The sequence below is a fragment of the Pseudomonas sp. Pseusp97 genome (assembly GCF_047304025.1).
Classification (GTDB): Bacteria; Pseudomonadota; Gammaproteobacteria; order Pseudomonadales; family Pseudomonadaceae; genus Pseudomonas.
In genome coordinates, this window is record NZ_JBGLYK010000022.1 from 1 (window position 1) to 47,772 (window position 47,772).

The window sequence follows — 47,772 nt, forward strand, 5'->3', positions numbered from 1 at the left end:
ACGCTGCCTGCCAGCGTCGATGCCCTGCCGCAGCGGGTGGAGCTGAAAGAGGTGCAATTCTTCCCGCAGCAGGAATTCCAGTGCGGCCCGGCCGCGCTGGCGACCATGCTCAATCAGCGCGGCATCCGTGTAACGCCCCGCGAGCTGAAGGACCGTGTGTTCATCCCCGGGCGCGAGGGCAGCCTGCAGGTGGAGCTGGTGGCGGCCGCGCGCGAGAAGGGCATGCTGGTCTACCCGCTCAAGCCACGCCTGGAGAACATCCTCAGTGAAGTGGCAGCGGGCAATCCGGTGCTGATCCTGCAGAACCAGGGACTGGACTGGCTGCCGGTCTGGCACTTCGCGGTGGTGGTCGGTTACGACCGCACTCGCCATGAACTGATCCTGCGTTCGGGCATCACCGAGCGCCTGGTGATCGACTTCACTGCCTTCGACGTGACCTGGAAACGCAGCCAGCGCTGGGCGGTGCTGACCGTTCCGGCGGATCGTCTGCCCGCCACGACGGAGCCGACGGCCTGGCTGCGGGCGGCACACGATCTGGAAGAAACCGGCCAGTCGGTCCTGGCGGAACAGGCCTATCGGACCGCGACCCGCGCCTGGCCACAGGAGCCGCTCGGCTGGTTCGCCCTGGCCAACGCGCGCTATACCGACGGCAACCTGAGCGATGCCGAGCAGGCGTTGCGCCATAGCGTCGGTGCCAAGCCGGCGTTTGCCGCGGGTTGGTTCAACCTGGCCAACGTGCTGGGTGAGCGCGGCTGCCCCCAACAGGCCGATTCCGCGGCGAGTTGCGCCCGGCAACTGGCGCCGGGCGATGCACGTTTCTCGCAGAAGATCGGCGTTTCTGCGGCGCTGGGCGCCAATTGCCAGGCCGTGCCTGTTTGCCCGGCAAACTGAAGTTCGCAGGTTTCCTGAACCGAAGCGGGGGATGCGCAGCCTAACGCTGCAATGCCCCCAGCGAGGTGCCCTGCATGGCGACGGAAAAACAACCGGCACGCGGCGCAGCCCAGTCGCGCGCAAGTGCCGTCACTGACCAAGCGAAGACCCGCCGCAAGGCCGCCTCTGGTGGCCAGACGCGGAAATCCAAAGCGGAGAGCGACACGGCGGACGATCTTTCCGCCGAGGAGCGACGCAAGGTCGAAAAGAGCCAGCCGCCACGGCCGCTGGTGTTGCACGAAGTCATCCGCCTGCAGGGCAACCATGAGCTGGACCGGACCCTGGCGGCGCTCTGGTGGTCGGCGTTGGCGGCCGGGCTGACCATTGGCCTTTCGCTGATGGCCATGGGGCTGTTCCGCGCGCGCCTGCCGGATCACGACATGGCGGTGATCACCACCAGCCTTGGCTACCCGGTCGGCTTCCTGGCGATCATTCTCGCGCGCCAGCAGCTGTTCACCGAAAACACCCTGACGGCCGTGCTGCCGGTGATGAGCGAGCCGACGCTGGAGAAGTTCGGCCAGCTGCTGCGGCTGTGGTCGGTGGTGCTGCTGGGCAATGTGGTCGGCGCGCTGCTGTTCGCCTACGGCATGCTGCACCTGCCGATCTTCGATACCAAGGCCGACCAGGCCTTCCTCGAGATCGGCCGCGAAGTGATGGAGAACGACCACTGGCAGATGTTCTCCAAGGGCATCGTCTCCGGCTGGATGATCGCCACCATGGTCTGGCTGGTGCCGGCGGCCGAGAACGCCAAGGTGTGGATCATTTTCCTGGTCACCTACCTGATGGCGCTGGGCAGCTTCAGCCACATCGTGGTCGGCACCTGCGAGGTGGGTTACCTGATGTTTGCCGGGGAGGTCCCGGCGTCGGGGTTCGTCCTCGACTTCGCCCTGCCGACGCTGGCGGGGAACATCGTCGGAGGTAGCTTGATCTTTGCGCTGATGAGCCACGCCCAGGTGCGCAGCGACAGCTCGTCGCCGCCGGAGAAGATCCCGGAAAAGAAAACGGCGCCCTGAGGCGCCGTTTTTTCGTGCGGTGTGAAGCGAGGCGTCAGATGCCCAGCTTGTCGCGCATGGTGTAGTACCAGGCACCGATCGCGGAGAACGGAACCTGGAACATGCGGCCGCCCGGGAAGGGGTAGTGCGGCAGGGTGGCGAAGGCGTCGAAACGTTCGGCCTGGCCACGCAGCACCTCGGCTAGCAGCTTGCCCGCCAGGTGGGTGTAGGTCACACCGTGGCCGGAGCAGCCCTGGGAGTAGTAGATGTTGTCGCCGATGCGGCCAACCTGCGGCAGGCGCGAAAGGGTCAGCAGGAAGTTGCCGGTCCAGGCGAAGTCGATCTTCACGTCCTTCAACTGCGGGAACACCTTGAGCATCTTCGGACGAATGATCGCCTCGATGTTCGACGGATCGCGCGCACCGTAGACCACGCCGCCGCCGAAGATCAGGCGGTTGTCGCCGGTCAGGCGGTAGTAGTCGAGCAGGTAGTTGCAGTCCTCGACGCAGTAGTCGGTCGGCAGCAGGGACTTGGCGAGGTCAGCGCTCAGCGGCTCGGTGGTGATCACCTGGGTGCCGCACGGCATGGACTTGGAAGCCAGCTCCGGCACCAGGCCGCCGAGGTAGGCGTTACCGGCTACCACGATGAACTTGGCCTTCACGCGGCCCTTCGGGGTGTGCACGACAGGGTTGGCGCCACGGTCGATCTTCACGGCAGGGGACTGCTCGTGGATCACGCCACCGAGGGATTCCACGGCCGCGGCTTCGCCCAGGGCGAGGTTCAGCGGGTGGATGTGGCCGCCGCTCATGTCGAGCATGCCGCCGACGTAGCTGTCGGTGCCGACGACTTCGCGGATGCGCTTGGCGTCCATCAGTTCCAGCTGGGTGTGGCCGAAGCGCTCCCACAGCTTTTTCTGCGATTCCAGGTGGCCCATCTGCTTGGCGCTGAGGGCCGCGAACACGCCGCCGTCCTTCAGGTCGCACTGGATGTTGTACTTGGCGATACGCTCGCGGATGATGCGGCCGCCTTCGAAGGCCATGTCACCCAGCAGTTTTGCCTGCTTGGCGCCAACGCTGCGTTCGATGACGTCGATGTCGCGGCTGTAGCTGTTGACGATCTGGCCGCCATTACGGCCCGAAGCGCCGAAGCCGACCTTGGCGGCTTCCAGCACGGTGACCTTGAAACCGTTTTCCAGCAGGAACAGGGCGGTCGACAGGCCGGTGTAGCCCGCGCCGATTACGCAGACATCGGTTTCCACCTCGCCCTGCAGTTCAGGACGGGCCGGGACCGGGTTGGCCGAAGCTGCATAATAGGAGGAAGGGTAGGAGGTGTGCGGCATAATGCACCTGTGTTTGTTATTTTTTACGAGATGTGCGGATGCTACCTGAGTCGAATCTGGCCGGCTAGTGCCCGTGCAAAATAATTTACGGACGGTCGAACATAAAAAAATTCACTTTTTCAGTAAGTTAGCGAAAAAAGTGCTTGACGCTCCAAAACGATCGCGTAGAATGCGCCCCACACGACAGGCACATAGCTCAGTTGGTTAGAGCACCACCTTGACATGGTGGGGGTCGTTGGTTCGAGTCCAATTGTGCCTACCAAACAAAACCGCTTCTGGCGGTACTTAGAGGGCGATCCGAAAGGGTCGCCCTTTTTGTTTTTTCAATATTTTTTCCAAACCTTTGCAAAACGGCAGTCGCGGCCTAGAGCTCCAGGTCGGCCCGCACCCTCTGATACTCGACCGCCTTCTCTTCCGGCCCTCCTGATAGTAGGTCGTCATCTCGCCGTCGGCGTGGCCCATCAGCGCCTGCACGTACTCGGTCGGGAGTCCCTGCTTTTCATATGGCCAGGAACCCAGCGCGCGCAGTTCGTGCACAGTAGGTCGTGCTCGCTTATCGGTGATGTGCTTGTACGCCCCGCAGTCGTCCGGCCACCGCCTGGCGCAGGTCTGCGCCCATCTCTATCTCCAGATGGATTGGCACGGCGTAGTTCTCCGTCTTGCTGGAGACGGCCGGCGCGTTGATATCTATCAGTCAGGCGCCGAACGAGGAGAGGGAAACTTAGGTCAGGCGCAATGAGCGCTATTTGGAGGACCTGAAGATGAAAGCTCTCTCCGCACTGGTAAGTCTGATTAGCAGTGACGATGCCGTTGTTGCTCTCGGCGTTTTTTCACTGGTCGCAGGTGCGCTCGCCGTTTCCTCGATATTTCTGCTGGGCGTGAGCTGAGGCAGATACTGCAGTCCTGGCGCTCGGTTGGCGGATGCGCGCTTGAGGAGCTATCGCCGCTATAGGTTCATTCAAGCTGCCTGAAACGTTGCTTGGCTTATGTCTCCCATGTTTCGGACGGCTTCGCCGAAGAAGCGCGATAGCCTGCAAGCTAGGATGCGCGCTGCTGGCCGGCCTGGAGCGGCGGAAGGCCCACGAACGGCAACCGCTTGCCGCGGCGGAAGCCTGCAGATGAGTCAGGCTGCGTATAGTGATCGATGGGGCGCTTGCGCGATTTCCCGGCTGCCGATTAGAGTTGCGCCCCTGTCGGCAGGATCAGCCGACAGGCTTTCAATCCGCGAAACAAGGAGGTGCCCTATGACCCGGTTTTCAATGATGTGTCCGCCAATGAACCGTCAACGAAATCCTGAAGGGGCCCTTTCTGCCCCGCGGAGAATCAAACATGTCCACTCTTTGCCCACCGGTGTTTCTCGTTGCCCTCAGCTCGCCTGAGGAAGAAGCACTCTGCCGTACCCTGCGGGTACGCGACGACCAAATTGACTTTATTGCCAGCAACGCCGAATCGCTGGAGCAAGCTGCCGATAGCCCTTGGTGTGAGCCTCTGGCCGTGCGCGCCATGCAGACTGGTGAGCTAGTCGGCTTCCTGATGCACGCCCTCGATCCGGATGAGAACAGCCGCTGGATCTACCGCCTGATGATTGACCGCACGCACCAGGGTCGCGGTTATGGACGTGCTGCCCTGCGAGCGCTGATGGCACATCTCTGCAACTTGCCTGGAGGTCCTGGTGTTGCCCTTGGTGTTGCACCGGAAAACATTGGAGCGCGACGTCTCTATGCGTCCGAAGGCTTCGTCGAGACTGGTGAAGTCATTGATGGTGAGCTGATCATGAGACGAATGTCGACGTGATCAGAGGCAGGGGCGCCTTGGCGCCCCTGCAACTTTACGAAGCCATCCTCAAATGACAGCGGGATATGCCCTGCGTTTCAGATCGGCTCGATCAACTGCGCACCGTGAAGGGTAGACGCTGGCACTGAGCGCCATGCATTGCTGGAAATACGAGAAGCCCCGCGTTGCAGCGCGGGGCTTCAGGACATCGTTTACCACCAGGACATCAGCCAGCCGGTCCGTCGGCTGTAGGATGAGTGTAGCGCGCTTATGGCGTTACGCCAGTATCGAGCTGATGCTTCTCGGCGTCGACGGCTCAGGTATTCGATATGCTTATGGCCGGGTTTGTTTGAAGCGGCTGGCACTGTTGATCGCTGATAGGGGAGAGGTGATGCGCGGTCTGAGATCCTGGTTGTTGTTCGGCGTGCTGCTGGCGCCGTTTCCGGCATTGGCGGAGATGCAGGTGATCTGGCCGCAGGGTTGGGAGGTTTCCCGCTCGCCGGCGGATGCGACGGCCGATGCGCCGGTGGTTCGCCAGCGCGGTGTGCGCATGGCAGAGGACGGATCCCAGGACCTGGTCATGGAGGTCACCCGTAGCAGGCTCGGCTCTGGTATGGCGGTCAGTGTCGAGAATGTCATCGTCGAGATGCGCAAGGCGTTGCAGAAGGACTTCATGCGTCAGGGTTTCCAGGCGGCGTGCAGCAAACCGCTTGAAACCAGGCTGGGTGGCCTGGCGGGGTTGGAGGTTCATTGTGGTATCAGCCAGAACGGCACCGAGGTGCTCAAGCAGACTTTGCAGGTTGCCCTGGGAGAAGGCGCGGCGTATTCGCTGACCTATGCGGCGCCCTCACAGCGCTACGAGGCGTTGGCGGGGGAGATCGAATCAGTCAAGGCGGGTATCCGTCTGAACTGAATGTTGGCTGCCTTTATATAGGACGACAGAAATGCAAAAGCCCCGCATTGGCGGGGCTTTTTGGTTTTTCCGGTTCACGCAGCGATGGTGGCTTGCACGCGCTGGATCACAGCGTTCAGCGGCGCCTCGCCCAGGTACTGCTGGGGATAGAGGCGCTCGGTGTGCTTGGCGATGCCATGCTCGTTCACCAGGGTGAAGCTGAAGCCATGCTTGCGCTTGGCCTGGATGACGCAGTTCAGAGGGGCGAAGGCCGCCGAAAGGGTGCCAATTGCCTCCTGGATTTGCAGGGAGGTTTTCATTGTCTTGTCTTTCCAAATAGGTAACGGTCCTATGACCGTCGAAATCGTCAAAAGCTCCGGTTGCGATCTGAGAATGCAGAAAGCTTGTGACCGGAATATGGCAGCGATTGGAAACTTGACGGTCTGTTCGCGTCAGGCTGCGATGTTGGGTGAAAGCAGGTGATCTGACGTGGGGCGCTGATCGCTCGGGCAAATGTTCCTGGCGCGGTTGGCGTGCTCTGGAATCGATGCGGAGGATGCGCTGGCCGTGGCCCTGTAGAGCCCAGCTTCTGCCCTGGATCAGGTAGGGAGTGCTGGGAGGGGCGACCTTGGGTTTGGTTTTCGCTAGCGACCGATTATAAGGATTTCTTCTAGCAATGGCTAGTTTTTATACAGCCATTGGTCGGTTATCGCGGATTTCGCGGAGCGGGAGCGCTCCGCGAACCGTCGCGGCTCACTGCAGCCAGGATTCCACGGTGTCGCCACCGTATTGTTGCTTCCAGGCCTTCAGGGTCTTGTGATTGCCGCCTTTGGTTTCGATGGTCTCGCCATTGTGCGGGTTCTTATAGACCTTCAGTTGGCGGGTGCGGCGCGGCTGTTGCGCGGTTGCCGGTTCGGTAGTGGTCTGCGGGTCAAGGATATTGATGACATTGCGCAGGTCCATGCCGTACTGATCCATCAAGGCCTGCAGTTGGTCCTTGAACTCCAGTTCTTTCTTCAGGCCGCCATCGCTCTTGAGTTTCTCGAGCAGGGCGAGTTGTTCCTGGAGTTTACGCTCGGCTTCGCGGAATTCCGCAAGTTTGGACATCTGGGTGCTCCCGTATGTTGGGTGATAAGTACGGCGCGATTCTGTGTTCTTATGATTGTTCGCGTCAACTGAATATATGAATGGTTGCGATTGGGGAAACACACTTTAAATGTTAAGGGCGGATGAAGGGTTGGTGGATTAGTTGGGTTCTGAAGGATAATGCGCGAGCTAAGGGGCGTGGCGGGATTTTTCGTCGATTAGATAGTCCCTGCGAATTCTGTGTGCTTTATTGTGGTGCGTTGCGTGCGAGTGCTGGATGAATAACGAGATAGTGCATTACCGGGTCAATGATTATGAACTGACGTGCCAGGTCGCCGGGCAGGGGGTGCCGCTGCTGCTGGTCCATGGTTCGCTCTGCGACTATCGCTACTGGCAGGGGCAGGTCGAGGCTTTGTCCGCGCGCTATCGCGTGATAGCGCCCAGTCTGCGTCATTACTACCCGGACCAATGGGATGGCGAGGGATCAGGTTTTACGACGCAGCAGCATGTTGATGATCTTCTGGCATTGCTCGATCAGTTGTCTGGCCCGGTTCATCTGCTGGGGCATTCACGGGGAGGGAATATCTGTCTGCGGGTGGCACAGGCCGTGCCGCATAAATTGCTTTCACTGACGCTTGCAGATCCCGGTGGAGACTTTGCTAATGATGTTTTCACCGGGGTGAATATCGACGCGCCGGTATCCCCCGTCGAGCGCAATCAGTTTCGTCAGCAGGCCCTGAAGATGATTCGTGCTGGGGCGGTGGAAGACGGGTTGCAACTTTTCGTCGACACTGTCAGTGGCGCAGGAGTCTGGTCGCGGTCCTCCCGGCAATTTCGTGAAATGGCGACGGCTAATGCAATGACGTTGGTCGGGCAGGTCGCCGATCAACCCGCTCCTATTGGGCGTGCGCAGATTGCGCAATTGCATTTGCCGGTATTGCTGATTGGCGGCGCGAAAAGTCCGGAGCCGTTCCCGCGAATCATCCAGGCATTGCAATCGATACTGGCGGATGTGCGGTCGGTGACGATTCCCGGCGCGTCCCACGGCATGAATGTGATCCGCCCGGCGTCCTTCAATCGCACTGTGCTGGAATTTGTCGAGCAGTACTGAGGCAAGTCAGGCTTGCCGCTCGTCAGCTTCCTCAACTTGCAGTAACATCCCACGCCCTGCCCGCTATCGTTTTCGGGCAGGTTTTCGATTTCTTCCAGTGATCTCCGTCCGCGCGCGAATGCGCAGGGTGCCGACAAGGCGCCTGCCACTGTGAGGCAGGCCTGCCCGGCGGGCGACGCTTACTGGCACATCCCAACCCATGTGGCCTTTCGTAGGGGTCACCACTAGGAGAGGAGGCGCCATGCCCATCATTACTCTTCCCGACGGTAGTCAGCGTTCCTTCGATCATCCGGTCAGTGTGACCGAGGTGGCGCAATCCATTGGCGCGGGCCTGGCGAAAGCCACCCTGGCCGGCAAGGTCAACGGACGCCTGGTCGATGCCTGCGACATCATCGACAGCGACGCGACCCTGCAGATCATCACCCCGAAGGACGAGGACGGGCTGGAAATCATCCGCCACTCCTGCGCTCACCTGGTGGGCCATGCGGTCAAGCAGCTGTACCCGACCGCCAAGATGGTCATCGGTCCGGTGATCGACGAAGGCTTCTATTACGACATCGCCTTCGAGCGCCCCTTTACGCCGGAAGACATGGCTGCCATCGAAAAGCGCATGGCCGAGCTGATCGAGAAGGACTACGACGTCATCAAGAAGATGACGCCGCGTGCCGAAGTCATCGAGACCTTCAAGGCTCGTGGTGAGGAGTACAAGCTTCGCCTCATCGACGATATGCCGGACGAGAAAGCCATGGGCCTGTACTTCCACGAGGAGTACGTGGACATGTGCCGCGGCCCGCATGTGCCGAACACCCGCTTCCTGAAGGCGTTCAAGCTGACCAAGATTTCCGGTGCCTACTGGCGCGGCGACTCGAAGAACGAGCAGCTGCAGCGTGTCTACGGCACCGCCTGGGCGGACAAGAAGCAGCTGGCGGCGTACGTCCAGCGCATCGAGGAAGCCGAGAAGCGCGATCACCGTCGCATCGGCAAGCAGCTCGACCTCTTCCACCTCCAGGAAGAAGCGCCGGGCATGGTTTTCTGGCACCCGAACGGCTGGACCGTCTACCAGGTGCTTGAGCAGTACATGCGCAAGGTGCAGCGCGACCACGGTTACGTCGAGGTCCGCACCCCGCAGGTCGTCGATCGTATCCTCTGGGAGCGTTCCGGCCACTGGACCAACTACGCCGAAAACATGTTCACCACGTCTTCGGAAAGCCGCGACTTCGCCGTCAAGCCGATGAACTGCCCGTGCCATGTGCAGATATTCAACCAGGGCCTGAAGTCCTACCGCGACCTGCCGCTGCGCCTTGCCGAGTTCGGCGCCTGCCATCGCAACGAGCCGTCCGGCGCGCTGCACGGCATCATGCGCGTGCGTGGCTTCACCCAGGACGACGCCCACATCTTCTGCACCGAAGATCAGGTGAAGAAGGAAGCGGCCGACTTCATCAAGCTGACCCTGCAGGTCTACTCCGACTTCGGCTTCAGCGATGTTTCCATGAAGCTGTCGACTCGTCCGGCCAAGCGCGTCGGTTCCGAAGAGCTGTGGGATCGCGCCGAAAACGCGCTGGCCGACGCTCTGAACGAATCCGGCCTGGAGTGGGAATACCAGCCGGGCGAGGGCGCCTTCTATGGTCCGAAGATCGAGTTCACCCTGAAGGACTGCCTCGGCCGTAACTGGCAGTGCGGCACCCTGCAGTACGATCCGAACCTGCCCGAGCGCCTGGATGCCAGCTATATCGCCGAAGATAACAGCCGTACCCGTCCGGTCATGCTGCACCGCGCGATCCTCGGCTCCTTCGAGCGCTTCATCGGCATGCTGATCGAGCACTACGCCGGCCTGTTCCCGGCTTGGCTCGCACCGACCCAGGCCGTGGTGATGAATATCACTGACAAGCAGGGCGAATGGGCTGAAGAAGTGGTGCGTCAGCTCGAGCAAAGCGGATTCCGTGCCAAGTCTGACTTGAGAAACGAGAAAATTGGCTTTAAAATCCGCGAGCATACTTTGCTCAAGGTTCCCTATCTGTTGGTTATCGGTGATAGGGAAGTTGAATCGCAGGCCGTCGCCGTTCGTACGCGCGAAGGGGCAGACCTCGGCTCGATGCCGGTCGCCCAGTTCGTGGAGCTGCTCGCTCAGGCGGTTTCCCGGCGTGGTCGCCAAGACTCGGAGTAATCATTATTAAGCGTGAAATGAGACAGGATAAGCGGGCTCTCCCGAAACCGCCGATCAACGAGAACATCACCGCCCGTGAGGTTCGTCTGATTGGTGCTGACGGTCAGCAGATTGGCGTGGTCTCCATCGATGAGGCACTCCGTCTGGCTGACGAGGCCAAGCTGGACCTGGTGGAAATTTCTGCTGATGCGGTGCCCCCTGTCTGCCGCATCATGGACTACGGCAAGCACCTCTTTGAGAAGAAGAAGCAAGCCGCTGCTGCGAAGAAGAACCAGCACCAGCAACAGATCAAAGAAATCAAGTTTCGTCCAGGGACGGAAGAAGGGGATTACCAGGTAAAACTACGCAACCTGGTACGTTTCCTTAATGAAGGGGACAAGGCCAAGGTATCGCTTCGATTCCGTGGTCGTGAGATGGCCCACCAGGAGCTGGGCATGGAGCTGCTGAAGCGGGTCGAAAACGACCTCGCCGAAGTCGGCACCGTGGAACAGCATCCTAAGCTGGAAGGACGCCAGCTGATGATGGTCATCGCTCCCAAGAAGCGTAAATAACCTCCCGGGCACTGGCAGGCCTGATGGTTATCAGTTGTTAACGAATGCGGAGTACTAAACATGCCAAAGATGAAAACCAAGAGTGGCGCCAAAAAGCGCTTCAAAGTGACTGCTGGTGGCATCAAGCACAAGCACGCTTTCAAGAGCCACATCCTGACCAAAATGACCACCAAGCGTAAGCGTCAGCTGCGCGGCACTTCGATGCTCGCTGCTTCCGACGTTCGCCGTGTAGCACGCTCCCTGCGTCTGCGTTGATTTCTGGTAGAGGATAAATAAATGGCTCGTGTTAAGCGTGGCGTGATTGCCCGTCGTCGTCACAAAAAGATTCTGAAGCTCGCAAAAGGCTACTACGGCGCGCGTTCGCGCGTGTTCCGCGTTGCCAAGCAGGCGGTAATCAAGGCTGGCCAATACGCCTACCGTGACCGTCGTCAGCGCAAGCGTCAGTTCCGCGCCCTGTGGATCGCCCGTATCAACGCTGGTGCTCGTCAGAACGGTCTGTCCTACAGCCGTCTGATCGCTGGCCTGAAAAAGGCGGCCATCGAGATCGACCGTAAGGTCCTGGCCGATCTGGCTGTGAACGAAAAAGCGGCGTTTACCGCGATTGTCGAGAAAGCGAAAGCCAGCCTGGCTTAAGCCCCGCGACAGTTACCGGATCCTGGTCCGGACGTAACGTCACCGATAGGGGAAGAGCCTTACCGCTCTTCCCCTATTTTGTATCTGGAGTTGGTACATGGAAAACCTGGACGCGCTGGTCTCGCAGGCCCTGGACGCCGTGCGGAACACCGAAGACGTCAACGCCCTGGAGCAGATCCGGGTTCATTACCTCGGCAAGAAAGGCGAGCTGACCCAGGTCATGAAGACCCTGGGCGACCTGCCGGCCGAAGAGCGCCCCAAGGTCGGTGCGCTGATCAACGTTGCCAAGGAACAGGTTCAGGATGTGCTGAACACCCGCAAGGCCGAGCTGGAGGGCGCCGCCCTCGCCGCCAAGCTGGCAGCCGAGCGCATCGACGTGACCCTGCCGGGCCGTGGCCAGTCCTCCGGCGGCCTGCACCCGGTTACCCGTACCAAGGAGCGCATCGAGCAGTGCTTCACCCGCATCGGCTATGAAGTCGCCGAGGGCCCGGAAGTCGAAGACGACTACCACAACTTCGAAGCGCTCAATATCCCGGGGCACCACCCGGCTCGTGCCATGCACGACACCTTCTACTTCAATGCGAACATGCTGCTGCGCACCCATACCTCGCCGGTACAGGTCCGCACCATGGAAAACCAGAAGCCGCCGATTCGCATTGTCTGCCCGGGCCGCGTCTACCGCTGCGACTCCGACCTGACCCACTCGCCGATGTTCCACCAGGTCGAAGGTCTGCTGGTCGATGAAGACGTCAGCTTCGCCGATCTCAAGGGCACCATCGAGGAATTCCTCCGCGCCTTCTTCGAGAAGGAATTCTCCGTCCGCTTCCGCCCGTCCTTCTTCCCCTTCACCGAGCCTTCGGCGGAGGTCGACATTCAGTGCGTGCTCTGCAGCGGCAAGGGTTGCCGCGTCTGCAAGCAGACCGGCTGGCTGGAAGTCATGGGTTGCGGCATGGTCCACCCCGACGTGCTGCGCATGTCCGGCATCGACCCCGAGAAGTACCAGGGCTTCGCCTTCGGCATGGGTATCGAGCGTCTCGCCATGCTGCGCTATGGCGTGAACGACTTGCGCCTGTTCTTCGACAACGATCTGCGGTTCCTCGGCCAGTTCCGCTAGCCCGCACGACCGTCAACGCATTCAGGAGAGCAGGATGAAATTCAGTGAACAGTGGCTGCGGAGCTGGGTAAATCCGCAGGTATCCCGTGACGAGCTGGTGGCTCGTCTGTCCATGGCGGGCCTCGAGGTCGACGCCGTGATCCCGGTTGCCGGCCAGTTCAGCGGCGTGGTCGTGGGCGAAGTACTGTCGACCGAACAGCACCCGGACGCCGACAAGCTGCGCGTCTGCCAGGTCAGCAACGGTTCGGAGACCTTCCAGGTCGTCTGCGGCGCGCCCAACGTGCGCCCGGGCCTGAAGATCCCCTTCGCCATGATCGGCGCCGAACTGCCGGGCGACTTCAAGATCAAGAAGGCCAAGCTGCGCGGCGTCGAGTCCCACGGCATGCTCTGCTCGGCCAAAGAGCTGGAAATCAGCGAAGAGAACGCCGGCCTGATGGAGCTCGCCGCGGATGCGCCGGTGGGCGCCAATATCCGCGACTACCTCGAACTGGACGACGCCTCCATCGAGATCGGCCTGACCCCGAACCGTGGCGACTGCCTGTCCCTGACCGGCCTCGCCCGCGAAGTCGGCGCGCTGTACGGCGCCGAGGTCAAGCCGGTGGTGGTCAATGCCGTCGCCCCGCAGATCGACGAAGTTCGCACTGTGGAGCTGCTGGCTCCCAAGGCCTGCCCGCGCTACCTCGGTCGCGTAGTCCGCAATGTCGACCTGAGCAAGCCGACCCCCCTGTGGATGGTCGAGCGCCTGCGCCGTTCCGACATTCGCAGCATCGACGCAGCCGTCGACATCACCAACTACGTGATGATCGAACTGGGCCAGCCGATGCATGCCTTCGATCTTGACGAGATCAGGGGCGGCGTACGCGTGCGCATGGCGGAGGAGGGCGAGAAGCTCGTCCTGCTCGACGGCCAGGAAGTCGCCCTGCGTGCCGACACCCTGGTGATTGCCGACCACGAACGCGCCCTGGCCATCGCCGGCGTGATGGGTGGCGAGCACAGCGGCGTCAGCGCCAAGACCCGCGACCTCTTCCTCGAGAGCGCCTTCTTCGACAACATTGCCGTTGCCGGCAAGGCTCGTTCCTATGGCCTGCACACCGATGCCTCGCACCGCTTCGAGCGTGGCGTGGACTCGCAACTGGCCCGTCGCGCCATGGAGCGCGCCACCGAACTGCTGCTGCAGATCGTTGGCGGCGAAGCCGGTCCGATCGTGGAAGCAGTCAGCGAAGCCGACCTGCCCAAGGTTGCGCCGGTCACCCTGCGCGCCGAGCGCGTCACCCAGATGCTGGGCATGACCCTGGAAAACGCCGAGATCGAGCGTCTGCTCACCGCCCTGGAATTCGACGTCCAGAAAGCCGGTGCTGATGCCTGGACCGTGGACGTGCCGAGCCATCGCTTCGACGTCTCCATTGAGGTCGACCTGATCGAAGAGCTGGGCCGCCTCTATGGCTACAACCGTCTGCCGGTTCGCTACCCGCAGGCCCGCTTGGCGCCGAACACCAAGTCCGAGTCCCAGGCCGAACTGCCTGCGTTGCGCCGCCTGCTGGTCGCTCGCGACTACCAGGAAGCCATTACCTACAGCTTCATCGATCCCAAGCTGTTCCAGCTGTTCCACCCCGGCGTCGAGCCGCTGATGCTGGCCAACCCGATCTCCGCCGACATGGCCGCCATGCGCGCCTCGCTCTGGCCGGGGCTGGTGAAGTCCCTGCAGCACAACCTCAACCGCCAGCAGACCCGCGTGCGCCTGTTCGAAAGCGGCCTGCGCTTCGTCGGTCAGCTGGAAGGGCTGGTGCAGGAAAACATGCTTGCCGGCGTCGTCTGCGGTGCCCGTCAGCCGGAAGGCTGGGCCAACGGCCGCGAGAACGTCGACTTCTTCGATGTCAAAGCCGACGTCGAAGCGCTGCTGGGTAACGCCGGCGCCATCGATGCCTTCACCTTCTCCCCGGCAGAACACCCGGCGCTGCACCCGGGCCAGACCGCCAAGATCGAGCGCGACGGCGTGCTGGTCGGCTATCTGGGCGCCCTGCACCCGGAACTGGCCAAGGCGCTGGACCTGGATCGCCCGGTCTATGTCTTCGAGCTGGTACTGGCCGAAGTGGCCAAGGGCCGCCTGCCGAAATTCAGCGAACTGTCGCGCTTCCCCGAAGTGCGCCGTGACCTGGCCCTGATCGTCGATCTGGATACCCCGGCCGAATTCGTCCTGGCCAATATCCGTGAAACGGCGGGCGAATGGCTGACGGACCTCAGGCTCTTTGACGTCTACCACGGTAAAGGCATTGATCCGCTTAGAAAAAGCTTGGCCGTTGGCTTGACCTGGCAGCATCCATCACGCACTCTTAATGATGACGAGGTGAACGCGACTACGCAGAATATCGTCGCCTCGCTGGAACAAAGGTTCAACGCCACGTTAAGGAAGTAGCGTATGGGGGCTCTGACGAAAGCTGAAATTGCTGAACGTCTGTACGAAGAGCTGGGCCTGAATAAGCGGGAAGCCAAGGAACTGGTGGAGCTCTTCTTCGAAGAGATCCGCCAGGCGCTGGAGCATAACGAACAGGTGAAGTTGTCGGGTTTCGGCAACTTCGACCTGCGCGACAAGCGCCAGCGTCCCGGACGCAACCCGAAGACGGGAGAGGAAATCCCGATCACAGCCCGGCGCGTCGTCACCTTTCGTCCAGGGCAGAAACTGAAGGCCAGGGTTGAGGCTTATGCTGGAACCAAGTCATAACGACGAGCTGCCCCCCATTCCGGGCAAGCGCTACTTCACCATCGGTGAAGTGAGCGATCTTTGCGCGGTGAAGCCGCACGTACTGCGGTACTGGGAACAGGAGTTCCCGCAACTCAACCCGGTCAAGCGACGAGGCAACCGGCGCTACTACCAGCGCCAGGACGTGCTCATGATTCGCCAGATCCGTGCGCTGCTCTATGACCAGGGCTTCACCATCGGTGGCGCCCGTCAGCGCCTCACCGGCGACGAAGCACGCGAAGACGCCACCCAGTACAAGCAACTGATCCGGCAGATGATTGCCGAATTGGAAGACGTGCTGCATGTGCTGCGCAAGTAACTGAAAAAAATGAAAAAAGCACTTCTCCAAAGCAAATGCTTGGGGTATAGTGCGATCCGCTTCTGAGGGAACTCGGAAGCAACGTCGGGGCGTAGCGCAGCCTGGTAGCGCACTTGCATGGGGTGCAAGGGGTCGAGTGTTCGAATCACTCCGTCCCGACCAATAATCCCTAGAAAATCCAATCACTTAGCGGTGGTTGGATTTTTTTATGGGCGAGTGTTTTGTGTGCCCCTCGAATTTTGCCCCACTTTTTGCCCCACCGGAAATCTCGCCGTTTTGTAGGCAGTTTTTGAGGTTCTTCTCGAGCCGAGCATTCCCTGGGGAATCGAGCCAAGCGATCGAGTATCTAGTGCTCGATCCCTCGCAGTACGCGAATCTGCTCCTTGAGATAAAGGTCCTTTTCATCCTCCATCTGCAGGAGGATTTCCAGGACGCGGGCTCTGGAGAGCTCATGAACTTTGCAGAGTCTGTCCAGGCGCTTAATGGCCTTATCGCTCAGGATGAAGTTGTACTGCTTCTTCCCTTTAGCGTCCTTGCGGCGAAGCTTCTGCCGCCAGAGCCGTCTTATCGTCGCGATGCAATGGGCTCGCTCCATGGGCTTCCACGTAAACGAGTCGAGTTTAATCAATAGGCGCTGATGGCTTTCGGGATGAGAGTGAAGGAACACCTGGTGGGAGAGGTGTTTGCTCAGCCATTCCCAGGCGTGACGACAGGCTTCTCTCTCGTCCCCCTCCTTAATCCAATCCAACTGTTCGTCTAATTGTTGCTGTTCTCCCCACGCGCGCTTAAGGCTGGCCAAGAACAGGGTCTTTTTCCACTGGGGCCATTCCGCGCAGTCGATCGTGGCTATCAGCAGATCTCTTTCGGATAGAACCGGCGAGTCGATTCGCTCATCCGAGATTTCACGAGGCAGCCTGCGCTTAATCCAAGACAGCTGACGCTCGCTCTCCGATATCCAGGAGAAGTGCTTCTCAGGGATCAGCAGGTCGTTCTGGTGGGCCTGCACCTGACCCCTCGTCACTCCGAACTCCTCAATGCTCTCAGCCATAAGGTTACGCATGGTCGCGAGAATGATGTTCTTCGGGTGGTAGACAGCGGTGTCGCGCAGTGCCAGGTAGAACCACAGCCAGATGTCACGACGACTGTCGGATGAGGTTTCTCCCAGGAGGGTGGACAAGGTATCCGTGACGAAGAAGCCGGATTTGAGGGGAGGGCGGGGTTGGGTCATGACTTCCTTGTCTTGTTGAAAGCATCTAGTTGCGGAATAGAGCTGGAATAGATGGTTTGTAGATGTGATCTAGAGGGATTCTAGAAGCTGGCTAGATGCAGTTTTAATAAGACATATCTGGAATTCCGCGGCCTGTAGCCGTGTTTCATCCATATCTGCACTGCAGCCTGCCTTCTTCATGGAGGTGCTGAAGCCCCTTTGCTGCCGTCAGATCGCTCCTGAGCTGGGCTCGGTCAATAAAAACGAGACCTGCCAATCCTCTGAACGAACACCAGGAGCCCGTTCATGAGGATCATCCGTTTACGAGAAGTCATGGCTACGACCGGCCTTGCTAGGTCGACCGTCTACAAGTACATCAGCGAAGGTGCGTTCCCGAAGCCGGTGTCATTGGGGGAGAGGTGCGTGGGGTGGGTGGAGGAAGAGATTCACGACTGGGTGATGGAGAAAATTGAAGAGCGTGACGCTGCTTTGAAAGCCGCGTGAGAGAAGGGCCAGGCATAAACGCGGTGACTGGCTGTGTCCAGTCACCGCGTTTATGCCGTTGGGAGGAGTGATCGAAGGGGGTATCTAAGGCAGCAATCGGCCAGAAGCAGTCACTATCTGATGAAGGCACACGCCCCTCCTCGCAAGCCTTGCCTGAGGCCGGAAGCGTGGCCTATTCAATGTCGTTCGCCTTGCGCATCTGAAATGCGCTCGCGAAGCCTGTTCCAATGTGGTTTGAGCTGCTTCTTGATCGATGGGGCGTTCATGATTCTGGCTGCCCGGTAGCCATAAGAAATGAAATTCCTTCGGCCCAGGTAGGAGTACCGCTTGTACAGCTTCTTCAGGAACATCGAACGGGGCAGCTGGCCTCTGGAGATTCGTTTGGCGTTGACCTTCTCCATGCATTGTTCCGCCATCCAAATGCCTTTCTTCACACGCTCCTGATAGCGAGCCAGTGACGATGAGCGCAGGTAAATGTTGGTCCCGTCGAAGATAAAGCCCAGGTATTGCAGAGGTCGGTCGGATCTCAAGCCCTTAGCCGAGCGCTTAAATTTGCAGGTCTCCGTCTTGGAGGCCTGGATTTCCAGGCCTATCGCATTGACCCGTTGGCCGACTAGGGCTTTGGCCTCCGCATCCTTCTCCAGCGGCACAATTAGCAGCACATCATCGCAATACCGGTAATAGGCACCGCCGCAGGTTTGGACATAGGTGTGGATCTGCTCATCGAAGCCCATCATGTACACGTTGGACAGTAGGGCGCTGATAGGGGAGCCCTGGGGGATACCTTTTTTATCCTTGTTGGTTTCGATCAGGCCGCCATCACGCACCTTAGTTCGGAATTCGTGGGGCTCGCATATTCGCTTGCGGCCTTGTTTGGGGTTGTTCTTGGAGAGCCCCAGCATCTCGTAGACTTGGTCCCTGTAGACGAACGAGAACTTGGTGAGGGATCGATACACCGCGTAATGGTCGTCGGGCAACTGGCTGGTGCCTAGTAGTGTCTGCCAGGCACTTTTGAGATGCGCATGATCTAGGTTGTCAAAGAAACCTTTGATGTCGATGGCGATGACGCAGCAGGAGTCTCGCGTCGCGATATCTAGGAACGCCTCGCGAGCAAAATTGATATTGCTTTTGCCAAGGGCCCGAAACGCCAGAATAGCGGGGGACCACTGCACCTTCGCCAGATGGTCCTCATAGGCCTGGTTCAGCAGTTCGCAGTAGTAGGAATAAATGTGGCTGTCGACATGCGCAGCGTAGGAAATGGGCCGTTCTTTGGGGTCTTTTTTGACCACCTTCCCTATGCTTTTGTCGAAAAACACTTTCTGTGTTTGTGCGACATAGCGAATAAAGGGGTAAAAGGCATGCTTAGCAACAGTCTTAGGACTTGAGACTATCTCCAGCGCCGCAGCCTGGTTGATCGGGCGATCAAAGTGCAGATAGCCCCGAGATTTGTACCAATTTTCCGGCATCAGCGTACATCCATGTTCGAGCCAACCGGCCAGGTATAGGATGGCGGCAATCCTCAACCGCCTGGCCGGATAAACTCAAATGCTCCTCACATCATCCAATCGGTGTTGGTCACCCAGTCCGATTTCGCCGCGATTGCTAGGATCGACGTATAATGTCAGCGTCACACTTGGAGTACCTATGAAGATAAGTATCCGAGCGCTGCTGGCCGCACTGCTGGTCACCTTGGGTGGTTTCACCTGGGATGCCGCCTTGGGGCTTGACAGCTTGTGATGCACCTTCGGGTCTATACCCGAAGCGCTTGCAGGCTAGCATAAATCTGGCTGAATCAGCTCCCTATTCTCGATAGAGTTCATCAGACTTTGACAGTATCTCGGCGTCGCAAACTTTCGACGAGCGTGTAGATATCGTCTATCAGCTGCTCGCGAGCCCAATGTGCCACACCGGCCACTTAGCGCTCACGCCCAGGGCTCAAAGCTAGGCAGCAGGTTGGGGCAGCGCCGCGCCGTCATGGTCGTCTAATCCAAGTACCTCAGACAGTAGCTGGTCCGTGGAGGCCCGACCCCGAGGCGTTTGAGGCTACTATGCCCCAGAATTCTCAGCGTACTGATTACTCTAAACCGACGAGCATTTCTTCCGTCCATGGCCAGGTTTTTTCCAGCATTCGATTTCGCGGAATTCCGCAGCAAAGGCGAATTCGCCCTCTTTCGGGAGCTGGCAGCACTCGACGATAGCTTCACCGTCATCCACTCGCTGCCCTGGCTACGAGGCAGATCCAAGCGGGTGTACTCGCAAGAGCTGCAGGAGTACCTGCGGGTCTCTTTGGAAAGGAAGCATTTGTCCGGCGAGGTGGACTTTGTGATCTTACACGCGGAGCTGGGCATGCTTTGTATCGAGACGAAATCGGGGCTGTACAAGCCCTCGGGCGTTCGCTTCATTCACGAACGTGCCGGATACGAAATCGATCCACTGAATCAGGTCAAGGACAATGCTTTCGTTCTCGTCGAGATGCTGCAGTCTTGGCAGGTGAAGTGCCCAGTCGGGTATGCAGTGCACTTTCCAGACTTCGATCTTGAGAGTTCGCAGATCGCCAGCGCCTACGTACCGCTCGACCGGCCGATTCCTGAAGGCATTCTGATCCTGCAGAAGCATCGTCGGGACATGCCCGCGCGCATCATGCAGTTGATGGCGCACTGGAAAGCCGCGCTTAATTACGGCGACCAGGACAGTTTTAGCAATGAAATTGATCAATTCCTCGACGCGGTTTGGCCGCAGGAAGTGCGGGACGGGTCTCTCGGCCGAAAGATTGTCGCGGATGGTGAGCTGTGGCTTCGATTAGACGACAGGCAGGCGAATCAGGTGGCCTTGTGCATCGACACTGATAGGAGGCTGATCGCGGGATTCTCAGGCAGCGGCAAGACACTCATTGCGCGCTCTCTGGCCGAACAGCTTGCACTCCAAGGCCTCAAGGTACTTTTCCTTCTAAAGAACCGCCAGATCACGCAGAAGGTGGCCGCTCAACTGAGCCGATCCAGCCAGGGAGTAACGGTTCAGACCTTTCATTCCTACTGCGAGTCTCTGGGAATGCGGAGCCGAGACAGTGGCATTGGCGAGCCCAACTATGACAAGCATTACCTGGCCTTGCATGAGACGGTAGATCACCAGTATGCGGTGCTAATCGTCGATGAGGCCCAGGCGCTCAACGAGGCCGATCACTTGGCGCTGCATGAGCATTTTGCCAATGCCCGCAAGTTCGTATTTGCCGATGAGCTCCAGGTGCTTCCCGGTATCGAACGGGGTAGTTCCTATCGATTTATGGAGGATACCTACGGCGAGAGCTTCTTCTACCTGACAACGGTCTATCGAAATCCCCGCGGCATCACTCAGACGATGATGGAGATGCTACCGCCACGACATGAGGTCAACTGCCCTCGCCCGTTTTCTAGGGAGGACTTATCCAAAAGCATCAGCAGGGATGTCTCCAAGAGCATCCAGGCCATAACGACGGAGCTCTCGAAGGCCGGTGTCATAACGCGGGACATGATCGTGCTCAGTCAGTTTTCCTTGTCGCTTGAGGGGGTCGATGTTTCGCGCTCCACGATCTCGGCGTATCGCGGCATGGAGAAACCCGTTGTAATCATCGTGGCGGGCTTCGAGATGGACGACACGACATTGGCTTGCGCTCTCGGACGAGCCACTACATGCGCCTACATCATTGTGCCCATCGACATGCTCGTGGGGCTGCGCAGCGTGAAATCGGATTTTCTGCGAAAGGGCTTGCAGAAGATGGACCGTGAAGCGGTCCTCGAACAGGATGCCCGTAATCCAGCCCCACGATTCATCGAAAACAGGGTGCAGAAGTATGCGGGTCTAGTCGGAAGGCACCAGATCTTTGGTGAAGAGTTCGTCTACGCAAGCCGATGGAGACGATGGGTCTATGAAGGCGGCATCAGATGGAGCAGCCGCGGAGCTCAGCTTTGGGGCTGGTGGCTCTCGTTATCGACAAGTCTGCCCATCTCCGGTATTGACCTCGTGCGCAATGAGCTGACCGACGGATATCTCCGAGCCTGCGCCAAATGCAATAACACGACACCGCATGACATGCTCGGCACATGTCTGACGTGCTTGGCCACGCCATTGGACGAGGCCAGTGTCTCGGAGATTGTCCTGCACGCGGCTGATTTGGGCTCCGTTCGATCAGCGACGAGGGGGCAATCCATCATTGAGGTCGCGGCACTGGTCAGTGATTACCATTTTCCGCGCTCTGGTGACATTGTGAGAGGGATTGCCGAAGTTGATGTCCTATCACTTGCCACTACGATCGTCGAGTTTCGGATGCGCTGTGATGCAGCCGTTGCCACCAAATCCCAGGTGGTGCAATGGTTGCGAGAAGTGTTGGTAGCCAGTGATTTAGATGGCTCCGTCGAGAGTCTTGCAGGGCGCACAATCAGTAGTCTCTGCGCGCAGAAGCTAATGGTGAAGATCGAGACCGGCAAATACCGACTAACCGATCCTCAATAGCCTTGAAAGGCAGTACTCCTTGAGCAACGCGGCCTCGACTCTTCGCCAGTCTGCGCTGCTAAACAGCAGTCGACAACTGATGCGGAGCTGGCATTTTGCTATCGGGAAACTGTCTGCTTCTAGCCGATCGCAACCCTCTGAGAGAGTTTGCCTGTAGGGAAGGCTAGCCGGCGCGTTGGTATTTTTCCGGAGTGATCAAGACAGAAGACCCTCAACCGATATTGGGGCTTTAGCTTCGGTCTATCCGAGGTCATTGAGGGTTGAGTTTTCGGTGCGGGTAATATGCTTTATATCTACCATTCAACATCCGTCCTATCCCTATCCCTATCCCTATCCCTATCCCTATCCCTATCCATCCACCTTCCCCTACCCACATATCAGTCTCACCCCATCCCACCGCTCATTACCCCTATCCCTCTCATCCTCCCAGCGCCATCCCATCTCAGCATCCCTCCATCCAATCACTAGGTCCTCCCTAGCCAGCCTCTCCACTCAGCTAACTCCAGACAGTCCTAGACACCAAAGGACCAGCCTTCCACCAGTAGAAAGTTACTCCCTGTGCAGAGGATATGAACCTCACACAGGAGCAGCGTTCATGCCTCGTCATCCCAGCAATACCAACCTCCACCTGCATCACTCCAGCACCTTCCAGGGCCTACCTGTCATGGCAGAGAAAGGTCCCTTCATCGAGCAGTACCTATCTCGCTTGCACAGCACCATTGAGCGCTCCTTGAAGCACTACTCCCGAGTATTTGCCTTCCGAGTGGATCTACGTCTGCCACTGAACGTAGACCTGCCTAGCTACGCTTACAACAACGGGGTCATCAGCCGATTCCTAGAGTCCTTCAAGGCCAAGATCGAGCATGACCGGCAGAGAGCTCGCACTCGGCATCGATACGCTCATGACAGCAGGGTCAGATACGTCTGGGCGAGAGAAGAGAGCAGGGGAGAGCGACCGCATTACCACCTGCTAATCCTGCTCAATGGAGATGCCTACTTCACTGTGGGAAGGAAAACCTCCACTGAGCAGAACATCTTCCATCGTCTGCAGCAGGCATGGGCCAGTGCGCTGGGGCTCAGCCTGGAGGAGGTGAGTGGCCTGGTGGAGATACCCCGAGCGGCTGGATACCTGGTTAGTCGAGCTGCTGGTGATCATGGAGAGCTAGCGGACCTGTTCCATCGAGCGAGCTACCTCTGCAAGGCTGCTACGAAGAACTATGGGGATGGTCAGCACAGCTTCGGGTTCAGTCGTGGATAGCTGCATTCCAGACACGTCTTATATCGATCTTCACCCATGATCGGTCCAATGCACCTGCCTCATTCCTGTTTGCGTGATGGGGCAGTTGGAGCAGCTCGGTAGCCCTGAAATGGCATCGTCCGGACACTTCAACTCTTGCGAGGGAGCGCGGTGTTTGACCGTATCGAGACGGGGCGAGGACGCTTCGTATTCGGACTGGTTGGTTCGTAGAAATTAACCCAGTTGGCTCCTGGTATGACTAAAGCCAGCTAGGTGCATTTCCATGACGAGCCAAACCGCCATACTTTCCGATCTCTTACTCCGGGCAGAGATCAAGCGTCAGATCGAGCTTTATGTCGAAGCAGTCAAGGCCAGCAGCGAGCCGGCCTACCACGTCTCTAATGCTCACGTTGACGATCCTATCTATCAACCGACGTCGCTCGCCATTTCAGCCGTTCAGCTAAAGCAGATGCATGATTTCATCATGGGGCTCGAGGGTGACGTGGAGAGCGAGGCACTACGAGCTTTTCAGGATACCTGTCTGTGCTTGGGGCTTGAGTTCAGCCCCTTGGTCGGCATGGTCTGCCTCAACGAAAGTGAAGACGGCTACTTATCGCCGGAAGAGACACTGAACTGGTTCGTGAAGTGTGTTCGAACGTACTCCCATGCGCCAAGGGAGTGAGCTCACGGGCCTTGCTTGGAGTCAGCTACCGACCCAATGCTGACCTCAGACAATGGGGCAATCACCTCGCCTGAGGTATCGCTTCTAGCGTGCTCAAGGTCTAAGCCATCAAGCTTTTGCCGCAGGCCGCAATCGGAAGCTGACGCCCATGCGGTTGAAAGCGTTCATCGCTGCAATTGCAGCTGTCAGGTCTACCAGATCCTTCTCTGCAAACACTGCCGATGCGGCCGCGTAGGCTTCATCTGATACGTGTGTCTCACTAACTCGCGTGACTTCTTCTGCCCAGGCTAGTGCCGCGCGCTCCTGATCCGAGAACAGATATTGTGCTTCATGCCACACCGGTACCAACAGCAACTTATCTACCGACATACCTTCTTTGATCAGATCACGTGAGTGCAGATCGATACAGTGAGCGCAGCCATTTATTTGAGACACCCTAAGGAACACCAGATGAATCAGTGGCACTGGCAGTTCTGTCGCAGTAGTTACGAAATGATGCAGTACTCCAAGGGATTTGGCAGCGCCGGGGGAAGATTGAAACCAGTTGAGGCGACTCATGAATTTCTTTTCCTTGCTGTGCGACGGTGACGAGGGAGCCACATGCGCGGTCGATTGCATCAATAACCCCGACAAATTCCAGAAAGCCGGTTTGTGTATGGGGTGACCAGCCCAAAGGGCGCTACTTGCATGGGGTGAAAACAAGAGCTTGGAGTCAATTTTGGTCGAGAAGCGGGCTATGGTAATGATCCACTACAAGACTAATGTATTGATCCACTTTCGAGGTGCTCATGCCACCGAATCTGCTCCTGTCTGGACTAATGGCGCTACCGACGGGGAGACCTCCTGAAGGCGTCAATCTTCAAAAGTGGCTGTATTTGGAGCTGCGCGACGCGATGCTTGTCGGACGTTTGCCTGCAGGCAGCAAACTGCCGGGAAGCCGGACACTGGCCTCACAACTCTGCGTGGCACGCGGAACGGTGCAGGCAGCGTATCAGCAGCTTTTGTCTGAAGGGTATGTGGTTAGCCGACCTGGCAGCGGCACCCGGGTTTGCATGGAGCTTCCGGACGCAAAACTGCGAATTACTTCCTCACAGCAAAGTGCTGGAGTAAAAATCCCGGCGCGACGAATGCCTCCGGTCACGGACTGGGGAGAACGATTGAAGTCCATCACATCCGCTTTTGCCAAGCGCAGGGTCGCTCCTGGGCTACGCCCTTTTTTCCCTATGCGCTGCGACGTTCAATCATTCCCGATTGATCTCTGGCGCAAGCTGCATATCCAGCAGATGCGAAGTTCCAAAGTTGAGACACTCCTCGATTATGAGCCCGCCGGGTTGCCAAGCTTACGCCTCGCCATTGCCGAGCATGTGGGCTCCGCTCGAGGCGTCCAGGTTTCGCCGGACAACATCGTGGTACTCAGTAGCGTGCAACAGGGAATCGATCTATGCCTACGCCTCTTGGCACCTCCTCGGGCTCGCGTTTGGATGGAGGATCCAGGCTATCCGGGAGTTCGCCAGCTTATGGCGCTCGCAGGCTGTGAGGTGGTGGACGTACCGGTGGATCAACAGGGTATGCGTGTCCAGGATGGTATCCAGGCCGCTCCCGAGGCGGCACTGGCTTATGTGACGCCCTCGCGGCACATGCCTTGCGGCCACGAACTATCTCCCCCCAGAAGGCTTGCACTGCTACATTGGGCGCGCGCATCTGGGGCCTATATCATCGAAGATGACTATGACAGCGAGTACCGATTCATTGCCAAGCCCATTCCTGCCTTGCGCGCTATGGCCGGCGCTGAGGATCTGGTGATCCTCGCGGGTACATTCAGCAAACTGCTATTTCCGTCTGTTCGGCTGGCCTATTTGGTGCTACCGCAACATCTGGTGGATGTCTTTACCCGAGCGGTAGCGCTGACCTCGCGACATCCAAATAGCCTTAGTCAGGCTGTGCTGGCGGCATTTTTCAATCAAGGACACTTCGATCGGCACGTCAGGCGCATGCGCAAGCTCTACTCGTTGCGTGCTGAAGCGCTCAATTGCGCAGCGTCACAGCACTGGCAGGGATTGATCGAGGTACCGGAGATTCGTGCCGGACTAGACACCCCCTGTTCATTACTGGTCGGAGATGAAGCTGAGGCGTGCCGGCGAATCGAAGAGGTCAACGTTGATGTACTTCCGCTTGCGCGGTTCTACAAGGCACCGAGCTCCCCTGGTTTCCTGCTGGGATTCGCAGCTTATGAGGAGCGATCCATATTTGATGCAGCTTTGGCGGTCAGAAAGGCATTGATCTGACTGAATGTTCTTGCTCTGGCGGGGCGAACTGGGAGTCCTTTCATGATTGCGTTTGCTCTGCATCGCGTTAGGCGAGAGCACTTGCACACCTGATGACTTCTAGGGGCCCACTTCTGCCTGTGAGTTGAGGCAGCTACCGACCCAGGCTGTGTGAAAACGTCGAAGTGCTTACACCAGAACCGAATTTGGGATTAGCCCTCAAAGTGCGCGCGGCTAAAGCGATTACCGGCCGTTGTCCAATGACTGAGTCTCCTGAAGCGGTAGATGGCTGTTTGAGGTTAGGAGCCGCAGGAAAATGACCGACCTCAGGCCCGCAGTGCCGCCATCGCACCGGTGACGCCGAAGATGCTCATCAGCCGTTTGAGGTTGTAGGCCAGCACATGCAAGGTCATTTCCGTGCTTACCTGGGGCAGCGCTCTGGTCAGGAAGTGCGTCGCGCCCATCCAATGTTGAGCGTGCCAAACGGGTGCTCCACGGTCTGTCGGCGCACGCTCATCATCTTTGGTTCGCGATCCAGCCGTTGCTGCATGGCTTCCAGGATTGCTTCGTGCCGCCAACGCTTGAGTCGGCGGTAACTGCTCGTGGTACAGCTGCTGCGTATCGGGCAGCCCGGGCAGGCAGAGCTCCAGTAAACATCCAGCTCGAGGCCATCTTCCACCGTCGAGATTCGCTTGATTGCACGCTGGCCAGCAGGGCATTGGTACTCATCATCAGCGGCTAGGTAGACGAAGTTCTGTTTACCGAAACGCCCTTCAGCTTTGCTGCTGGAGGTCATCGGCTTGGGCACGAAGGGACTGATGCCCGCCTGCCCGCACGCGAGGATTTCTATTGCGCTGAAGTAGCCTCGATCGGCAACGACGCTAAGGCGTTCAGATCCGGTGGCTTCGCGAGCCTGCTCGGCCATCGTGGCAAGCGCTGCACGGTCATGGCCGACGTTGGTGACTTCGTGCGCAACGATCAGGTGGTGCCGGGTATCGACCTCAGTCTGCACGTTGTAGCCGACTACGCCGGTACCTTTGCCACTGGTGGCCATGGAGCGTGCATCCGGATCGGTGAGCGAGACTTGTCCATCCGGTGCTTCGCCTAGCTGCTATCTCCTTGAGCGTCTGCATCTGCTGGCGGAGTTTCTCGATTTTTTCCTGGAGGCGGCTGGCTTTGGCTTCGGCGACATTGGATTGAGTTCGGTCGGCGGTGTCCATCGCTGCCAGATAGCGGTCGATGCTTTTTTCAATCTGTTCCATCCGGGCGCGCAGCTTGCCGTGGGTGAAGTGGCGATCACGGTTGTTGACCGCTTTGAACTTGCTGCCGTCGATGGCCACCAGCGACTGGGAGAACAAATCGAGTTGGCGACACAGCACGACGAACTGCCGGCAGACATTACGAATGGCTTTGCCGTTGTCGCGCCGGAAGTCAGCAATGGTTTTGAAGTCCGGAGCCAGTCGCCCAGTCAGCCACACCAGCTCGAGGTTGCGCTGGCATTCGCGCTCCAGGCGACGGCTGGATTGAATGCGGTTGAGGTAACCGTAGATGTAGACCTTCAACATCACGGCGGGGTGATAGGACGGTCGACCAGTTACGCCAGGAGTGGCCCCATTGAACTCCAGGGCCACCAAATCGAGTTGCTCGACGAAGGCTTCGACCACGCGGATCGGGTTGTCTTCGGCGACGAAATCATCCAGGCATTGGGGAAGCAAGCTGACCTGTGCTCGGCTCGCCTCTTCGATGAATCGCTTCATACGCCGCCCCGCTGACGTTGCTCCAGCAACTCTAGGCGAGGACGACGTTTTCACACAGCCTGGACCCATAGCGGACACTTCTCTGCAAGTCAGCGATCTGTCGTCGCTCACTTGCCCCCAAGGTTCGCCCGAGCCCATTGCTCAGCGGTGGTTACTGGAATCGACTGCTGTTCGTTGAAGGTGCCCACTTTAGGCCATGCCACACCTCTGCCTTGGGCAAATACAGCGCGGTACTTTTTGATGTGATGGGTAGGATCTTTTCTCAGCTCATCCATCAGGTACGGAACAGTCCACACGTGAGTTTTGAATGGACGACCCAGCGCATTTTCGAGGATGTTCGCAACTTGTCCATACGACACCGTGTCGCCCGAGAGATAGACAATCCCGTTGCGGAAGCGAGGTTCAAAGAAGACGATTTCCGCTGTTAGAGTGCCGATGTCGTCTGGTGTGGTGAGCGTCACGCTGTTCTCAAGACTGCCGAGAGCGTTAACGGTGTCATTGTCGAAGTCGACTACTTCGAATACGGGCTCGAAGAGGAAGCTGGTGAACATGCCCGTCGAGATAATTACCCATTCGGTTTTATCTTGCGCGCGGAGTGCCTCGCGTACATCGAGTTGAGCATCGAAAAGATCTTGGGGGCTGCCCCGACCGATCACTTCGAAATCCACGCCAAACTGCCACGGGAAGTAGCGCTTAACGCCCGACCTTAGCGCTGCTGTCGCCAACTTCATGGGGGTTTCTCGACCCGCGACCATGCCGGCACAGCCTATGACGGTATCGAACCGCCCGAACACTTCAGCTAACTGATCAATTGAATCGTTCACCAGATCCGCAGCGACCATCTGAATGCCCAGCCCACGAAGCTCGTCGATCTCGGCCTTTTTCTCCGGTATCTGGGTGTTGATGGTCGACTCACGGAGAAGAACGCTGATTTGGGAACCGGGTGCGCGTTTGGCTACTCGCGCGAGATTGCGCAAAACCGGGAGACCAAGTTCGCCAGCGCCGAGAACAAGAATGGATTGAGGGGAAAGCGGGGTTGCTTCGGTCATGATTTCTCCTGAGGCGTGATGCCTATAACATGAACGAATGCTGGCATGATCAGGCAGTACTCGTAAGAAGGCACACGCGTGATACCTAGGAGGGATAAATGACCAATCAGGACGCTCTGAGCCAGGCAGAAGCCATCTGCCAAACGCTCCGAGAAGATGATGATGGCGTCAGACGGGAAGTCCTCGCTCACGCGGGTAGCCGATGGTCATTGGGCATCCTGCATGCCTTGGGTGTGTACGGCACGATGCGTCACGCTGAGATAAAACGGCAGATGACTGGGGTGACCCAGCGAATGCTGACCAAGACGCTGCGCGCCATGGAGCGGGATGGATTACTGCTTCGAAGGGAGTTCGGGGAAATTCCGCCGCGCGTCGAATACGAGCTGACGCCATTGGGTATGGAACTGTTGGTTCGGATGTCTCCTGTTTGGATGTGGGTAGTCGAAAACGCCGAGGAATTCCGCAAGGCGCGTCGCGCTTTCGACAGTCAAGATGACAAGAAACCAGTCTGGCAGATCCCCACGTCGGCTCTCTCTAATCCAGAGTAATCAATAGCGTGTACGTCTCGTTCAGAGCAGTAGCACTCGACCTAACCTCGCCCAAAATCGAACGCCCGCTTCTGGCCGATTGCTGCCTACCGAAAAAACCGATCCAGAGACGTTTTCTGTTGCCGGCAAGAATGCCGGCATAATGTTATGCAGGTTGCACGATTGGCGCATGGCTGATGGGGTGTATCCGGAACCAGATGGAGTACATCGCTGGCAGGAAGACCAAGGTCAGCACCGTTCCAGCGAAGGTACCGCCGATCAGCGTGTACGCCAGCGCGCCCCAGAACACCGAATGGGTAAGAGGAATGAAGGCCAGGACGGCGGCCAGTGCGGTAAGTATCACCGGTCTGGCGCGCTGCACCGTGGCTTCGACGACCGCCTGGAATGGGGTTAGCCCCTCCGCTTCGTTGTGGCGGATCTGGCCAATAAGGATGAGCGTGTTGCGCATGAGAATGCCGGACAGCGCGATCAGCCCAACCAGGGCATTGATGCCGAAGGGTTGGTGGAAAAGGATCAGCGTGGGCACAACGCCAATCAGTCCTAGCGGGCTGGTCAGAAAGACCATGACCATCGCGGAAATCGAGCGCACCTGCAGGATGATGATGATCAGCGTGGCAGCCAGCATGATCGGGAACAGCGGCAGCATGGCGTTGCTCGCCTTGCCCGACTCTTCGATGGACCCAGCCTGTTCGATGCGATAACCGCTTGGCAGCTTCTCGATGATGGGCTGGAGCTGTTGGCTGATGGCGGTCGAGACATCCGGCGGCTGCAAGTCCTCGGCAATGTCGCCCCGTACGGTGATTGTCGGCGTGCGGTCGCGCCAGCGCATGATAGGCTCCTCCATGCGCACTTCGACATTGCCCACTTGCGACAACGGGATGCGTTGCCCATCGGTGCCCGCCAACGTGAAGTCCATGATCCGGGACGGGTCGAAGCGGATATCGCCGGCTGCACGCGCCATGACCTGAACGGTACGGATGTCCTCACGCACAGCGGTGATCGGCACTCCACTCAGCAGGAACTGCAGCTGCTGCGCGACGGCGCTGGAGGTCAGTCCAACTGCCTGCAGACGGTCCTGTTGCAGAGTGAAGTGCAACGAGGGCACGCGGGTACCCCAATCGGTATTGACCGTCCGCATCATCGGATTGACTTCCATGACTTGCTGCACTTCAGCCGCGATGTCGCGAAGCTTGTCCGGGTTCGGCCCGGTTACTCGGTACGCAACCGGGTAGGGAGAGTAGGGCCCAAAGACCAGTTGCGAGACCCGAACCCGCGCTTCGTTGGCCAGCCCGTCTGCGATGGCCTGACGCAGCCGATGCTTCAGGGCTTCGCGCTCGTCCTGGTTGTCGGTGCGCACCACGATCTTGGCGAACGAAGGATCTGGCAGTTCCGGCCCCATGGCCATGAAGAAGCGGGGTGCGCCCTGGCCGATGTAGGCCGTGACGATCCTGGCCTCCTTCTGTTGAGCCAACCAGGCTTCCACCTTCTCGGTGGCCGCGCTGGTCTGGGCAATGGAGGTGCCATAGGGCATCTGCACCTCCACCAGCACTTCGGGGCGATCGGAGATAGGGAAGAACTGCTTCTTGACGACGCTCATCCCGACGATCGCCAGTGCGAAAAGCCCGACTACCGCACCGGCGACCTTCCACTTGTGAGCGATGACCTGACCGAGCAGTTGGCGAAAACGGTTGTAGCCCGGGGTGTCGTAGATGGCGTCATGGCCGCCCTCGACCTTCTTGAAGTCGGGCAGCAACTTGACCCCGAAATAGGGCGTGAACACCACGGCAACCAGCCACGAAGCGATCAGGGCGATACCGACGATCCAGAACATGTTGCTGGTGTATTCGCCCGCCGTGGATCGGGCAAAGCCATTGGGCATGAAGCCTACAGCGGTGACCAGGGTGCCGGACAACATTGGAGCCGCCGTGTGGCTCCAGGCATACGCGGAAGCCTGGACGCGGCTGAAGCCTTCCTCCATCTTCACCACCATCATCTCGATGGCGATGATGGCGTCGTCCACCAGCAATCCCAGGGCGAGAATCAGGGAGCCCAGGGTGATGCGGTCAAAGTTCTTGCCTGTTGCGGCCATGACGACGAAGACCATCGCCAGGGTCAACGGCACGGCGACAGCCACCACGATACCCACGCGCCATCCCATGCTGATGAAACTCACCAGCATGACCACCAGCAGCGCGACGAAGAACTTGATCATGAACTCGTCGACCGAGGCGCTGATATTGACGGCCTGATCCGTAACCTTGGTGAGACTCATACCCAGCGGCAGCTCGCCGTTGATGGCGCTCACCTCGTCGTTCAGGGCCTTTCCGAGGTCGAGGCCATTCCAGCCCTCGCGCATGACGATGCCTAGGAGCAATGCCGGCTCGCCGCCATTGCGAATCAGGAAAGTCGCCGGGTCTTCGTAGCCGCGCCTGACGGTGGCGACATCCGACAACTTCAGCGTGCGCCCTTGCGCAATCACCGGTGTGTCGCGAATTTTCTGCAACTCATCGAAGGCGCCATCCAGTCGCAGGAAGACTTGCGGGCCCCTGGTTTCGACTGAGCCTGCTGGCGTCAGGGCATTCTGGCCATTGAGTGCGGCGAACACTTCCTGTGGACCTATCCCCAGGGTTGCCAAGCGTTCATGGGATAGCTCGACAAAAATGCGCTCGGCTTGCTCGCCGATAATGTTGACCTTCTTCACACCGGGCACATGCAACAAGCGCTGGCGCAGCGACTCAGCGTCACGCACGAGCAGACGCTGGGGCTCGCCTTTAGCCTTGAGCGCAAACAGGGCAAAGGTGACGTCCGAGTACTCGTCGTTGACCAGCGGGCCAATGACGCCTTCAGGCAGGGTCTTCGCCTCATCGTTGATTTTCTTGCGGGCCTGGTAGAACTCCTCGGGCACCTCCGACGGCGGGGTGCTGTCGAGCAGGGACAGGGTGGTGAACGCCAGCCCTGGCCTCGTATAGGTCTCGCTGCGGTCGTACCAGCGCAGCTCCTGCAAGCGCTTCTCGATCTTCTCTGCGACCTGGTCATGCATCTCCTGGGCGGTCGCACCGGGCCAGGCCGTCACAATGGTCATCACCTTGACCGTGAACGCCGGATCCTCCGCCCGTCCCAGCTTGAAGAATGCGACAAGGCCCGCCAGAGAGATGAGGCAAACCATGAACAGGGTGATGGAGCGCTCGCGTACCGCAAGTGCTGACAGGTTGAAGCGGCCTCCAGTCATCGCGAGACTCCCTCGACCGCAGCAACCTCGGCCTGACCCTCCACCCGCACTTGCTGCCCTTCGCGCAGCAAGTGCGCGCCAAGCGCAACGATCCGGTCGTCCTGCTTGAGCGCGCCGCTGATACGTGCATGCTCATCATCGAGGCTCAGCACCGTAACCGGCCGCCAGGACACTCTTGCCGGACTGCCTTGAATGACCCACACGCCTGGGCCTTTGCCTTCGTCGCACAGCGCGCCAATCGGAATCTGCAGATCATTCCGCGCCTGCTCCTGCACTGTCCCCGCCGCAATTTGAACCGTGATGGTGGTGCCCAACGGTGCTTGGGCAAGTTCGCCATCGAGCACATACCGCGCTTCGAAGGTACGGGTCAGCCGATCGGCGACATCCGAGAGCTGGCGGAGGCTGGTCACGACACTGACGTTGTCCTTGCCGAACAGCGTGGCACGGGCGGAGGAGCCAACCGCCGGACGCAACGTCTCCGGCAACTGCACAACGGCTTCGCGCGGCCCCGCATGCGCCAGCCTGACAACGGGCTGCCCGGCACTGACCACTTGGCCAGGCTCTACCAGCGTCTCCATGACGATGCCATCGGCATCCGCCAACAGGTCGGCGTACCCGGTCGCATTGGCGGCGACCTCGGCTTGAGCCTCGGCCGCGCTAAGTTGTGCTCGCGCGGTGTCCGCTGCGGCTTTGTATTGAGCATAGGCAGATGCCGATACCGCGCCGGTTCCGCGCAGCGTTCGGTAGCGGGCCTCATCTTCACTGGCCTGTTTCGCTCGCGCCCGGGTTGCGGCGACGGCTTCGCGCTGCGCACGCGCGGCGAGGTTCAGATCGACAGGATCAAGGCGAAGAAGAACTTGCCCCCGCTTGACCGACTGACCAGTGTCGACGAGCCGCTCCAGGACCTTGCCCGATACACGGAAGCCCAGGTCGCTCTGGACGCGTGCGGCAACAGTGCCGGTGAACGACCTCGGCGCGGGTGCTGCCGACTGGGGTACGACAACCCGCACCAGTGGCGCGTCCGTGCGCGGATCGGTCGGCGCTTTTTCGCCGCAGGCGACCAGCGCGATCGGCATCACACCGATGAGAGTGGACAGAAGGAGGCTGCGCCGGCGCATGAGGAACCCATCGCAAGGAAGTAGGGAGCCCCAGCTTGAATCTAGTGACCAATTTAGTCAATGGTCACTATTGTTATGGCGACAGACTTCGCAGTACCAGGCTGGACAAAAGAAGGGGAGCCTCCTCGGTGGCATCGAGGCTGTATTGCAGAAGTAGCGGGTTGAAATACGGGCGCATGACCAGGAGGACCGCCTTGGTGGCTTCATCGAGCGGGGTCTTTCGCTCGAAGTCGCCGCTCTGCCTACCTTGCTGCAGGATGTCCTGGATGATCTCCTGAATGAGATTTTCATACGCAATAGTCACCTGCCAGCGTTCAGAGGCTGCGGACACGACAATTTCGTAGAGCTTACGATCTTGAAACAACAGGCGCAGGCATGCCTCCACAAGCGCCTTAAACATGCGGCGCAGCTTCTCTGGCGGACGATCAGCCTCGCTGACGGCGGCACGGACCTCGGCCTCTATTTGGCTGATGCAGTTCGAGCAGATCATTTCGCCAATGGCCTGCTTGGACTCGAAGAATTTGTAGATGTAGGCCTTGGAAAATCCGATCGACTTGGCGAGATCGGACACCGTGGTCTTCTCGTAGCCGTACAGGCTGAAGTGCTCGGTGGCTGCGGCCACGATCTGATCGCGCACCTCATGATCTGCAGGGCCGCGGGTGGTTGTTTTTGCTGTGCGTGTCTTGTTCATGCGGCATAGCCTACATAGCCGTCAGGGGATGGACAACGTGTGACCAAAATGTATTATGGTCACGCGCACCCGGATTTCCCCCCGTGAGGAGGAAGGCCATACCTGCCAGGCATATCTATCGCGATGGTCAGCCGGCAATTCGTGTAGTTGGCAGTAGCTAAGTGAAGTGGGACGCAAATTCCGGCCCCCCTCCATACACAACGCGGAGCCCATCACCATGAATGACGTCATCATCATCGGCGGCAGCTTTGCCGGCCTTGCAGCCGCCCTGCAGCTCGGCCGGGCCCGTCGCAAGGTCACCCTTCTGGATACCGGCCTGCCGCGCAACCGCTTCGCCGGCCATTCGCATGGAATGCTCGGCCACGATCACAAGCCACCGCAGGACATCCTGGCCGAGGCGCGCAAGCAACTCGCGCGCTACCCTACCATCAGTTTCGTCAAAGCCCGGGCCGACAGCATCTCCGGCGCGATCGACGATTTTTCCGTCCTCGTCGACAGCGGCGAGAGCTTTGCGGCGCGACGCGTGATCCTTAGCTATGGCGTCGTTGACCAAATGCCGAACATCCCAGGCTTTGCCGAAAGTTGGGGTAAGTCCATTGTGCCTTGCCCCTATTGCGATGGCTTCGAAGTCGCCGGCCAGCATTGGGGCCTCGTCTGGTCCGGCCCGCAGTCGCACCAATCTGCCAGGCTGTTCGGCGATTGGACTGACAAATTGACTCTCTTTGCCGATGGTCATGACATTGCGCCCGATATCCAGGCCGACCTGGAACGCCGCAACATACCTGTCGTCGATGGCCGGATCGTCGAGATCGCTCACCAAGAGGGCCATATCGCCACAGTCAATCTCGATACCCGCCGCAATGTCGCGGTCGACATCCTGTTCGCCCATCCGCGCAACAGGCCGTCCGCAGGTCTGCATGAATCGCTTTGCCTTGCCACGGTCGAGACTCCCACCGGCATCGTCCTCAACGTCGACGAACGCCGCCAAACCAGCACGCCCGGTATATATGCCGCCGGCGACCTCACGACACCCTTCTTGCCATCGGTCACCCAGGCATCATCGCAGGGCGCGATGGCGGGAATCTTTGCCCAGCAGTCGATGTTGGATTGAGAGAACAGATTTTCTTATCCAATTGAGTCATTGCTTTCGAGGAAGCCCGTCTATAAGCCCTGACAAGGGTGGAATGTACGAAATCTTGCTCTTTCTCAACGGCTGCTATCTCATCGTTCGCTTTTGGCCAATTGTTGCTGTGTGAGGGAGGCAGCTACCGACCCATTGCTGCCGCTCAGCGGGTGATTTCCGGGTATCGACAGGGATCGCTGGGCGAGTTGCTCGGCGTACCGAGTTCCAGTCGCCAATAGCCCACGTCGTGCCACTGGCCCAGCTTGAAACCGACCTGCGGGAGGGTGCCGATGTGCCGGAATCCCAGCCATTCATGCCGGCCAACGCTTCCGGCGTTGGGCAGCGCGATGCCGGCATAGGCAGCGTTGAATCCCTGCTTGGCAAGAATGGGAAGCCGCGCTGCGTTGAGACTGCGACCCACTTCAGCACGACGCTGCTCACCCTCTGCTATGTAGACGGTCACATCTACTGTCCATCGGCATGCGGCGCGCGCCCTGTGCTGGCTGGCGTAGGCGTAGCCAACCAGGCGCCCAGCGCGCTCTGCAACAAGGTACGGGTAGTTCTGCAGCGTCGTGACGATGCGCTGCCGCATCTTCTCGATTGTCGGCGGTATCTCCTCGAAGGAGATTGCCGTATTCGCCACTATGGGGGAGTAGATGAGTTGGATTGCCGGCGCGTCTTCAGGGCGTACTTGTCTGATTTCGATGGGCATGGCGACCTCAGATCGAGCGCTGAGTCACGCGGGCGGAAAGCTGCTCGGCGCTCTCCTTGCGCTCCGAATAACGATCCACCAGGAAGTCCTGGCGATCGCGCAGCAGCAGGGTGAACTTCACCAGTTCCTCCATCAAGTCCACCACATCTGATTTGGCTGATCTACCCACGAGTTACTTGCTCCTTCACTTAGACATCTCAGGCGTCATCTTCTGAGCCCCTAGGCTCGGATGAGAGACCGCCATCTTAGATGGGCGTCAATCGCTCCAAGACGGTAAGCGGCTGATGGTGGAAACCCTAACTATTTCCACCACACGTCGGCAAAGTGACGAGTAACGCGGATAAGGTGAACGTACGCGAGACTGTGCCTTCTACCGCTGCACACAGAGGAGTTTAGGCATGGAAACGCTCAGAGGCCCGCTCACGAAAAACGTCACATACGTGCTCGTCCTCGATGATGATTCGACTCTGGCGAGAGTTCTGGGTCTAGCGATGGAAGACTATGGAATCCCCGCGATCGTTCTTGGAAATGCCGATGACGGGCTCGACTGGATCAATACTAATCCTGGCCAACTAGCCCTCTTGCTTACTGACATCTCAATGCCTGGAGAAATCGACGGCGTAGAACTCGCGCGTCAAATTGCAGAAAGATCCCCAGACATCCCGGCGGCTCTTGGAGCAGAGACTTCCCAACGCATAGATTTCTCGACAAGCCATTTGATTTCACGGCGCTCATGACCACTGTAGAAGAGGCTCTAGCGCCTCAACACTGAGCGAACAGCTCGCGTGCGCGTGACAACGCCGATGGATCTGCCGAGCAGTTATCGGCAGTCAGTGCGGTCAGTGAAGGGTAGGGAGATCAGTGTCTGTCGCGTTCTCGACCCTTGGTCGAATAACCGAACCATTGAGAGCTATTCAGCGGTATCAGGAGGATAGTGGGTTATCCCCTGAAATTGTGAGGCTCCCATGAACGAACGTGCATTCCCCGGTTACGACACGTGGAGCCTAGCCAAGATGAATGGCGACCACGCATTAGCCTTTATCGCAGTGCAGGACCAGTATGAGGGCTCGACGCCGAGTTTTCACTTGGTCTATGGGTTGTCCTGCTTTGGTGTGATGTCCCAAGCGTTTGCCGCAGCAGAAAAAGCTCTGGCAAAGATCACGCGCATCAATCGCCACGGCGAGCCGGTATTCAGCTCGCCAGATTGCTGACGCAACCTACCAATAGCTCCGCTTAGGGGCATACAGTCGCAAGCTGTCTTCCCTGCCCGCAGGTCCCCGCGGGCTTTTAGTTCCCGCCCTAAGAGAGCTTTCACTTAGGAGACCGGCATGACCGATACTACTGTCTCGGCGCTGCTTTATCGCCTCAATGAGAATATCAACGCCATGGGTGCAGCAGCAGAGGAGTTGGCAATCTGGATCGAGCAACGCGGTTCCACCGAAACAGCCTTGGCGGCTAAAAGCCATCTCGATGTGCTGGTTAGCAATGCTGACCTGATCGCGAATGGATTGGCGGAATTGATTGCGAGGGAGGCGAAGACCAAGAGCGATGTGCGGGCTTGGCGGTGCAGGTCGAGGACTTGCAAACCGGCTGGATCTGGTGATGCCGAATGGTTTGAGGAGTAGCGGTCACACGGTAAAAGCCGCATCTTCCGATGCGGTTTTTTTCAAAAACATCAGGCGGCTGAATTTTTCGCCTTGCCAATCGTCCACTCGCTCCGTTTGTATGGCTCCTTACGGCCATGCCTACCGGCGGGAATTTCTTGGATTTCTCCGCCTTTGGAAAGGAACGCTGCGATTTTCTTCTCCAGATCCGAACGCGCAGTTTCTAACATTGAATAAGACATCATGTCACCTCAGGCGATGAGCCACCAGGTTGGTGACTAGCATTCACTATACGCATATCTCGTGCTCATCCCCGACCGTCTGCCAGATATCTGCATATTTTTTAAATTGCCTATCTATTCCTTGCAGAACCTGTATGGTGAGTCTCCTGCCTGCTCGGTTTAGCGGCACCGATTGATGTTTTGTCTTCTGGATTCTCCATCTTTGCGGCCCCTCTTCACTTCGCATCCAGTCATGTCTCGCATATCGCATGGCATGATCATTATTTGGAGATTCATCATGACTACTCGTCAAACTGGTATCGTTAAATGGTTCAACGCTGAGAAAGGTTTCGGTTTCATAACACCCGAAAACGGCGCAGATGTTTTTGTTCACTTTCGCGCGATCGAAAGCAGCGGATACAAAACGCTTGATGACGGTCAGCAGGTCAGCTTTTACGTGACCAACGGGCCCAAAGGTCCTCAGGCTGATCAAGTGCAAGCAATGTAATCTGCGCAAATAAAAAGCCCCGCAAATGCGGGGTTTTTTTTCCAATGCCCCGTCCTGAATAAGGTTTACACCTTTCCCCTTATTGCAGCATTGACTCGCGGACTCTTATACGAAGGTTCGTCGCCGACATCAGTCGCACCGGCCTGGGTGGCCACGGCTGTGGCGACGGCAACGGTCGGATTCATGCTGTCGATCATGGCGCTGGGAATGAGGATGGTGGTTCCGCGCTCCTTGGTGGTCTCGTAGATGATGTTCATTGCGCGCAACTGCAAGGCAGTAGGCTGACCGGCATAGATAGTGGCCGCTTCCACGAAACGTCCGGCGATTTCCGCTTCTGCGGAGCCTAGGATGATTCGCGCCTGCTTCTCGCGTTCGGCCTGCGCCTGGCGTGACATGGCGTCCTGCAATGCTACCGGGATGGCCACGTCGCGGATCTCCACCGAGCCGACGGTGACACCCCATTCCTGAGTCTTTTCACCAATCTCGCGGCACAACTGCTGATCGGAGCTGCGTCGATCGGATAGCAGCGCGGCCAGCATCGACGAGCCGATCACTTCCCGCAGAGAGGTCTGTGCTACCCGGTCGATGGCCTGCCGGTAGTCGGTGATCGCCAGTGCCGCTTTGCGGGCGTCGTGCACGTGCCAGAAGATGATGGCGTCGACGTTCACCGGCACTGTATCGCGGGTCAGTGCCTGCTCGGCATTGAACGCCGTGGTCTGGATTCGCTCGTCGATCACAGCGACGACGCTGTCCAGGACCGGAATGATCATGAACAGTCCGGGCCCGCACACGCCTTGCAGGTTGCCTGCGCGCAACACGACGAATTTCTGCCAGGTATTGGCCATCTTGAGGGACAGCGAGACGACCAGTGCGCACACCAGCACAACGATGCCCACAACCGTGTGGCCAAAGTAGATGAGGACGGCCCCCATGGCTGTCAGAACCATGACAATGAAGAGGGTGATGGGGTTCATAGTGTCCTCCTGCATTCAAGTGCAACGCTCATTTGAAGATTGCGTCTTAGGCGTTCGTCTGTCTGTGCGCTAGACCACTGGAGCAATCCGCTGGGAAGGTCCCCGCGAGCACTGCCGGTCTTTGTGAGGGGCTAAGCGCGCTTGCGCACCGACGCCAGGAGTTGCGACCTGCCATGGTTGCATTCCGTCGACAGCGAGCTGGCCTGGTGTTTCGGTACGTCCTGGCGACCAGCAGTGATCGGCTCACCAGAGGTCGCCATGAAAAGACAACCGGGAACAGTTCCGGACAGCCCATCGCCAGCCGGTGGTGGTGTCAGGCCCACACTGCCGGGCGGTGAATATGGCTCTCCCGCCGAGCGATATTCATTTCGAGATCGCGACAAGAAACAGCCGACGCTGCCTCCATCGGTTAACCCGGCCGAAGCACCATCACAGGCTCCGCACCAGTCTCCGGTCGATCCCTCGGAGGAGTAGTCCCCACCGAACGTGCGATGGCGCACGGACGGCTATCCGGCCTGGCTGGCGAATCAGGTCATCGAGTGCCGCAAGCCGCAGTAGGAGAAATCATCATGCTGGAAACCGTTGTTGTTTGCTTGCTCATCCTCTGGGCGCTCGGGATGTTCACCGCCTACACCCTGGGCGGCTTCATTCATGTTCTGTTGATCGCGGCAGTAGCAATAGTGGTGATGCGTATGCTCCAGGGACGACGGCCATCCTGACGCTGTTGTCCGTCCGCTGCCCGGAGTCGGCCGCTGCGTCGTCATGTGCCAACTCAGACCAGGCTGATGTCCATGTGCGCACCGACTCCGGGTGCTCTTTCGATGATGTCGAAGGCGCGCAGGGTTTCGCGCGCCGAGCGGGTCTCGGCAAGCAGAACGACATTTCCTGGCAAGAGGGTGTACCCGAAGGGATGGTCGTCCTGGCTGACGTTCGCCGACGCGCCGATTGCCGCGCCCACCAGCCCTCCCACGACAGCACCCCAGCCCAGCAATTCGAATAGCGGCGAGCCGCCGAAGAGACCTGCTCCGGCGTTCGTCATGGCGAATGCGAACAGCGCACTGACCAGCAGGCCGAACAGCGTCCCGACGGCAACGCCCTTGATGACCTGCCTGAAGGGGCGCCGCTTCGCGCGCAGGCGCCCGGAGGGCACCAGTTCCTGGTTGTCGAATATGCGCACTCGGTCCAGACGAATGCCCAACCCCAACAGGTCCTGTTTTGCGCAATCGGCCTGTGATCGTCGGTTGAACACACCTGAGACCTGATGGCAGTAGCGGGTCATGGTTGCTCTCCTGGCATGCGACCTTTCGAACCAGTTTCCAGCATCCGCGAAGCCAAGGCGTCGGTCCGTCTGTTACCGCACGTACCGGTGCCCGTTATTGGATGACCAGCGCAAGTGGGCTACCGCACCGACAACCTGGTGAAAGGTTGTCATTGTCGCTCCCTCCACACTCTGCATGGTGCAGGAGTGGCAAGCGCGGCGAGGCGACCATGAACCAGACAGGCAAGCAAGGCCCCCATGGCGGGGCCGCTGATCCCAAGGGGAAGACTCATCCGCCCGGCAGGCGCAACGAAGCGCCGCGTCTGCCGGGCTCAGATAACGACGTCAATCCGAAGACCAGAGCGGAAGCGATACTCCAGCAATCGCTGGAGGTCGATTCTGCTGGAAAGCCCACCCATCGACCGGAGAAGGGCACGAAGCCCAGCCGCGCCGGAGCTGTTCATGAGCAGTGATGCGCCATCGATGGATGACTACAGAAAGCGCAGTGTGGCGGCGGGTCTACGGCGCCAATGGCGGCATGCGGTGATTCTCTGCAAGAGGGCATGGCGTCAGCTGTCCATGACGACACACTCCGTGCCGCAGGTCAATCGCCGGACCAGGGTGAATGAAACGCCGGTGGTTCGGCGCAAGCCGCGTCGTTGATCGTGCAACTGCCGGTTACGATGGAGGTCACCAGAGCCGAGCATCAAACGGCCCTTACCTTAAGTGCGCAACCGCACCGACGTCGTAGTCCTGGTCTGCGAAGGTTGCAGTCAGACATGCCTCACGGCTTGCGGTGATAAAGGCAGCCTCTTCAGGACTCGCCGGGTACCGACAGACGCGGCTTGCTCTGTACGTGCCACCCTGACGCTCGTGTCGGCCGGCCAGGTTTCCGCTGCACTTCCGGAGCAATGCCATGATGTCGCTCCATTTCCGGGCCTTGCGCCTCGACCGATCAAAGCCTCCCTGGGACAGTCTGGCACCGGTTCGAGAAGAACTCTTCGGCATCGAACGGCTCGAACAGCACGCGCAGAGCCTGGCCCTGGCACAACAAGTGACGGATACGCCAAAGCGTGTACTGCCGTTGCATGTGCGCCTGGATGACAACTCCCGTGTCCTGCTGGCTGCCTACCGGGCTAGCGCTGTCGAGTTGGAAAGGGGCAATGGTGTGGTACCGGCTGCCGAGTGGCTGCTGGACAATTACCACATTGTCGAAGAGCAAATCCGCGAGGTCCACGACGACCTGCCGCCTGGCTACTACCGGCAGTTGCCCAAGCTGGCCGATGGGCCGTTCGCCGGCTACCCGCGCGTCTTCGGGCTGGCCTGGGCCTTCGTGGCGCACACCGACAGCCACCTCGATGTTGAACTGCTGCAGCGCTACATCCATGCCTACCAGCGGGTCCAGCCGCTGACTATTGGCGAGCTGTGGGCGGTAGCGATTACCCTGCGCATCGTCCTGATCGAGAACCTGCGGCGCTTGGCCGAGCAGATCAGTGCCGGGCGCATAGCCCGTGCCGATGCCGATGCCCTGGCCGAGCGTCTGCTCTCGCCAGGGCACGCTCGTTCGGCACTGGAGGCGGATATCGCCGCGCGCTCGACCGGTCCGCTTTCCGAGGTGTTCTCGGCCCAACTGGCCAAACGCATGCGCGACCAGGACCCGCGCACGACACCGACACTGGGTTGGCTCGAAGACCGCCTGCACGAACAGGGTGTCAGCGTCGAGGCGGCGGTCCAGCATGCGCAGCAGCGCCTGGGCGCCTCCAATGTCACTGTGCGCAATGTGATCACTAGCATGTGCCTGATCTCCGATATCGACTGGGCACAGCTGTTCGAGAATGTCAGTCTGGTCGACGCGCGGCTGCGCGACGGCAGCAACTTCGCTGCCATGGACTTTCCCACTCGTAACCTCTATCGCAGCGCCATCGAACAGTTGGCGCGCGGCTCGTGTCTGGACGAGCTCCAGGTGGTCGATCACGCCCTGGAGGCTTGCCGTCAGGCCGTTGCCGAACATCCGGACGGCGAAGACTCCCGCCGTGAATTCGATCCCGGATTTCATCTGATTGCTGAAGGTCGCCCGACGCTGGAGCGCGCCATCTGCTTCAGCCCGACGCTGCACCTGCGCCTGAATCGCTTCAGCGTGCGCCTGGGCATGGGCGGCTACATCGGTGCCATCGGCCTGCTCAGCCTGGTGCTGCTGGGATTCGTATCGCATCTGCTGAATCAGCCTGCGTTCTCCTGGGGTTGGATGCTGGCCTTCCTGGCCTGCCTTTTCGTTCCGGTGACCGAAGTGGCCACGGCACTCATCAACCGCTTGGTGACCTGGAGCTTTGGCGCGATCACGCTGCCTGCGCTGGAACTCCTGGCCGGCGTGCCACGGGCGTTGCGCACCGTGGTGGCGGTGCCGACCTTGCTGACCACCGAGGCCGATCTGCTGGAGCAGATCGAGCGGCTGGAGGTCCACCATCTGGCGGGTATCGGCGGTGACCTGACTTTCGTGCTGATTCTCGATGGCGTCGACGCGCCACAGGAGGTCCTGCCCAGTGATGCACCGCTGCTCGATGCTGCGGCTGCGGCCATCGAACGCCTGAATCAGCATTACGGCCCAGGGCCCGGCGGCCAGCGCTTCTTCGTGCTGTTTCGCAGGCGCTGCTTCAACTCTGCCGAGGGCTGTTGGATGGGCTGGGAGCGCAAGCGCGGAAAATTGCATGAACTGAATCGGCTATTGCGCGGCGCCACCGATACCAGCTTCGTGGCGATTGCCGGAGAGCCGCCGCGAGTGCCGAGCGAGGTACGCTTGGTCATCACCCTCGACGCCGATACCCGCCTGCCCCGCGAGGCGGCTCTGCGCCTTATCGGCAAGATGGGCCACCCGCTTAACCAGCCGCGCTTCGATGCCTTGCAGCAGCGAGTGATCAACGGCCACGCGGTACTCCAGCCGCGGGTGACGCCATCGCTGCCGATGGGCGGGGAGGGGTCGTTGTACCAGCGCGTCTTTTCCGGCCCGGCAGGGATGGACCCCTACGCGGCGGCGGTGTCGGACGTTTATCAGGATCTGTTCGGCGAAGGCTCCTTCACCGGCAAGGGGATCTATGACGTCGATGCCTTCGAGCGCGCGATGGCCGGTCGGGTCGCGGACAATCGACTGCTCAGCCATGATCTGTTCGAAGGCATCTTCGCCCGCGCAGGGCTGGTGTCGGATGTCGAGGTCGTTGAAGAGTCGCCGTCGCGCTTCGATGTGGCGAGCAGGCGCATGCATCGCTGGACCCGCGGCGACTGGCAGCTATTGCCGTGGATGCTCGGCCACTGGCGCGGGCCGCAGGCGATGCCGTTGATCGGCCGCTGCAAGATGCTCGACAATCTGCGACGATCGCTGGTCGCGCCCTTCGCCCTGTCCGGCCTTCTGCTCTGCTGGTGGTTGCCATTGCCCCAGGCGCTGCTGGCCGCGATGTTGGTCATTCTGACCCAGGCGATCCCCCCGTTACTGCCGATCTACTGCGCATTGCTGCCAGCGCGCTCGGGTGTTCGAATACGCAGCCACTTCGCCATGCTCGGTGCCGACTTCCGTCGTGCGTTGCTGCAGATCCTGCTGTCGCTGGCCTTTCTGGCAAACGATGCCTGGAGCATGGTCGATGCCATCTTGCGCACGCTTTGGCGGATGTACGTCAGCCAGCGCAACCTGCTGCAGTGGACCACCGCCGCACAGTCCTCACGCAAGCCGCGCCCCGGCTGGCTCGGCAGCTATCGGCAGATGGCCGGCGGGACGGCCCTCGCCGCATCGGCCGGCATCACCGGGTTGGTATTGCATCCGGCGAACTGGTTGCTGATCCTGCCATTGACCCTGCTCTGGTTAGGCGCGCCTCTGCTCGCGTTCTACAGCAGCAGGCCCACGCAGCCGGCGCGCCGTTCAGGCCTGGAAGAGGATGACGCAACTGCACTGCGCCTGGGCGCACGGCGGACCTGGCGCTTCTTCGAGACCTTCGTCACACCGGCGGACAATCTGCTGCCGCCGGACAACTTCCAGGAGCAGCCCAGGCCTGTGCTGGCTCACCGCACTTCACCTACCAATATTGGCCTTTACCTGCTGTCCGCGGTGGCCGCCCGCGATTTCGGTTGGGCCGGCGGCCTGCAGACGCTGGAGCGCCTCGAAGGCACCCTGGCGGTGCTGGAGAAGCTGCCGCGCAGCCACGGCCATTTCTTCAACTGGTACGGAACCCACGACCTGCGTGCCCTCGAACCGAGGTACCTGTCCTCGGTGGACAGCGGCAACCTGGCTGGGCACCTGATCGTGCTGGCCAACGCGTGCGAGGAGTGGCGCGCCAGCCCGCTGGTGGTGGAAGCGCGCCAGGGCCTGCTCGACACCCTGCATCTGGCACGGCAAGCCGTCGCAAGGCTTCCGCTGGTAGAAGATGTCGCGTTGCTGCAGGTGAAGGAGGACGTGCGGGTGATTCACCGGGCCCTCACCGGCCCACAATCGCTCGACGCCTTGCTGCCCGCCCTCGGGCACCGCGCGGAAAAGGCCGTGCGTTGCGTCGCGGGCCTCGCGCGGGCTGGCGAGGAGGGCGACGACCTGTCGTTCTGGTTCGACGCACTGTGCAGGGCCTTTGCCGAGCACAGCCGAGACCGACGGCATGGCCATGAAAAGACAGTGGACCGTCGCCTTCAGGCCCTGGCCGATACCTCACGGCGGCTGGCACTGGAAATGGATTTCGGTTTCCTACTCAACCAGGAGCGCCAGCTGCTGTCCATCGGCTATTGCGTGGACAACAACCGCCTGGACCCGAGTTGCTACGACCTGCTGGCCTCCGAGGCACGCCTGGCCAGCCTGTTCGCCATCGCCAAGGGCGACCTGCCGACCCGCCACTGGTTCCGCCTGGGCCGCACGGCCACGCCGGTGCCCGGTGGCTCGGCGCTGATCTCCTGGTCCGGTTCGATGTTCGAGTACCTGATGCCCTCGTTGGTCATGCGGGCGCCGGCCGGCAGCCTGCTGGAACAGACCAACCGCCTTGTCGTGGCGCGGCAGCAGGCCTACGGCGCCGCGCTGGGAATCCCCTGGGGCATCTCCGAATCGGCCTACAACGCCCGCGATCTGGAATTCACCTACCAGTATTCGAACTTCGGCGTGCCGGGACTTGGTCTCAAGCGCGGGTTGACCGAAAACGTTGTCATAGCGCCCTATGCCACGGCGCTGGCGGCCATGGTCGATGCGCAAGGGGCGCTGCGCAATTTCGATCACTTGACGGCTGTCGGTGCGCTCGGCCGCTATGGCTTCTACGAGGCTCTGGACTTCACCCGCTCACGCCTGCAGGACGGGGAAAGCGTCGCCATCGTCCGCAGTTTCATGGCCCACCACCAGGGCATGAGCATCGTTGCCATCGCCAATACTCTGCTGCACGGGCGCATGCGCTGCCGCCTGCATCGCGAGCCGATGATCCAGGCCAGCGAACTGCTGTTGCAGGAGCGCGTCCCGCGCGACGTGGCGCTGGGGCATCCCCGCGCCGAGGAAGTTGCGGTAGCGCCCAGCGAAACCATTGACGATGCGTCCACGCTGCGCCGAGTCGATGCAGTGCTCGATGGGCCGCCGATCACTCATCTGCTGTCCAACGGCCGCTACGCATTGATGCTGACTGCCAGCGGTGGCGGCTACAGCCGCTGGGGAGATATCGCAGTGACGCGCTGGCGCGAGGATGCTACCTGCGACGACTGGGGCAGTTTCATCTTCCTGCGCGACCTGCAGAGCGGCGCACTGTGGTCGGCCACGGCGCAGCCTGGCGGACAACCGGTGGAGAATGGCGAGGTACTGTTCGACGAGGACCACGCCGAGTTCATCCAGCGCGACGCCGCGCTGCTGACCAGCCTGGAAGTACTGGTGTCCGGGGAGGACGATGGCGAGGTGCGGCGGGTGTCGCTGACCAATCATGGTCGCCGTGCACGTGAAATCGAACTGACTTCCTATGCCGAAGTGGTGCTGGCAATGCCGGCAGCCGATGGCGCGCATCCGGTGTTCTCGCGGATGTTCGTACAGACAGAATACCTTGCCGAGTTCGGCGCCCTGGTCGCCACCCGACGCCTGCGCTCGCCGGACGATCCGTCGATCTGGGCGGCCCATTTCGCAGTGGTCGAGGGCGAGGTGATCGGCGAGATGGAGTATGAGTCCGACCGCGCCCGCTTCCTCGGCCGTGGTCGAACCCTGCGGGAGGCGCAGGCAGTTCTGGGCCACCGTGCCCTGGGCAACTCCCAGGGCAGCGTGCTCGATCCGATCTTCTCCCTTCGCCAGCGCCTGCGGGTGGCGCCGGGCAAGGTTGCACGGGTCGCATTCTGGACACTGGTAGCCAGTACCCGGGACGCCTTGCTTGACCTGATCGACAAACACCATGAACGCAACGCCTTCGAACGCGCCAAGACCCTGGCCTGGACCCAGGCCCAGGTGGAGTTGCACGACCTGGGTATCGATGCCGAGGAGGCCGCCGATTTCCAGCGCCTGGCGGCGCCGATTCTCTATGCGGATTATCGCTGGCGGGCACCGCAGGAAGCCCTCCGGCGCGGGGCGGGGCGCCAGTCCGGGCTCTGGCCGCTGGCGATTTCCGGAGATTTGCCGATCGTCCTGTTGCGCATCGACGAAGTCGACGATCTGTCGCTGCTGCGGCAACTCCTGCGTGCCCGCGAGTACTGGCGGATGAAGGGCCTGGACGTCGACCTGGTGATCGTCAACGAACGAGCCTCGTCCTATGTCCAGGATCTGCAGACAGCTATCGAAACGGCCGTACGCAGCAGCCCCTCGCGTCAACGCAAGGAAGGCGAGGCCTTGCGGGGTGCCGTGTACACTTTGCGTGCCGACCTGATGACCGTGGAGGCAAGGGCACTGCTGAACGCCGTGGCGCGGGTCAACCTGCTGGCGCGCCGCGGCTCCATCGCTGCCCACCTGGAGCGCCTGCCGCCGGTCCAGCCGCGGCCGTCTGCCGC

General features: G+C 59.8%; 42 protein-coding genes, 2 tRNA genes and 2 pseudogenes. 30 read left to right on the forward strand and 16 right to left on the reverse strand.

All coding sequences use genetic code 11. The features are described 5' to 3' along the window. Window positions 1-3: 3 nt before the first annotated feature. The gene (locus ACCC94_RS06875) at window positions 4-891 is read left to right on the forward strand and encodes a PA2778 family cysteine peptidase (protein WP_413348602.1); all 888 of its coding nucleotides are present in this window, start codon (window positions 4-6) and stop codon (window positions 889-891) included. Between the two features lie 74 nt (window positions 892-965). Then, window positions 966-1,943: a formate/nitrite transporter family protein gene (locus ACCC94_RS06880; protein WP_413348584.1), complete on the forward strand. Its 978-nt coding sequence runs from the start codon at window positions 966-968 to the stop codon at window positions 1,941-1,943. Window positions 1,944-1,977: 34 nt separating this feature from the next. Here the strand turns inward: ACCC94_RS06880 and ACCC94_RS06885 are convergent, their stop codons facing one another. Continuing rightward, entirely contained in the window at window positions 1,978-3,261 is a 1,284-nt protein-coding gene (locus ACCC94_RS06885) for an NAD(P)/FAD-dependent oxidoreductase (RefSeq protein ID WP_054911130.1), read from the reverse strand. A 185-nt stretch (window positions 3,262-3,446) separates the two neighbouring features. On the opposite strand from ACCC94_RS06885, the gene ACCC94_RS06890 reads away from it, so the two are divergent. The 4 genes from ACCC94_RS06890 (at window position 3,447) to ACCC94_RS06905 (ending at window position 5,947) form a co-directional block, all read left to right on the forward strand. Further along, window positions 3,447-3,523 (forward strand) — tRNA-Val (locus ACCC94_RS06890). 499 nt (window positions 3,524-4,022) lie between these two features. Beyond that, window positions 4,023-4,148 (forward strand): hypothetical protein, encoded by a 126-nt coding sequence (locus ACCC94_RS06895; RefSeq protein ID WP_413348585.1) that lies wholly within the window; start codon window positions 4,023-4,025, stop codon window positions 4,146-4,148. A 442-nt stretch (window positions 4,149-4,590) separates the two neighbouring features. Then, complete coding sequence (locus tag ACCC94_RS06900; protein WP_413348586.1) at window positions 4,591-5,055, forward strand: GNAT family N-acetyltransferase; 465 nt, start codon at window positions 4,591-4,593, stop codon at window positions 5,053-5,055. Window positions 5,056-5,329: 274 nt separating this feature from the next. Continuing rightward, complete coding sequence (locus tag ACCC94_RS06905; RefSeq protein WP_413348587.1) at window positions 5,330-5,947, forward strand: DUF4946 domain-containing protein; 618 nt, start codon at window positions 5,330-5,332, stop codon at window positions 5,945-5,947. A 74-nt stretch (window positions 5,948-6,021) separates the two neighbouring features. Here ACCC94_RS06905 and ACCC94_RS06910 read toward each other — a convergent pair whose 3' ends face one another. Then, window positions 6,022-6,246: a hypothetical protein gene (locus ACCC94_RS06910; RefSeq protein ID WP_413348588.1), complete on the reverse strand. Its 225-nt coding sequence runs from the start codon at window positions 6,244-6,246 to the stop codon at window positions 6,022-6,024. Between the two features lie 433 nt (window positions 6,247-6,679). Then, complete coding sequence (locus tag ACCC94_RS06915; protein WP_413348589.1) at window positions 6,680-7,033, reverse strand: histone-like nucleoid-structuring protein, MvaT/MvaU family; 354 nt, start codon at window positions 7,031-7,033, stop codon at window positions 6,680-6,682. A 256-nt stretch (window positions 7,034-7,289) separates the two neighbouring features. Between ACCC94_RS06915 and ACCC94_RS06920 the strand changes: the two genes are divergently transcribed. The 10 genes from ACCC94_RS06920 to ACCC94_RS06965 all read left to right on the forward strand — a co-directional run bounded on the left by ACCC94_RS06920 (window position 7,290) and on the right by ACCC94_RS06965 (window position 15,803). Then, a complete protein-coding gene (locus ACCC94_RS06920) occupies window positions 7,290-8,123 on the forward strand; it encodes an alpha/beta fold hydrolase (RefSeq protein WP_413348590.1) in 834 nt (277 codons plus the stop codon). A gap of 241 nt (window positions 8,124-8,364) precedes the next feature. After that, complete coding sequence (thrS, locus tag ACCC94_RS06925; protein ID WP_413348591.1) at window positions 8,365-10,287, forward strand: threonine--tRNA ligase; 1,923 nt, start codon at window positions 8,365-8,367, stop codon at window positions 10,285-10,287. Beyond that, the gene (gene infC, locus ACCC94_RS06930; RefSeq protein WP_171049545.1) at window positions 10,287-10,838 is read left to right on the forward strand and encodes a translation initiation factor IF-3; all 552 of its coding nucleotides are present in this window, start codon (window positions 10,287-10,289) and stop codon (window positions 10,836-10,838) included. Before thrS ends, infC begins: the two co-directional genes overlap by 1 nt. 60 nt (window positions 10,839-10,898) lie before the next feature. Next, window positions 10,899-11,093 (forward strand): 50S ribosomal protein L35, encoded by a 195-nt coding sequence (gene rpmI, locus ACCC94_RS06935; protein ID WP_017516491.1) that lies wholly within the window; start codon window positions 10,899-10,901, stop codon window positions 11,091-11,093. A gap of 21 nt (window positions 11,094-11,114) precedes the next feature. Further along, window positions 11,115-11,471: a 50S ribosomal protein L20 gene (rplT, locus tag ACCC94_RS06940; protein WP_003099086.1), complete on the forward strand. Its 357-nt coding sequence runs from the start codon at window positions 11,115-11,117 to the stop codon at window positions 11,469-11,471. A gap of 97 nt (window positions 11,472-11,568) precedes the next feature. Beyond that, window positions 11,569-12,585, forward strand: coding sequence for a phenylalanine--tRNA ligase subunit alpha (gene pheS, locus ACCC94_RS06945; RefSeq protein ID WP_413348592.1), 1,017 nt, complete (start codon window positions 11,569-11,571; stop codon window positions 12,583-12,585). Window positions 12,586-12,619: 34 nt separating this feature from the next. Next, complete coding sequence (pheT, locus tag ACCC94_RS06950; RefSeq protein WP_413348593.1) at window positions 12,620-14,998, forward strand: phenylalanine--tRNA ligase subunit beta; 2,379 nt, start codon at window positions 12,620-12,622, stop codon at window positions 14,996-14,998. A gap of 3 nt (window positions 14,999-15,001) precedes the next feature. After that, window positions 15,002-15,304, forward strand: coding sequence for an integration host factor subunit alpha (gene ihfA, locus ACCC94_RS06955; RefSeq protein ID WP_003090661.1), 303 nt, complete (start codon window positions 15,002-15,004; stop codon window positions 15,302-15,304). Then, window positions 15,285-15,641, forward strand: coding sequence for a MerR family transcriptional regulator (locus ACCC94_RS06960; RefSeq protein WP_015476661.1), 357 nt, complete (start codon window positions 15,285-15,287; stop codon window positions 15,639-15,641). The genes ihfA and ACCC94_RS06960 overlap by 20 nt, the downstream gene beginning before the upstream one ends. An 85-nt stretch (window positions 15,642-15,726) precedes the next feature. Next, window positions 15,727-15,803 (forward strand) — tRNA-Pro (locus ACCC94_RS06965). A 184-nt stretch (window positions 15,804-15,987) separates the two neighbouring features. Here ACCC94_RS06965 and ACCC94_RS06970 read toward each other — a convergent pair. Further along, window positions 15,988-16,869 (reverse strand): hypothetical protein, encoded by an 882-nt coding sequence (locus ACCC94_RS06970; RefSeq protein ID WP_413348594.1) that lies wholly within the window; start codon window positions 16,867-16,869, stop codon window positions 15,988-15,990. 285 nt (window positions 16,870-17,154) lie between these two features. On the opposite strand from ACCC94_RS06970, the gene ACCC94_RS06975 reads away from it, so the two are divergent. Then, on the forward strand, window positions 17,155-17,352 hold the full coding sequence (locus tag ACCC94_RS06975; protein ID WP_413348595.1) for an AlpA family transcriptional regulator: 198 nt from the start codon (window positions 17,155-17,157) through the stop codon (window positions 17,350-17,352). Window positions 17,353-17,528: 176 nt separating this feature from the next. On the opposite strand, the gene drt2 is transcribed toward ACCC94_RS06975, so the two are convergent. Next, window positions 17,529-18,818 carry an antiviral reverse transcriptase Drt2 gene (gene drt2 / locus ACCC94_RS06980; protein ID WP_413348596.1) on the reverse strand — a complete coding sequence of 430 codons (1,290 nt, stop codon included), beginning with the start codon at window positions 18,816-18,818 and terminating at the stop codon, window positions 17,529-17,531. A gap of 640 nt (window positions 18,819-19,458) precedes the next feature. Between drt2 and ACCC94_RS06985 the strand changes: the two genes are divergently transcribed. From ACCC94_RS06985 to ACCC94_RS06995, 3 genes are all read left to right on the forward strand, one after another. Further along, the gene (locus ACCC94_RS06985) at window positions 19,459-21,837 is read left to right on the forward strand and encodes an AAA family ATPase (RefSeq protein WP_413348597.1); all 2,379 of its coding nucleotides are present in this window, start codon (window positions 19,459-19,461) and stop codon (window positions 21,835-21,837) included. Window positions 21,838-22,501: 664 nt separating this feature from the next. Next, window positions 22,502-23,095 carry an inovirus Gp2 family protein gene (locus ACCC94_RS06990; RefSeq protein ID WP_413348603.1) on the forward strand — a complete coding sequence of 198 codons (594 nt, stop codon included), beginning with the start codon at window positions 22,502-22,504 and terminating at the stop codon, window positions 23,093-23,095. Window positions 23,096-23,357: 262 nt separating this feature from the next. Further along, window positions 23,358-23,756, forward strand: a complete 399-nt coding sequence (locus ACCC94_RS06995) for a hypothetical protein (protein WP_196619934.1) — start codon at window positions 23,358-23,360, stop codon at window positions 23,754-23,756. Between the two features lie 108 nt (window positions 23,757-23,864). Here ACCC94_RS06995 and ACCC94_RS07000 read toward each other — a convergent pair whose 3' ends face one another. Next, on the reverse strand, window positions 23,865-24,314 hold the full coding sequence (locus ACCC94_RS07000) for a carboxymuconolactone decarboxylase family protein (RefSeq protein ID WP_196619591.1): 450 nt from the start codon (window positions 24,312-24,314) through the stop codon (window positions 23,865-23,867). A gap of 230 nt (window positions 24,315-24,544) precedes the next feature. Between ACCC94_RS07000 and ACCC94_RS07005 the strand changes: the two genes are divergently transcribed. Then, window positions 24,545-26,041 carry an aminotransferase class I/II-fold pyridoxal phosphate-dependent enzyme gene (locus ACCC94_RS07005; RefSeq protein WP_196619590.1) on the forward strand — a complete coding sequence of 499 codons (1,497 nt, stop codon included), beginning with the start codon at window positions 24,545-24,547 and terminating at the stop codon, window positions 26,039-26,041. Window positions 26,042-26,346: 305 nt separating this feature from the next. Here the strand turns inward: ACCC94_RS07005 and ACCC94_RS07010 are convergent. Beyond that, window positions 26,347-27,777 (reverse strand): annotated as a pseudogene (locus ACCC94_RS07010) (IS1182 family transposase). 107 nt (window positions 27,778-27,884) lie between these two features. Further along, window positions 27,885-28,826 (reverse strand): aromatic alcohol reductase, encoded by a 942-nt coding sequence (locus ACCC94_RS07015; protein ID WP_413348598.1) that lies wholly within the window; start codon window positions 28,824-28,826, stop codon window positions 27,885-27,887. Window positions 28,827-28,924: 98 nt separating this feature from the next. On the opposite strand from ACCC94_RS07015, the gene ACCC94_RS07020 reads away from it, so the two are divergent. After that, window positions 28,925-29,374 carry a winged helix-turn-helix transcriptional regulator gene (locus ACCC94_RS07020; RefSeq protein ID WP_196619588.1) on the forward strand — a complete coding sequence of 150 codons (450 nt, stop codon included), beginning with the start codon at window positions 28,925-28,927 and terminating at the stop codon, window positions 29,372-29,374. Window positions 29,375-29,519: 145 nt separating this feature from the next. Here ACCC94_RS07020 and ACCC94_RS07025 read toward each other — a convergent pair whose 3' ends face one another. The 3 genes from ACCC94_RS07025 to ACCC94_RS07035 all read right to left on the reverse strand — a co-directional run bounded on the left by ACCC94_RS07025 (window position 29,520) and on the right by ACCC94_RS07035 (window position 34,412). Then, window positions 29,520-32,603 carry an efflux RND transporter permease subunit gene (locus tag ACCC94_RS07025; RefSeq protein ID WP_413348599.1) on the reverse strand — a complete coding sequence of 1,028 codons (3,084 nt, stop codon included), beginning with the start codon at window positions 32,601-32,603 and terminating at the stop codon, window positions 29,520-29,522. Continuing rightward, window positions 32,600-33,721, reverse strand: a complete 1,122-nt coding sequence (locus tag ACCC94_RS07030) for an efflux RND transporter periplasmic adaptor subunit (protein ID WP_192404281.1) — start codon at window positions 33,719-33,721, stop codon at window positions 32,600-32,602. Before ACCC94_RS07030 ends, ACCC94_RS07025 begins: the two co-directional genes overlap by 4 nt. 73 nt (window positions 33,722-33,794) lie before the next feature. Then, window positions 33,795-34,412 carry a TetR/AcrR family transcriptional regulator gene (locus ACCC94_RS07035; RefSeq protein WP_192404280.1) on the reverse strand — a complete coding sequence of 206 codons (618 nt, stop codon included), beginning with the start codon at window positions 34,410-34,412 and terminating at the stop codon, window positions 33,795-33,797. A 217-nt stretch (window positions 34,413-34,629) separates the two neighbouring features. On the opposite strand from ACCC94_RS07035, the gene ACCC94_RS07040 reads away from it, so the two are divergent. Beyond that, window positions 34,630-35,523 carry an NAD(P)/FAD-dependent oxidoreductase gene (locus ACCC94_RS07040; RefSeq protein ID WP_192404278.1) on the forward strand — a complete coding sequence of 298 codons (894 nt, stop codon included), beginning with the start codon at window positions 34,630-34,632 and terminating at the stop codon, window positions 35,521-35,523. A 175-nt stretch (window positions 35,524-35,698) separates the two neighbouring features. Here the strand turns inward: ACCC94_RS07040 and ACCC94_RS07045 are convergent, their stop codons facing one another. Both ACCC94_RS07045 and ACCC94_RS07050 read right to left on the reverse strand, forming a co-directional pair. Then, window positions 35,699-36,247, reverse strand: coding sequence for an arsinothricin resistance N-acetyltransferase ArsN1 family B (locus ACCC94_RS07045; RefSeq protein ID WP_192404249.1), 549 nt, complete (start codon window positions 36,245-36,247; stop codon window positions 35,699-35,701). 7 nt (window positions 36,248-36,254) lie between these two features. Beyond that, window positions 36,255-36,392 (reverse strand): annotated as a pseudogene (locus tag ACCC94_RS07050) (arsenical resistance protein ArsH); the annotation flags it as partial. 253 nt (window positions 36,393-36,645) lie between these two features. On the opposite strand from ACCC94_RS07050, the gene ACCC94_RS07055 reads away from it, so the two are divergent. The 3 genes from ACCC94_RS07055 to ACCC94_RS07065 all read left to right on the forward strand — a co-directional run bounded on the left by ACCC94_RS07055 (window position 36,646) and on the right by ACCC94_RS07065 (window position 37,872). After that, the gene (locus tag ACCC94_RS07055) at window positions 36,646-36,984 is read left to right on the forward strand and encodes a response regulator (RefSeq protein WP_192290379.1); all 339 of its coding nucleotides are present in this window, start codon (window positions 36,646-36,648) and stop codon (window positions 36,982-36,984) included. 228 nt (window positions 36,985-37,212) lie between these two features. Next, window positions 37,213-37,458 carry a hypothetical protein gene (locus ACCC94_RS07060; RefSeq protein ID WP_192209981.1) on the forward strand — a complete coding sequence of 82 codons (246 nt, stop codon included), beginning with the start codon at window positions 37,213-37,215 and terminating at the stop codon, window positions 37,456-37,458. Between the two features lie 117 nt (window positions 37,459-37,575). Next, window positions 37,576-37,872, forward strand: coding sequence for a hypothetical protein (locus tag ACCC94_RS07065; protein WP_413348600.1), 297 nt, complete (start codon window positions 37,576-37,578; stop codon window positions 37,870-37,872). A gap of 50 nt (window positions 37,873-37,922) precedes the next feature. Here ACCC94_RS07065 and ACCC94_RS07070 read toward each other — a convergent pair whose 3' ends face one another. Next, a complete protein-coding gene (locus ACCC94_RS07070; RefSeq protein WP_412548112.1) occupies window positions 37,923-38,096 on the reverse strand; it encodes a hypothetical protein in 174 nt (57 codons plus the stop codon). A gap of 274 nt (window positions 38,097-38,370) precedes the next feature. Here ACCC94_RS07070 and ACCC94_RS07075 point away from each other — a divergent pair, with 274 nt between their 5' ends. Next, window positions 38,371-38,580, forward strand: coding sequence for a cold-shock protein (locus tag ACCC94_RS07075; RefSeq protein WP_192209983.1), 210 nt, complete (start codon window positions 38,371-38,373; stop codon window positions 38,578-38,580). A 65-nt stretch (window positions 38,581-38,645) separates the two neighbouring features. Here the strand turns inward: ACCC94_RS07075 and ACCC94_RS07080 are convergent, their stop codons facing one another. Then, window positions 38,646-39,554 (reverse strand): slipin family protein, encoded by a 909-nt coding sequence (locus tag ACCC94_RS07080; RefSeq protein WP_192319023.1) that lies wholly within the window; start codon window positions 39,552-39,554, stop codon window positions 38,646-38,648. A gap of 569 nt (window positions 39,555-40,123) precedes the next feature. Between ACCC94_RS07080 and ACCC94_RS07085 the strand changes: the two genes are divergently transcribed. Next, window positions 40,124-40,273, forward strand: coding sequence for a lmo0937 family membrane protein (locus ACCC94_RS07085; RefSeq protein ID WP_192209985.1), 150 nt, complete (start codon window positions 40,124-40,126; stop codon window positions 40,271-40,273). Window positions 40,274-40,326: 53 nt separating this feature from the next. Here ACCC94_RS07085 and ACCC94_RS07090 read toward each other — a convergent pair whose 3' ends face one another. After that, complete coding sequence (locus ACCC94_RS07090; protein WP_192290377.1) at window positions 40,327-40,833, reverse strand: hypothetical protein; 507 nt, start codon at window positions 40,831-40,833, stop codon at window positions 40,327-40,329. 209 nt (window positions 40,834-41,042) lie between these two features. Between ACCC94_RS07090 and ACCC94_RS07095 the strand changes: the two genes are divergently transcribed. Next, on the forward strand, window positions 41,043-41,285 hold the full coding sequence (locus ACCC94_RS07095; protein WP_192290376.1) for a hypothetical protein: 243 nt from the start codon (window positions 41,043-41,045) through the stop codon (window positions 41,283-41,285). A gap of 443 nt (window positions 41,286-41,728) precedes the next feature. Next, window positions 41,729-47,772, forward strand: a 6,044-nt coding sequence (locus ACCC94_RS07100) for a glucoamylase family protein (RefSeq protein ID WP_413348601.1), incomplete at its 3' end; no start/stop codon positions are given.

What these genes read in the sequence shown, in the direction of transcription:
- ACCC94_RS06960 (WP_015476661.1), top strand. Translation starts at nt 15,285, where the DNA reads ATGCTGGAACCAAGTCATAACGACGAGCTGCCCCCCATTCCGGGCAAG.
- ACCC94_RS07090 (WP_192290377.1), bottom strand. Translation starts at nt 40,833, where the DNA reads ATGACCCGCTACTGCCATCAGGTCTCAGGTGTGTTCAACCGACGATCA.
- ACCC94_RS06885 (WP_054911130.1), bottom strand. Translation starts at nt 3,261, where the DNA reads ATGCCGCACACCTCCTACCCTTCCTCCTATTATGCAGCTTCGGCCAAC.
- ACCC94_RS07075 (WP_192209983.1), top strand. Translation starts at nt 38,371, where the DNA reads ATGACTACTCGTCAAACTGGTATCGTTAAATGGTTCAACGCTGAGAAA.
- drt2 (WP_413348596.1), bottom strand. Translation starts at nt 18,818, where the DNA reads ATGCCGGAAAATTGGTACAAATCTCGGGGCTATCTGCACTTTGATCGC.
- ACCC94_RS06920 (WP_413348590.1), top strand. Translation starts at nt 7,290, where the DNA reads ATGAATAACGAGATAGTGCATTACCGGGTCAATGATTATGAACTGACG.
- ACCC94_RS06970 (WP_413348594.1), bottom strand. Translation starts at nt 16,869, where the DNA reads ATGACCCAACCCCGCCCTCCCCTCAAATCCGGCTTCTTCGTCACGGAT.
- ACCC94_RS06910 (WP_413348588.1), bottom strand. Translation starts at nt 6,246, where the DNA reads ATGAAAACCTCCCTGCAAATCCAGGAGGCAATTGGCACCCTTTCGGCG.
- pheS (WP_413348592.1), top strand. Translation starts at nt 11,569, where the DNA reads ATGGAAAACCTGGACGCGCTGGTCTCGCAGGCCCTGGACGCCGTGCGG.
- pheT (WP_413348593.1), top strand. Translation starts at nt 12,620, where the DNA reads ATGAAATTCAGTGAACAGTGGCTGCGGAGCTGGGTAAATCCGCAGGTA.
- ACCC94_RS07095 (WP_192290376.1), top strand. Translation starts at nt 41,043, where the DNA reads ATGAACCAGACAGGCAAGCAAGGCCCCCATGGCGGGGCCGCTGATCCC.
- ACCC94_RS07060 (WP_192209981.1), top strand. Translation starts at nt 37,213, where the DNA reads ATGAACGAACGTGCATTCCCCGGTTACGACACGTGGAGCCTAGCCAAG.
- ACCC94_RS06895 (WP_413348585.1), top strand. Translation starts at nt 4,023, where the DNA reads ATGAAAGCTCTCTCCGCACTGGTAAGTCTGATTAGCAGTGACGATGCC.
- ACCC94_RS07030 (WP_192404281.1), bottom strand. Translation starts at nt 33,721, where the DNA reads ATGCGCCGGCGCAGCCTCCTTCTGTCCACTCTCATCGGTGTGATGCCG.
- ACCC94_RS06990 (WP_413348603.1), top strand. Translation starts at nt 22,502, where the DNA reads ATGGCAGAGAAAGGTCCCTTCATCGAGCAGTACCTATCTCGCTTGCAC.
- ACCC94_RS07020 (WP_196619588.1), top strand. Translation starts at nt 28,925, where the DNA reads ATGACCAATCAGGACGCTCTGAGCCAGGCAGAAGCCATCTGCCAAACG.
- ACCC94_RS07085 (WP_192209985.1), top strand. Translation starts at nt 40,124, where the DNA reads ATGCTGGAAACCGTTGTTGTTTGCTTGCTCATCCTCTGGGCGCTCGGG.
- ACCC94_RS06995 (WP_196619934.1), top strand. Translation starts at nt 23,358, where the DNA reads ATGACGAGCCAAACCGCCATACTTTCCGATCTCTTACTCCGGGCAGAG.
- ACCC94_RS06880 (WP_413348584.1), top strand. Translation starts at nt 966, where the DNA reads ATGGCGACGGAAAAACAACCGGCACGCGGCGCAGCCCAGTCGCGCGCA.
- ACCC94_RS07055 (WP_192290379.1), top strand. Translation starts at nt 36,646, where the DNA reads ATGGAAACGCTCAGAGGCCCGCTCACGAAAAACGTCACATACGTGCTC.
- ACCC94_RS07005 (WP_196619590.1), top strand. Translation starts at nt 24,545, where the DNA reads ATGCCACCGAATCTGCTCCTGTCTGGACTAATGGCGCTACCGACGGGG.
- ACCC94_RS07000 (WP_196619591.1), bottom strand. Translation starts at nt 24,314, where the DNA reads ATGAGTCGCCTCAACTGGTTTCAATCTTCCCCCGGCGCTGCCAAATCC.
- ACCC94_RS07070 (WP_412548112.1), bottom strand. Translation starts at nt 38,096, where the DNA reads ATGATGTCTTATTCAATGTTAGAAACTGCGCGTTCGGATCTGGAGAAG.
- ACCC94_RS06915 (WP_413348589.1), bottom strand. Translation starts at nt 7,033, where the DNA reads ATGTCCAAACTTGCGGAATTCCGCGAAGCCGAGCGTAAACTCCAGGAA.
- ACCC94_RS07040 (WP_192404278.1), top strand. Translation starts at nt 34,630, where the DNA reads ATGAATGACGTCATCATCATCGGCGGCAGCTTTGCCGGCCTTGCAGCC.
- ACCC94_RS06985 (WP_413348597.1), top strand. Translation starts at nt 19,459, where the DNA reads ATGGCCAGGTTTTTTCCAGCATTCGATTTCGCGGAATTCCGCAGCAAA.
- ACCC94_RS07015 (WP_413348598.1), bottom strand. Translation starts at nt 28,826, where the DNA reads ATGACCGAAGCAACCCCGCTTTCCCCTCAATCCATTCTTGTTCTCGGC.
- ACCC94_RS07065 (WP_413348600.1), top strand. Translation starts at nt 37,576, where the DNA reads ATGACCGATACTACTGTCTCGGCGCTGCTTTATCGCCTCAATGAGAAT.
- ACCC94_RS07080 (WP_192319023.1), bottom strand. Translation starts at nt 39,554, where the DNA reads ATGAACCCCATCACCCTCTTCATTGTCATGGTTCTGACAGCCATGGGG.
- rplT (WP_003099086.1), top strand. Translation starts at nt 11,115, where the DNA reads ATGGCTCGTGTTAAGCGTGGCGTGATTGCCCGTCGTCGTCACAAAAAG.
- ihfA (WP_003090661.1), top strand. Translation starts at nt 15,002, where the DNA reads ATGGGGGCTCTGACGAAAGCTGAAATTGCTGAACGTCTGTACGAAGAG.
- ACCC94_RS07035 (WP_192404280.1), bottom strand. Translation starts at nt 34,412, where the DNA reads ATGAACAAGACACGCACAGCAAAAACAACCACCCGCGGCCCTGCAGAT.
- rpmI (WP_017516491.1), top strand. Translation starts at nt 10,899, where the DNA reads ATGCCAAAGATGAAAACCAAGAGTGGCGCCAAAAAGCGCTTCAAAGTG.
- thrS (WP_413348591.1), top strand. Translation starts at nt 8,365, where the DNA reads ATGCCCATCATTACTCTTCCCGACGGTAGTCAGCGTTCCTTCGATCAT.
- ACCC94_RS06975 (WP_413348595.1), top strand. Translation starts at nt 17,155, where the DNA reads ATGAGGATCATCCGTTTACGAGAAGTCATGGCTACGACCGGCCTTGCT.
- ACCC94_RS07025 (WP_413348599.1), bottom strand. Translation starts at nt 32,603, where the DNA reads ATGACTGGAGGCCGCTTCAACCTGTCAGCACTTGCGGTACGCGAGCGC.
- ACCC94_RS07045 (WP_192404249.1), bottom strand. Translation starts at nt 36,247, where the DNA reads ATGCCCATCGAAATCAGACAAGTACGCCCTGAAGACGCGCCGGCAATC.
- ACCC94_RS06905 (WP_413348587.1), top strand. Translation starts at nt 5,330, where the DNA reads ATGCTTCTCGGCGTCGACGGCTCAGGTATTCGATATGCTTATGGCCGG.
- ACCC94_RS06900 (WP_413348586.1), top strand. Translation starts at nt 4,591, where the DNA reads ATGTCCACTCTTTGCCCACCGGTGTTTCTCGTTGCCCTCAGCTCGCCT.